Origin of the sequence: Caloramator quimbayensis, assembly GCF_900167605.1 — a bacterium.
GTDB lineage: Bacteria > Bacillota > Clostridia > Clostridiales > Caloramatoraceae > Caloramator_B > Caloramator_B quimbayensis.
The window spans coordinates 1-50487 of the sequence record NZ_FUYH01000019.1 but is presented as its reverse complement, the minus strand read 5'-3'; the positions used below and the strand labels follow the sequence as shown (position 1 = coordinate 50487).

42 protein-coding genes and 1 other annotated feature are annotated in these 50487 nt (G+C 32.0%); of the genes, 31 read left to right on the top strand and 11 right to left on the bottom strand.

What is annotated here, in order from left to right; all coding sequences use genetic code 11:
• The first annotated feature begins 409 nt into the window (after positions 1 to 409).
• The 9 genes from B5D15_RS11380 (at position 410) to B5D15_RS11340 (ending at position 10693) form a co-directional block, all read left to right on the top strand.
• Positions 410 to 973, top strand: coding sequence for an HD domain-containing protein (locus B5D15_RS11380; RefSeq protein ID WP_078697247.1), 564 nt, complete (start codon positions 410 to 412; stop codon positions 971 to 973).
• Between the two features lie 153 nt (positions 974 to 1126).
• Positions 1127 to 2758, top strand: a complete 1632-nt coding sequence (locus B5D15_RS11375; RefSeq protein ID WP_207651467.1) for an ABC transporter substrate-binding protein — start codon at positions 1127 to 1129, stop codon at positions 2756 to 2758.
• A gap of 21 nt (positions 2759 to 2779) precedes the next feature.
• Positions 2780 to 3385, top strand: coding sequence for a DUF6305 family protein (locus tag B5D15_RS11370; protein WP_078697246.1), 606 nt, complete (start codon positions 2780 to 2782; stop codon positions 3383 to 3385).
• A 53-nt stretch (positions 3386 to 3438) separates the two neighbouring features.
• A complete protein-coding gene (locus B5D15_RS11365) occupies positions 3439 to 4791 on the top strand; it encodes a sensor histidine kinase (RefSeq protein WP_078697245.1) in 1353 nt (450 codons plus the stop codon).
• 36 nt (positions 4792 to 4827) lie between these two features.
• The gene (locus tag B5D15_RS11360) at positions 4828 to 5478 is read left to right on the top strand and encodes a response regulator (RefSeq protein ID WP_242948743.1); all 651 of its coding nucleotides are present in this window, start codon (positions 4828 to 4830) and stop codon (positions 5476 to 5478) included.
• Between the two features lie 136 nt (positions 5479 to 5614).
• Positions 5615 to 6853, top strand: a complete 1239-nt coding sequence (locus B5D15_RS11355) for a DUF3798 domain-containing protein (RefSeq protein ID WP_341428974.1) — start codon at positions 5615 to 5617, stop codon at positions 6851 to 6853.
• Between the two features lie 82 nt (positions 6854 to 6935).
• Positions 6936 to 8564, top strand: coding sequence for a sugar ABC transporter ATP-binding protein (locus B5D15_RS11350; RefSeq protein WP_078697244.1), 1629 nt, complete (start codon positions 6936 to 6938; stop codon positions 8562 to 8564).
• Entirely contained in the window at positions 8551 to 9585 is a 1035-nt protein-coding gene (locus tag B5D15_RS11345) for an ABC transporter permease subunit (RefSeq protein ID WP_078697243.1), read from the top strand. The genes B5D15_RS11350 and B5D15_RS11345 overlap by 14 nt, the downstream gene beginning before the upstream one ends.
• Positions 9586 to 9589: 4 nt before the next feature.
• Positions 9590 to 10693: an ABC transporter permease subunit gene (locus tag B5D15_RS11340; protein ID WP_078697242.1), complete on the top strand. Its 1104-nt coding sequence runs from the start codon at positions 9590 to 9592 to the stop codon at positions 10691 to 10693.
• A 53-nt stretch (positions 10694 to 10746) separates the two neighbouring features.
• On the opposite strand, the gene B5D15_RS11335 is transcribed toward B5D15_RS11340, so the two are convergent.
• The 5 genes from B5D15_RS11335 to B5D15_RS11315 all read right to left on the bottom strand — a co-directional run bounded on the left by B5D15_RS11335 (position 10747) and on the right by B5D15_RS11315 (position 18331).
• The gene (locus B5D15_RS11335) at positions 10747 to 12924 is read right to left on the bottom strand and encodes a YhgE/Pip domain-containing protein (RefSeq protein WP_078697241.1); all 2178 of its coding nucleotides are present in this window, start codon (positions 12922 to 12924) and stop codon (positions 10747 to 10749) included.
• Between the two features lie 2 nt (positions 12925 to 12926).
• On the bottom strand, positions 12927 to 15035 hold the full coding sequence (locus B5D15_RS11330; protein WP_078697240.1) for an efflux RND transporter permease subunit: 2109 nt from the start codon (positions 15033 to 15035) through the stop codon (positions 12927 to 12929).
• A 14-nt stretch (positions 15036 to 15049) separates the two neighbouring features.
• Positions 15050 to 15658, bottom strand: a complete 609-nt coding sequence (locus tag B5D15_RS11325) for a TetR/AcrR family transcriptional regulator (protein ID WP_078697239.1) — start codon at positions 15656 to 15658, stop codon at positions 15050 to 15052.
• 142 nt (positions 15659 to 15800) lie between these two features.
• Complete coding sequence (gene argH / locus B5D15_RS11320; protein WP_078697238.1) at positions 15801 to 17120, bottom strand: argininosuccinate lyase; 1320 nt, start codon at positions 17118 to 17120, stop codon at positions 15801 to 15803.
• Between the two features lie 14 nt (positions 17121 to 17134).
• Positions 17135 to 18331 carry an argininosuccinate synthase gene (locus B5D15_RS11315; protein WP_078697237.1) on the bottom strand — a complete coding sequence of 399 codons (1197 nt, stop codon included), beginning with the start codon at positions 18329 to 18331 and terminating at the stop codon, positions 17135 to 17137.
• Between the two features lie 241 nt (positions 18332 to 18572).
• Here B5D15_RS11315 and B5D15_RS11310 point away from each other — a divergent pair, with 241 nt between their 5' ends.
• From B5D15_RS11310 to greA, 3 genes are read left to right on the top strand one after another with little or no spacing between them, the layout of a single operon-like run.
• Positions 18573 to 19472: a DUF2156 domain-containing protein gene (locus B5D15_RS11310; RefSeq protein ID WP_179122283.1), complete on the top strand. Its 900-nt coding sequence runs from the start codon at positions 18573 to 18575 to the stop codon at positions 19470 to 19472.
• Between the two features lie 9 nt (positions 19473 to 19481).
• Positions 19482 to 20021, top strand: a complete 540-nt coding sequence (locus B5D15_RS11305) for a GNAT family N-acetyltransferase (RefSeq protein WP_078697235.1) — start codon at positions 19482 to 19484, stop codon at positions 20019 to 20021.
• Positions 20022 to 20060: 39 nt separating this feature from the next.
• On the top strand, positions 20061 to 20531 hold the full coding sequence (gene greA / locus B5D15_RS11300) for a transcription elongation factor GreA (protein ID WP_078697234.1): 471 nt from the start codon (positions 20061 to 20063) through the stop codon (positions 20529 to 20531).
• Positions 20532 to 20547: 16 nt separating this feature from the next.
• Here greA and B5D15_RS11295 read toward each other — a convergent pair whose 3' ends face one another.
• The gene (locus tag B5D15_RS11295; protein ID WP_078697233.1) at positions 20548 to 20748 is read right to left on the bottom strand and encodes an EscE/YscE/SsaE family type III secretion system needle protein co-chaperone; all 201 of its coding nucleotides are present in this window, start codon (positions 20746 to 20748) and stop codon (positions 20548 to 20550) included.
• A 253-nt stretch (positions 20749 to 21001) separates the two neighbouring features.
• Here B5D15_RS11295 and B5D15_RS11290 point away from each other — a divergent pair, with 253 nt between their 5' ends.
• From B5D15_RS11290 to proS, 4 genes are all read left to right on the top strand, one after another.
• The gene (locus B5D15_RS11290) at positions 21002 to 21166 is read left to right on the top strand and encodes a zinc-ribbon domain-containing protein (protein ID WP_078697232.1); all 165 of its coding nucleotides are present in this window, start codon (positions 21002 to 21004) and stop codon (positions 21164 to 21166) included.
• A 70-nt stretch (positions 21167 to 21236) separates the two neighbouring features.
• On the top strand, positions 21237 to 21713 hold the full coding sequence (locus tag B5D15_RS11285) for a 2-thiouracil desulfurase family protein (RefSeq protein WP_078697231.1): 477 nt from the start codon (positions 21237 to 21239) through the stop codon (positions 21711 to 21713).
• A gap of 89 nt (positions 21714 to 21802) precedes the next feature.
• Entirely contained in the window at positions 21803 to 22696 is an 894-nt protein-coding gene (locus tag B5D15_RS11280) for a DUF6414 family protein (RefSeq protein ID WP_143287294.1), read from the top strand.
• A 76-nt stretch (positions 22697 to 22772) separates the two neighbouring features.
• Positions 22773 to 22992: a binding site (T-box leader), on the top strand.
• A 46-nt stretch (positions 22993 to 23038) separates the two neighbouring features.
• Entirely contained in the window at positions 23039 to 24481 is a 1443-nt protein-coding gene (proS, locus tag B5D15_RS11275) for a proline--tRNA ligase (protein ID WP_078697229.1), read from the top strand.
• A 98-nt stretch (positions 24482 to 24579) separates the two neighbouring features.
• Here proS and B5D15_RS11270 read toward each other — a convergent pair whose 3' ends face one another.
• Entirely contained in the window at positions 24580 to 26202 is a 1623-nt protein-coding gene (locus tag B5D15_RS11270) for a PAS domain-containing sensor histidine kinase (protein ID WP_078697228.1), read from the bottom strand.
• Positions 26203 to 26234: 32 nt separating this feature from the next.
• Positions 26235 to 26948 (bottom strand): SGNH/GDSL hydrolase family protein, encoded by a 714-nt coding sequence (locus tag B5D15_RS11265; protein ID WP_078697227.1) that lies wholly within the window; start codon positions 26946 to 26948, stop codon positions 26235 to 26237.
• A 175-nt stretch (positions 26949 to 27123) separates the two neighbouring features.
• Between B5D15_RS11265 and B5D15_RS11260 the strand changes: the two genes are divergently transcribed.
• Complete coding sequence (locus tag B5D15_RS11260; RefSeq protein ID WP_078697226.1) at positions 27124 to 27666, top strand: biotin transporter BioY; 543 nt, start codon at positions 27124 to 27126, stop codon at positions 27664 to 27666.
• 111 nt (positions 27667 to 27777) lie between these two features.
• Here the strand turns inward: B5D15_RS11260 and B5D15_RS11255 are convergent, their stop codons facing one another.
• Positions 27778 to 29916 (bottom strand): PepSY domain-containing protein, encoded by a 2139-nt coding sequence (locus B5D15_RS11255; RefSeq protein WP_078697225.1) that lies wholly within the window; start codon positions 29914 to 29916, stop codon positions 27778 to 27780.
• A gap of 167 nt (positions 29917 to 30083) precedes the next feature.
• Here B5D15_RS11255 and B5D15_RS11250 point away from each other — a divergent pair, with 167 nt between their 5' ends.
• From B5D15_RS11250 to B5D15_RS11235, 4 genes are read left to right on the top strand one after another with little or no spacing between them, the layout of a single operon-like run.
• Positions 30084 to 31448 (top strand): glycosyltransferase, encoded by a 1365-nt coding sequence (locus B5D15_RS11250; RefSeq protein ID WP_179122282.1) that lies wholly within the window; start codon positions 30084 to 30086, stop codon positions 31446 to 31448.
• A 29-nt stretch (positions 31449 to 31477) separates the two neighbouring features.
• Complete coding sequence (locus tag B5D15_RS11245; protein ID WP_078697223.1) at positions 31478 to 32596, top strand: GNAT family N-acetyltransferase; 1119 nt, start codon at positions 31478 to 31480, stop codon at positions 32594 to 32596.
• A gap of 17 nt (positions 32597 to 32613) precedes the next feature.
• Positions 32614 to 34461 carry a cell division protein FtsA gene (locus B5D15_RS11240; RefSeq protein ID WP_078697222.1) on the top strand — a complete coding sequence of 616 codons (1848 nt, stop codon included), beginning with the start codon at positions 32614 to 32616 and terminating at the stop codon, positions 34459 to 34461.
• 4 nt (positions 34462 to 34465) lie between these two features.
• Positions 34466 to 34753: a thiamine-binding protein gene (locus B5D15_RS11235; RefSeq protein ID WP_078697221.1), complete on the top strand. Its 288-nt coding sequence runs from the start codon at positions 34466 to 34468 to the stop codon at positions 34751 to 34753.
• 30 nt (positions 34754 to 34783) lie between these two features.
• Here the strand turns inward: B5D15_RS11235 and B5D15_RS11230 are convergent, their stop codons facing one another.
• Positions 34784 to 36865 (bottom strand): methyl-accepting chemotaxis protein, encoded by a 2082-nt coding sequence (locus B5D15_RS11230; RefSeq protein WP_078697220.1) that lies wholly within the window; start codon positions 36863 to 36865, stop codon positions 34784 to 34786.
• A 147-nt stretch (positions 36866 to 37012) separates the two neighbouring features.
• Between B5D15_RS11230 and B5D15_RS11225 the strand changes: the two genes are divergently transcribed.
• The 10 genes from B5D15_RS11225 to B5D15_RS11180 all read left to right on the top strand — a co-directional run bounded on the left by B5D15_RS11225 (position 37013) and on the right by B5D15_RS11180 (position 50185).
• The gene (locus tag B5D15_RS11225; RefSeq protein WP_078697219.1) at positions 37013 to 38314 is read left to right on the top strand and encodes a hexokinase family protein; all 1302 of its coding nucleotides are present in this window, start codon (positions 37013 to 37015) and stop codon (positions 38312 to 38314) included.
• A 192-nt stretch (positions 38315 to 38506) separates the two neighbouring features.
• Positions 38507 to 40540, top strand: a complete 2034-nt coding sequence (locus tag B5D15_RS11220; RefSeq protein ID WP_078697218.1) for a urocanate hydratase — start codon at positions 38507 to 38509, stop codon at positions 40538 to 40540.
• A gap of 18 nt (positions 40541 to 40558) precedes the next feature.
• Positions 40559 to 41455 (top strand): glutamate formimidoyltransferase, encoded by an 897-nt coding sequence (gene ftcD / locus B5D15_RS11215; RefSeq protein ID WP_078697217.1) that lies wholly within the window; start codon positions 40559 to 40561, stop codon positions 41453 to 41455.
• A gap of 10 nt (positions 41456 to 41465) precedes the next feature.
• Positions 41466 to 42083, top strand: a complete 618-nt coding sequence (locus B5D15_RS11210) for a cyclodeaminase/cyclohydrolase family protein (protein ID WP_078697216.1) — start codon at positions 41466 to 41468, stop codon at positions 42081 to 42083.
• Positions 42084 to 42168: 85 nt separating this feature from the next.
• Positions 42169 to 45213 (top strand): tetratricopeptide repeat protein, encoded by a 3045-nt coding sequence (locus B5D15_RS11205; RefSeq protein ID WP_078697215.1) that lies wholly within the window; start codon positions 42169 to 42171, stop codon positions 45211 to 45213.
• Positions 45214 to 45368: 155 nt separating this feature from the next.
• Complete coding sequence (locus B5D15_RS11200) at positions 45369 to 46037, top strand: hypothetical protein (RefSeq protein WP_078697214.1); 669 nt, start codon at positions 45369 to 45371, stop codon at positions 46035 to 46037.
• Positions 46038 to 46337: 300 nt separating this feature from the next.
• The gene (locus B5D15_RS11195; protein ID WP_078697213.1) at positions 46338 to 46991 is read left to right on the top strand and encodes a S24 family peptidase; all 654 of its coding nucleotides are present in this window, start codon (positions 46338 to 46340) and stop codon (positions 46989 to 46991) included.
• A 269-nt stretch (positions 46992 to 47260) separates the two neighbouring features.
• Positions 47261 to 48838 carry a sodium:neurotransmitter symporter family protein gene (locus B5D15_RS11190; protein ID WP_078697212.1) on the top strand — a complete coding sequence of 526 codons (1578 nt, stop codon included), beginning with the start codon at positions 47261 to 47263 and terminating at the stop codon, positions 48836 to 48838.
• 161 nt (positions 48839 to 48999) lie between these two features.
• Entirely contained in the window at positions 49000 to 49674 is a 675-nt protein-coding gene (locus B5D15_RS11185) for a hypothetical protein (protein ID WP_078697211.1), read from the top strand.
• Positions 49675 to 49762: 88 nt separating this feature from the next.
• Positions 49763 to 50185: a hypothetical protein gene (locus tag B5D15_RS11180; protein ID WP_078697210.1), complete on the top strand. Its 423-nt coding sequence runs from the start codon at positions 49763 to 49765 to the stop codon at positions 50183 to 50185.
• On the opposite strand, the gene B5D15_RS15800 is transcribed toward B5D15_RS11180, so the two are convergent.
• Positions 50157 to 50291 carry a hypothetical protein gene (locus tag B5D15_RS15800; RefSeq protein WP_278305576.1) on the bottom strand — a complete coding sequence of 45 codons (135 nt, stop codon included), beginning with the start codon at positions 50289 to 50291 and terminating at the stop codon, positions 50157 to 50159. The two genes, B5D15_RS11180 and B5D15_RS15800, sit on opposite strands and share 29 nt — an antisense overlap.
• Between the last annotated feature and the right edge of the window lie 196 nt (positions 50292 to 50487).

Genomic DNA, 50487 nt, shown 5'->3' with positions numbered 1-50487 from the left:
CATAAATGCAAACAAAACTACAAATGTAATCGTTGAAATTTCAAATGGGGATTTCACTCTTTTTTTATTTAAGGTATTGATTTTTTCTCCAAGATGATATACTTTAGAAAAGTAAGTGAGCATTTGTTTTAAATAACTTTTGTTCATTTCATCAGCATCCTTTTTATGTTTGTTTGTGGTAAAACTATTATAAAAAGGATGCTTTCTTTATGCAATTTTTTTCTCTATATTTTCCAGTAAAAATCGGAAAATACCTAATTTCTACTTACTATTTCTTAACCATTATAAATCAACGGGCTTATCGCCCTAAAAATTTTCAAGTGCGAAATCTCTGTTTGAAACATGTTTGAATAATTATGATTTAAATATTATAATATTGTTAAAATTTGAAAGATTATGGAGGATAAAAATGGAAAGAGAAAGAGCGGTAAAGCTTTTAGAAAAGCACTTAACTTCACCACATTTAATAAAACACTCATATGCTGTTGAGAGCGTTATGAGAGCTTTAGCAAAAAGATTTGATCCAGAAAGAGTAGATTTCTGGGGAGTGTCAGGACTTCTTCATGACTTAGATGCAGATTTAGTTGACTGGAAAAACGACCCTACTCTTCATGGACCAAAAACTATCGAAATTTTGAAAGAAGTTTCTTTTGGCGATGAAGAGATGTATCATGCAATACTCGCCCACAACGAAGCTACAAAAACACCTATAACTAATTTTTTAGATAGAGCACTTTATGCCTCTGATCCAATAACGGGATTTATAACAGCTATTGCATTAGTCTATCCCGATAAGAAAGTTAAAAGTGTAAAGGTAAAATCAATAGTAAAAAGGATGGACGAGGTAAGGTTTGCAGCCGGGGCAAACAGAGAGGCTATGAGGTCGATTGAAAACCTTGGAATAAGCTTTGAGGACTTTGCACAGCTTTCTTTGAATGCAATGTGCGAAATATCAGATGTTTTAGGATTATAATTTTTAGTGCAGCATATGCTGCACTTTTTACTTTTAAGAGGTGAAATTTTAAATTATGTAAAAGATTACAATAATATATTTTGCATTTTTCATATTTATCCGCTAAAATTAGATTTAATAAATTGCTAATACCTACATAATGGAGGTATGAAAATGAAAGAGTGGATAAGAAAAATTGCAATTTCTTTAATGATATTATTAACTTTAATGATTACAATTGAATATGAAAGCAGTAGAAATGATATGAAGGAAAAACTTCCCGAAAATTATAATAATGTTTATAAAACAAAGAAGCTTATAATTGGACGTGCAAATGATTCTTTAGGGTTGGATCCTGCGAATGTAACCGATATCGATTCTTTAAGAGTTACTTCTAATATATTTGAAACTCTTGTTAAATATGAAAAAGAGGGAAAAGAAATAATTCCAGGGCTTGCAGCAAGCTATAAATATAGCGAGGATGGACTTGTTTTTACATTTCGTTTAAGGCAGGGAGTTAAATTTCATGACGGCACAGCTTTTGATGCAGACGCTGTTGTGTTTAATTTTAGAAGGTGGATGGACAAGGATAATATTTATCATAATGGAGAGTTTGAATATTATAATTACGTATTTAACGGGTTTCCTGGAATTATAAAGGAGGTCACTGCAGTTAATAATTATACTGTCGAAATAAAGCTTAATAAACCCTATGCTCCTTTTTTAAGCTCTCTTGCTATGCCTGTTTTTGGCATTGCAAGTCCTGATTCTATTAAAGAATATAAAAATGATGTATACAAGCATCCAGTTGGCACAGGGCCCTTTATGCTCAAAAGCTGGAAGCCCAATGAGAGCATAACCCTAATTAAAAACAATGAGTACTATGGAATTAAGGCAAAGGTTGATGAAATAGAGTTTAAGGTTATACCCTCTGACAAAGATAGAATAGAGCAGTTAAAGCAAGGGAATATTCACATAGCTGACGACATAAATCCTGATGATGCAGCTGCAATTAAAAATGAAACGGATTATAGACTAATATTAAGACCTTGTTTAAATGTTTCATATATAGCTTTAAATAATGAAAAACTGCCCTTTAGTAAAAAGGATGTACGAACAGCTATAAGCTATGCAATAGATAAGGATGATTTAATAAAACAAGTTTATTCAGATTTTGCAAAGCCGGCAAAAACTTTTATACCTCCTCTTTTTATAGGATACGATGATGGAATTGATAAAAGAGAATATGATATTAAAAAGGCAAAGGAGCTTTTAAAGAAAGCAGGATATTCAAAGGGTTTTAAAACAACATTATGGGTTATGAACAGCTCGAGGAGTTACATGCCAAAACCCCTTGAAACCGCTATGTACATTAAAAATAGTCTGAGTAAAGTAAATATAAACGTAACAGTAAAAACTTTAAATTGGTCTGAGTATTTAAATAGGATAAAAAATGGAGAACATGAGATGGCTTTAATAGGTTGGAGCGGAGATAATATGGACCCAGATAATTTTTTATATACCCTCCTATCATCACAGAATGCTAAACATGGGGTGGCTTCTAATTATTCTTTTTATAAAAACAATGATGTGGACATGCTATTGACACAGGCACGTCAGACCAATGATACAGAGTTTAGAAAACTTTTATATAAAAAAGTTCTTGCCATTATTAATGATGATATGCCATCAATTCCTTTAACGCACAATATGCCGGTTATAGTTGCAAATCCCTGTGTAAAAGGTTATGTACCTTCAATGACTATGAATGAATCATTAGAAAATGTGGATATTGAATTTAGATAATAATGCGCAGGAGCAGATATTATGAAGAGAAAGAACTATGTTATTTATTTTATTGTGTTTTTTGCAATATTAATAATCATAAGTGAATATGGAAAACTTCACAAAAATCAAAGCTATATAAATGTTCTTTTGCTTCCAAGCCTCCCTCAGCCTATTGCAAAGGAATACGCTTTAATTACATCGGCAGGTCAAAGCTCTGATGTATATATAATATGCGATGCGGCAAATAAACTTGCAATACACAATTATTTTATGCCAAAAGCTACTGAGGAGGATTTAGAGGGTATAAATACAGTAGTGTTTGCAGTAGGTTACAGCAGTATTGGGGAAAAGATGCATGATATGAGCTATGATGAGGAGAAAAAAAGAATAATTGGGATTTTAAAAAAAGCAAAGGAAGAGAATAAGAAAGTCATAACAATTATGCTTGGAGGATATGAGAGAAGAAATAATAAAACAGATGAACTCCTTGAAATATTATGCAGCAATACAGATTATTTAATAGCCAATAAACAGGCAGATAAGGATAAATATATATCAAATCTTGCTAAGGATAATAAAATACCACTTACATTAATAAATAAGGTTAATGACATTCTTGAACCATTTTCATCTGCTTTTAAATAATCTTTGAAACATAGGGGCAGTTCTTGGACAAGTTTTTTAAGAGAGGTTTTTCTATGAAAAAAAAGGAACTTTATTTTAAATATATATATATAATTTTTGGGATTATGCTTTTAATAATTAGCATTTATTTTCCTCTTATTACGAAGAATTCATGGTTTAATATAATATATAGGATTAAAGAGGCTGTTACTTTAGGGGATAGCGGACATCTCATTTTAGCATCGGCAGTAATGAGCTTTTTATATGCTCTTCAAAATAGTATTATGTTTTTGGGAATAATATTTATAATGCATTATATTAAGATAAGAAAATCCTATGAAGGGATTAAATTATTATGTATATCTATTTTCATAGCATCTGTTTTTTATTTTTTTAGTTTCATATTGAATTTTCAGCAGGAGCTCATAACAACAGCATTATCCTTTATAATATGCCTTTTAATATATGAAAAATTGTTTCAAGAAACAAACAGCTTTTTTATTGTTTTTATAATGTCCTTTCAAGTTTTCTTTGCTTTTCAATGGATTAATATAATGCCTCTTTTTTCGCCATATCATATTGGCCAAACAGATATACCCTACAGCATAAAAATAGCAGCACTTTATTTGAATTCAGCAGCAGTTTTAAATTTTACTGGATGGGCATTTTTTCTGCCGCTCATTTTTTTAGCTTTTACAACTTCAACGCTTTTTGTAAGTTATTCAAAAAATATGAGGATTATTAAAGACAATTATGAGAAACAAAAAGAGATACAAAACATGAAAGCAAAAATAATGCAAAGCAGAATAAATAATGAAATGAAAACCCTTGTGCATGATTTAAAAACACCTCTTGTAACAATAAGAGGTCTTAGCTCGCTTCTTTCAATATCAAAGGACTATGATAAGATACAGGAATACTGTCAGAGGATTGAGGGTTCTGTAGATAAGATGAATGAAATGATTTCCTGTTTTTTATATGAGAGCTCAAAACAAAAAATTAAAACTGAGGAACTTATAAATTATGTAAGAGCTCAGCTGCCTTTAGAGGATAATTCCATAAAAATAGATATTAAAATTTATGAAGGTGTTCCCGATTTATATGTGAATAAGATTAGAATGGCAAGGGCAATAATGAATATACTTGAAAATGCAATAATTGTTCCATGCATAAAACCTTTTAAGCATATCGTTTTTGAAGCAAAACCCTTAAATGAAGGAGTTAAAATAATAGTAAAAGATAATGGCATTGGAATAGACGAAGGGGAAATTATAAAGATTTTTGAGATGGGTTATTCTACAAACAATACATCAGGTCTTGGACTTTGGTTTGCAAAGAAAGTTGTGGAAGAAAATGAAGGGAAAATAGAAATTTTAAGCACAAAAGAAGAAGGTACGACTGTTTTAATATATCTGCCTTCTGCTTGATATATTAAAAAACTTTAATCATATGAGGTGATTTTTATGAATAAAACTTTTAATATGAAGAAAATTATTATAATCGATGATGAGGTAGATATACAATACACCATTAAAGAAATCTGCGAATATGCAGGATGGGAAGGTATAGTAGCACAAAACGGCAAGGAGGGAAGTGAGCTTTGCAGAAAAATAAAGCCTAATCTTGTAATTGTTGATTACCATATGCCGGATTGGGATGGACTTACTACGGTTAAAAAAATACGTGAATTTGATGGAACCGTGTCTATATTAGTTCTTACAGTTGATGAACGACAGGAAATAGCGGAGAAGTTTATAGCTGCAGGTGCCAGCGATTTTGCGTTAAAGCCCATTAGGACTCCTGACCTTATATCTCGTATAAAAATAAATTTGATGATTAACGATATGCAAAAAAATTATGAAAGGGAAAGAAAGCAGGTTTTCATTGAAAAGGGTATAAGTCAGGCAACCCTTGATTTGATATGCGATTATTTAAAATCTAACGAAGCGTTAACGATAGACGAAATTACAAAGGGTGTAAACCTTGCATATCAGACAGTTCATAGGTATATACAATATTTATTGGAAGAAGAAATCGTAGAAATAATGCCACAGTATGGGCAGCTTGGAAGACCTAAAAACAAATACAAATTATCGACAAAAATAAAAAAATGAAGGATTATATTGTTTTAAATTCCATTTAAAAAATTTTCAGAGAAAAATGTTATAAAAATAGGAATATTTATATGCATAAAGAAATATATATTTACATATTTATTTATTTTAAACAAAATTTTAGGGAGGGATATTATTGAAAAGAGTAATAGCTTTTATGCTTGCAGCTATTATGACTTTAAGCTTAGCTGCATGCGGTCAAAAGGAGAACAATCAAAGTTCTCAGAATTCTCAGCAGCAGAATCAGACACAGGAGCAAAAGTTCCACATTGGAATCGTAACTGGAACTGTTGCACAATCAGAGGATGAACTTAGAGGTGCGGAAGCTTTTATAAAGGAATACGGTGACGTTGATAACGGAGGAATAGTAAAGCACGTTACTTATCCTGATAATTTCATGCAGGAGCAGGAGACAACCATTGCTCAGATTGCAGGACTTGCTGATGACCCTCTTATGAAGGTTATAGTTGTAAATCAGTCAGTTCCTGGAACTGTTGCAGCATTTAAGAAGATTAGGGAAATAAGACCGGACATATTACTTCTTGCTGGTATACCACAGGAAGATCCTAACATGATTGAAGAGGCATCAGATCTTGTTGTTGATGCTGACAATATAAAGCGTGGATACCTTATGATTCTTGCAGCAAAGAAAATGGGAGCAAAAACTTTTGTTCATATTTCATTCCCAAGACATATGAGTATTGAGCTTTTATCAAGAAGAAGAAAGATTATGGAAGAAGCTTGTAAGGATTTAGGATTAAAGTTTGCTTTTGAAACAGCTCCAGACCCAATGAGCGACGTTGGAATTCCTGGTGCTCAGCAGTTCATACTTGAAAAGATGCCAGAATGGGTTAAGAAATATGGTAAGGATACAGCTTTCTTCTGTACTAACGATGCTCAGACTGAGCCTCTATTAAAGAAGGTTGCTGAACTTGGTGCAATATTTGTTGAACCAGACCTTCCATCACCTATTATGGGATATCCAGGAGCTTTTGGAATAGACCTTAAAGCTGAAGCAGGTAACTGGCCAGCAATTTTAAAGAAGGTTGAAGATACAGTTATTGCTAAAGGCGGCGGAAAGAGAATGGGAACTTGGGCATATTCCTTTAACTATACAACAACAGAGGCTCTTGCAGAGTTTGGTAAGAGAGTAGTTGAAGGAACTGCAAAGAAGGATTCATTTGAAGATTTAATGAAGTGCTTTGAAAAGTATACTCCAGGTGCTGAATGGAACGGTTCATATTATATGGATGTTGCAACTGGAGAAGAAAAGAAGAATCACGTTTTAGTTTACCAAGACACATATGTTTTAGGACAGGGATATCTTGGACAGACTAAGGAGACAATTCCAGAGAAATATAACAGCATAAAGTAATTTATTGATGACAAGTAGCCACTCGCCTAGCGAGTGGATACTTGTTTTAAAGAATAATTCGACTAAGTGTAGAGGTGAAAAAATGTCGGAGGGAAACATTTTATTAAAAGTTGAAAACGTTGGAAAACAATTTGAAGGAAATAGAGTTTTAAAGGATGTAAATTTTACCCTTAAAAAAGGGGAAATATTAGGACTTGTTGGTGAAAATGGTGCAGGTAAGTCAACACTTATGAAGATACTCTTTGGTATGAACGTTATTCAGGAAACTGGAGGATATGAAGGAAATATATATCTTGACGGAGAAAAAATAAATTTTAAAAGCCCTCTTGAAGCGCTTAATTCAGGAATTGGAATGGTTCATCAGGAGTTTTCCCTAATACCTGGATTTACAGCCGCAGAGAACATACTTCTTAATGTAGAGAAAACTAAGCCTAATGTTATATCTAAAATTTTCGGTAAAAGGCTTGAAACTATAGATGAAAAAGAGATGAAAAAATCAGCTCAGATTGCAATCGAAACTTTAGGGGTTGATATAGACCCTGATACTTTAATCTCAGAAATGCCTGTTGGGCATAAGCAGTTTATCGAAATCGCAAGGGAAATAGATAGAGAAAAGGTAAAACTTCTTGTGCTTGATGAACCGACGGCAGTTCTTACTGAGTCTGAAGCAGAAATACTTTTAAAAGCCATGAGAAAGCTTGCTGATTCAGGAGTTTCAATTATTTTTATATCCCACAGATTAAACGAAATAATTTCAATATGCGATAAACTTGTAGTATTAAGGGATGGAGTAGTTATAGTTGAAAGACCAACAAAGGGCGTTGAAATAAGGCAGATTGCAGAGTGGATGGTAGGACGCTCCGTTGAAGGTGAAAAAAGTGTTCATATAAAAAATGAGGAGGATTTTGATGATAAGGATATAATCCTCGAGGTTAAGAATCTTTGGGTAGACATGCCAGGTGAAACGGTAAGGGATGTTAACTTTAAAGTGAGAAGAGGAGAGATTTTTGGAATAGGCGGACTTGCAGGTCAAGGAAAACTTGGGATCCCAAACGGAATTATGGGATTATTCCCTTCAGGAGGAGAAGTCACTTTTAACGATAAAAACCTTGCTTTAAACAACACATATAATGCGCTTAAAAGTGGACTTGCTTTTGTTTCTGAGGACAGACGAGGTGTTGGACTTTTACTTGATGAACCTATTGATATGAATATAGCATTTAATGCTATGCAGGTTCATGATAAATTTATTAAAAAATTATTAGGCGGACTTATTAAATGGTGCGATAATAAGGCAATAAAGGAATGTGCTGAAAAATACATTAAAGAGCTTGATATTAAGTGCACAAGCGAAAAGCAAAAGGCAAGACAGCTATCAGGAGGAAATCAGCAGAAGGTTTGCCTTGCAAAGGCTTTTGCTCTTGAGCCTACGCTTTTATTTGTTTCGGAACCTACAAGAGGTATAGATGTAGGAGCTAAAAAATTAGTTCTTGATGCATTAAGACGATACAATGAAGAAAACAATACTACTATTATTATGGTATCCTCAGAACTTGAAGAGCTTCGTTCAATTTGCGACAGGATTGCGATTGTAAGTGAAGGTAAAGTAGCTGGAATACTTTCAGCAAAGGCTTCGGTTACTGATTTTGGTCTTTTAATGTCTGGAATAGATAAACTTGAGGAAGAAGGTGAAAGCAATGAACAGAATTAACCAATTTATAAAAAGCTTTGGCTGGCCACGTATAATTATAGCATTATTCTTAATATCCTTGTTCATTGCGGGGCCATTTTTCGGTGTATCAACTGATATGTCTTTAAATGATGTTTTTGTCAGATTTGGAATGAATGCTATTCTTGTTTTATCAATGGTTCCAATGATACAATCAGGCTGCGGGCTTAATTTTGGTATACCCGTAGGACTTGTTGCTGGACTTATAGGAGCTGTAATGAGTCTTGAATTTAAATTAACAGGTCCTGCAGGAATTTTGGCAGCATTTTTAATTGCTATTATTGCTGCTACGATATTCGGATATTTTTACGGCAAACTGTTAAACAGGGTTAAAGGGGACGAAATGATAATTGCAACCTATGTTGGTTTTTCATTTATATTCTTTATGAATATGATGTGGATAGTTCTTCCTTTTAAAAACCCATCGAGTGTCCAAGGATTTAAGGGTACGGGACTTCGTGTTACCATAAGCGTTCAAGAATATTGGTATCACATAATAAGCGATTTTCTAAAGATTAAATTTACTGAACATTTTACATTCCCTACGGGTATGTTTATATTCTTTGCTTTAATGAGTTTTATTGTGTGGGCGTTTTTTAGAACAAAAATCGGTGCTGCTATAACGGCAGTAGGATCTAACCCAGAATATGCAAGGGCAGCAGGTATAGATGTGGATAAGATGAGAGTAATATCTGTAATCTTTTCTACAATATTAGCAGCTATAGGTATTATCGTTTATCAGCAAAGCTTCGGTTTCATCCAGATGTTCAATGCTCCGTTATCCTTTGTTTTCCCATCGGTTGCAGCAGTACTTTTAGGAGGAGCATCTGTAAATAAAGCATCGATTGCCAACGTTATTATTGGTACAATACTCTTTCAAGGCATACTTACTATGACGCCATCGGTTATAAACAGTGCTATAAGCATAGACGTTTCAGAAGTTATAAGAATTATAGTATCAAATGGTATGATAGTATATGCCTTAACAAGGAAAGCGAGGTAGAAACATGAAGCTTAAGAGTGATTCATTAAAAAGATTTTTAATAGACAGCGCAGTACCTATTCTTTTTATAGTAATAAGCGTAATAGCAATACCCCTTTCTAAATTTACAGGGCTATATCTCGTAAGGGAGATAGTAACACGATTGACAAGGGACACATTCCTTGTGCTCTCGCTTTTACTTCCCGTTATGGCTGGTATGGGTATAAACTTTGGAATGGTTTTAGGAGCAATGGCAGGACAAATAGGGCTTATCTTTGTTACAGATTGGGGCATAAGAGATGTTTTAGGATTAGTTATTGCTATGATAATATCAACTCCAATAGCCATACTTCTTGGATATTTCAGCGGTGGGGTTTTAAACAGGGCCAAGGGGCGCGAAATGATTACGTCCATGATGCTCGGGCTTTTTATATCAGGTATATATCAGTTTTTCCTTTTATATCTATGCGGAAGCATAATACCTATTAAAAATCCTAAACTTTTATTATCGAGAGGGTATGGTATTAGAAACGCAATAAATCTTGATACAGCAGGAGCCTTTGATAAATTATTAAGAGTTAAAATAGGAGGTGTTCCTGTTTCCTTTGGAACAATTCTCATTATTGTTGCGATTTGTATATTTACATCATGGTTTAGAAAGACAAAACTTGGACAGGATATGAGAGCTGTAGGGCAGGATATGGGAGTTGCTGATTCAGCAGGAATTAAAGTAGAAAAGACTCGTATACAATCTATTATAATATCTACAGTTCTTGCATGCTATGGACAGATTATATATCTTCAAAACATAGGGACTATAAACACTTATAATGGAGCAGATCAGGCAGCGCTGTTTGCTGCAGCTGCACTACTCGTTGGAGGAGCAACTGTCAGCAGAGCGACAATTGCAAATGCTATAGTTGGTACAGGACTTTTTCATCTTATGTTTATAGTAATGCCTATGGCAGGTAAAAACCTTACAGGTTCTGCTATGCTCGGGGAATACTTTAGAATGTTCGTTTCCTATGGTGTTGTAACAATAGCACTAGTTCTTCACGCTTGGAAGAGACAAAAGGATAAGGAGATGGACAGGGCTCAATTCAGAGTTGATGTAAAAACTTCAAAATAATATAAAAAAGAACCGATATGGCCTTAAATCAGGTTATATCGGTTCTTTTTTGTTTAAAATATCTTTTTAAATATATCTCTTAACCATTCAAAGAATCCTTTGGTTTCTTTATTTTCAGTTTGGGTGCTTGTTTTAGAAACTACAGGAGCCTTAATCTCCTCAGTTCTCATTATAAACTTAACGCTGCCTTCCATATCTTCTCCTATTCCGCAGAAAGCCTTATAATCTTTAGATAATTTTACGATTTCATCCTTTGATTTTATTATATCATCGATATTTCCTAATTTATCATTAACCTTTGAATCTATTTTATCTATTCCCTCATCTTTAAATTTTTTCATATTCTCGTCAAGTTCTTTTGTACCATTAGAAAGCTTCGCACTTCCCTCATTAAGTTTAACAGAGCCTTCATAGGCGCTTTCTACTCCCTTTGAGAATTCATCTGTTCCCTGTGATAAAGCCAAAGAGCCTTGATGCAGAGAGTTTAATCCTTCATAGAGATTTTGATTTCCCTGTGCAATGCTTGAAATTGAAGGGCCAACCTGTTTTAATCCTTCGCTTAGAGCTTTGCTCGAATCTGTAAGCTTATTTGCACCTTCAGATAGTGAATTTCCTGCGTTTTGAAGTTCCTGCGCATGGGATTTTAAAGTTTCTCCTCCTTTTGAAATCAAATATGCTCCATCAGCAGCTTTCTTTTGACCATCCTGAAGGGATGATAGGGCTGAATTAAGATTATCTGTACCGTTTTTAATGCTTACAATTCCGGCTTCAAGCTGTGACAGTGCTTGAACATATTGATTTCCTGAATCGAGAAGCTGCTTTAGGTAAGCTTTTTGAGTTTCAAGGCCTGATGTAAGTTTCTCTTGAATTTCCTTTGCCTGTGGTATTGGAGATAAAAGCGAAACTACTGTTTCAAGACCGTCGACACCCTTAATTAAAAGCTCTATTGCATTGTTTTCTTTTGTCTTTGCTTCTTTTAATTTTGATATAACTTCAAGGCTTTTTGAAGCACCATCGGATATCTGTTTTTCACCGTTTTTAATCTGTTCTGTGGCTGTAACGAGCTTATTTAGTCCATCATAAAGTTCACCAGTTTTTTTAGATAACTCCATTGTACCGTCTGCAAATTTAACTGCTCCATCTGCAAACTTTTTTGAACCTGCAGCGAAGTTTTCGGCTCCAGCTGCATACTCTACGGTCCCCTTTGAGAGCTTTTCTGTGCCTGAAGATAATGCAGCTGCGCCTTCGGAGAGTTTTTTCGCGCCATTTAATGCATCTTCACTACCCTTTGCAAGCTTTTGAGCACCATCGTTTATTTTTTTTGAAGACGAATTAAGAGTATCAAGACCTAATGTTAGTTTATTCATGTTGTCAGAAAGTTCCTTAGCACCCTGTGCTATTTTTCCTGTACCATCAGATAATTTGTATGTCGCGTCCTTAATTTTTGAAATACCGTCGATTAATTCTTTTATGTTGTCAGCACCTTCGATTTTACCTACATCTATCATCTTTGGAGTTGCAGTTATAATAATTGGTTTTAATTCAAAGCTTGTGCATTCTGCTTCAATCGTTAAGTTTTCAGGTATATCGATTAAACTTTCATCAATTCCAAGGCTGTCTTTAAGCCCCAATATTGTTGCAAAGGTTATAACCTGATTGTTTCCGTCGGATAACATTTCCCCAGAGTTTATCTTTACGTTTTTAAAATTATCAAGGGGAAGATTAACAGCTGCAACGACTGTGAATGGAGTATATATAACTTTATTTTTACCATTTATGCTTGCAGTGTGGGCATCCTTGTTCTTTAATTCTATATTTATTTTAATTTTACCGCTTTTTCCTGCAATGTCTTGAGGACTTACTTTGCTGCCATCTAAATAGTAACTTATATTAACATTTATCGGAAGAGATTTATTGGTTTTTCCCTGATAGAATATATCGTTTTTGTTTGTTTTCCATGTTAAAGTATCTCCAGAGATAATTGGCTTTTCATCGCCTTTTACATTAGTAATAGAGCTTAATGTAGATTTATCTTTTATTTCTATATCAGCTTTGTCGCTATGAAGATAGTCGCTTACAATGACTTCCTTTTTTTGACCCTCTGCAGATAATATTGCATATACAGATTCATCCTTTTTAACTAAATCCTTTGCGAAGGCTATATTTGTCAGCATAAAGCATGCTATTGAAGATATGGCTACTGTTTTTACAATATAATTTTTAATTGCCATTTTTATTCCTCCTCCTTGGCCAGTTTAAGTTTTAATGATGGCTTTTTATCCCAGTTTCTGCTTGTTGCAGCTATTATTTTTTCGCTGACAAGAAGAACAGAGGGCATAATTAAAATAATAACTACCATGCTTATTAGTGCTCCCCTTCCGAGCATTTTGCAAAGAGTCTGAATCATATCCATCTTTGCAATAAGACCAACCCCAATAGTTGCGGCAAAGAAACACATTGCACTTGTTACGATAGATACTGCACTTCCTTGAACAGCTATTTTCATAGCTTCAAATCTATCGGCACCATTTCTTATTTCTTCCCTGAATCTTGATGATAAAAGTATTGCATAGTCAACGGTAGCACCAAGCTGTATGCAGCCTATAACTATTGAAGCAATAAAGGGAAGGGTTTGATTCATGTAAAATGGTATTGCCATGTTTATAAATATTGCAAGTTCTATGCAAAGAACAAGTATTATTGGTATAGATAAAGAAGTAAAAACAAGCAGTATTATTGCAAATATCGATGCTATTGAAACAAGGCTTGAACGGTTAAAATCTTTATTTGCAAGGTCGATTAAATCCTTTGTCAAAGGACCTTCTCCAGCTACAATTCCGTGTAAATCGTAGGATTTAACAATATAGTTTAAATCTTTAACCTGATTATTTTCTTCTTTAGTTGCTGCTTTATATTTTGAAGTGGCAACTAATAATTTGTAGCCGCCTTTAGTAGAGATTTCTCTTATATCTTCAGGAATAAAGCTTTCAGGTATTCTTGTTCCTACGAATTTGTCATAGGCTATAACATGTTCAATTCCATCAACTTTTTCTATTTTTTTAACCATTTCATTTATTTTATAGGCTGGTATTTTGCTGTTTACTAATATCATATGAATGGTTGTCATGTCATACTCGTTTTTAAGCTTGTTTGTGGCAACGACTGATTTTAAATCCTTTGGAAGGGATTCGTCGAGGTTATAGTACACTTTAACATTTGACTGCCCAAAAACTGCTGGTATGAATAATATTAAAAAGGCTATTGCAAATACTTTATAATACTTAGTAACTATATTAGCTGTCTTTTCAAAGGACGGAAGATATACCCTGTGATGATATTTGTGTATCTGGCTGTCAAAGGTTAATATAAGGGATGGAAGTATTGTAACAGCAGTTAAAACTCCAATTAGTACTCCCTTTGCCATAACGATTCCCATATCTTTCCCTATTCCAAGACTCATTACGCAAAGTGCTAAAAATCCTGCAACTGTTGTAAGGGAGCTTCCGGTTATTGCAACAAAGGTCGCTTCAATTGCATTTGCCATGGCCAAAGCTTTATCTTCAATTTTCTGCTTTTCTTCTTCGTATCTATGAAGTAAAAATATTGAGTAGTCCATAGTAACTCCAAGCTGAAGAACAGCTGCAAGAGCTTTTGTGATATAGGATATCTGTCCTAAGAATTTGTTCGTTCCAAGGTTGTAAACAACGGCAAAACCTATTGAGATTATAAATAAAAAGGGTATAAAATAGGATTCCATTGAAAAACTTAAAACTAAAAGGCAGAGCGCAACTGCAAGAAGCACATATATAGGAGTTTCTTTATCTGCAAGATCTTTTGTATCTTTTACTATTGCAGCAACTCCTCCGAGGAAACACTGCTCATTTGTAACTTTCCTAATGCTGCTTATTGCATCCATAGTTACCTTTGATGAGGCAGACTCATTAAATTTTATAAAAAGCAGCGTTGAATTTTTTCTGTAAAAAAAGTCTTTGATTTCATCAGGAAGTATTTCCTTAGGTATGCTCGTATCTAAGGCATCGCTAATCCAGATGACCTTTTCAACACCATTTACTTTTTCGATTTTCTCTTTAAGTTTTAATACATCCTTTGACTCCATGTTTTCAACAATTAGCATAGATGTCGCTGCGTTATGAAAGGACTTATCAAGTATTTCCTGACCTTTCATGGTGTCGAGGTTTTTAGGAAGATAGGTTAGGATGTCGTAGTTGATTTTAGTTGATACCATTCCGAATATGGCTGGAATTAAAAGTACAGCAGCTATTATTAATGTTGCTGTTTTGTGTTTAGTTACTAATAGACCAAACTTTTTCAAGACTGTCATCTCCTTTAAAGATTTTATATAGTTAACATTTTTTTAACCATCATAAATAAAACAGGTTTCATATTGTCGATTGTGTCAGGCTCTTCGAGAATAATTGAACTGTATATTACTGAACCTGTAAGTTCTATTACCATAAACAAAATTTTTTCAATATTATCATCGCTAAAGCCTTCCTTTTTGAGACTGCTTAAAAGAAGATCAGCAACTTCCTTCATTTCCTTATATTCTTCAGGCTTTTGAAGGGCTTTTCTAAAAAGGCCAAAGGAAAGATTTTTATGTATTATTTTTAAAAGCATTTTATTGTTTTTAAAATACTCAACTATGTAGTCTATAAAGCTGATTACTCTGTCGATGTAGTTGTTGTAATTCTCATCCTTTATTTTTTGAAGGGCTTCTTTTATTACTAAGGAGCTTTTTGATAGTATTAAATGATCCATTATGTCGTATTTATCTTTAAAGTAAAGATAGAAGGTACCCTTAGCAACTCCAGCCTTTTTGACGATATCGTCTATTGCTGTGCTGCTAAATCCTTTAGTTAAAAACAAATCATAGGCAGCATCAAAGAGTTTGTTTCTTTTTATTAATTTATTTTTGTGTATTTTATCGCTTTTTTCTTTAACCATTCAGCACCCACCTTTAAAATTGACTAATAGTCATTTATCATAATATTATTATATGCATAAATGACCATTAGTCAATTATATATATATTAATATTTTGTTAATACAAAAAATGTCAGGAAGAAATCTTCCTGACATTTATTTTTTATATCATCTCTTTTTTTATACCTCTTAAAAGAGTTTTATCATAATCTATATAGTCATAAACTGATAAGTCAAAATAATCTCCAAACATTTTTAATTCCTCAAGGGATAATTCTTCAATGGATTTATCATTATCTTCGCAGTATAAAACTATTCTTCCAACTATTCCATGGGCATCCCTGAAGGGAACTCCCTTTAAAACGAGATAATCCGCAAGCTCTGTTGCATTAAGAAATCCCTTTTTAACTGCACTTTTCATGTTTTCCTTCTTAACTTTAACAGTTGGGAGCATTTCAGCCATAACCTTTATACATGATAGTGTAGTATCAACACAGTCAAAGAAGGCTTCCTTATCCTCCTGCATATCCTTGTTATAGGCAAGGGGCAGGGCTTTCATAGTTGTAAGAAGAGATATTAAATCTCCATAAACTCTTCCTGTTTTTCCCCTTATAAGCTCAGCTGCATCGGGGTTTTTCTTTTGAGGCATTATGCTGCTTCCTGTTGAGAATTCATCTCCTATTTCAATGAAACTGAATTCTTTGCTGCTCCATAGAATAATTTCTTCGCAAAGCCTGCTAAGATGCATCATTATTATTGAAAAATCAGACATAAGCTCTAAAAGATAGTCTCTGTCGCTGACACCGTCTAAGAAGTTGTCAACAGCCTTTTTAAATCCGAGTTTTTTAGCTGTAAATTCCCTGTCAATATCATAGGTTGTTCCAGCTAGGGCACAGCACCCGAGAGGACTTTCGTCTAATATTTCCTTAGCATTTCTAATCCTTTTTATATCCCTTTCAAACATACTTACATAGCATAGAAGGTGATATTTGAATGTTATAACTTGGGCCCTTTGGAGATGGGTGTATCCGGGCATTACTGCATCATTATATTTATCTCCTAAATTCTTAAGAGAAATTGTTAAATTATGCAAATTTTCAATTACCTCATCACATTTTGATTTTGCATAAAGTTTCATATCAACTGCAACCTGATCGTTTCGGCTTCTTGCTGTGTGGAGCTTTTTTCCAACATCTCCTATTCTTTTTATTAAATTTGATTCTATGAAGCTGTGAATATCTTCATAATCCCCAGTAATAGGTAATTTATCTGATTCTATATCACTTAATATACCTTTAAGCCCTTTTATAATTAAATCTGCTTCTTCCTCTTTTAATATTTTGCATTTTGAAAGCATACTGCAGTGGGCTATGCTTCCACTAATATCCTCTTTATATAATGTTTTGTCAAAGGATAGAGAGCTGTTAAAGCTCTCCATTATTTTGCTTTCTGAATTTTTAAATCTTCCTCCCCAAAGCTTCATAATAAAACCTTCCTTTATTCTTTATTAGTCATAGCCTTAATTTTTGATGGAAGAGAATAAAGATTAATAAAGCCTTCTGCATCCTTATGATTATAAAGCGAGCCGGTTGAAAAGGATGAAATCTCTTCATTATAAAGGGCATAGGGTGTATCTATTGAAGCTGTTTTTATATTTCCTTTGTAAAGTTTAAGTTTAACGCTTCCTGTTACAGTCTTTTGAGTTGTTTCAACAAAGGAGTCTAAGGATTCCCTGAGGGTTGTAAACCAAAGTCCGTCATAAAGAAGTTCCCCGTATTTTATAGACATAATCTGCTTAAAATGATAGGTCATCTTATCTAAAGTCATGCGCTCAAGTTCATCATGGGCAAAATATAAAAGCGTTCCTGCAGGAGTTTCATATACTCCCCTCGATTTCATGCCGACGAGTCTGTTTTCAACTAAATCTATCACACCTATTCCGTTTTCTCCTGCTATTTTATTAAGCAGTTTTAGCATTTCAACAGGACTTAATTCTTCTCCGTTTACCTTTTTAGGAACTCCCTTTTCAAAATAAATATCCACATAGGTTGGAAAATCTGGAGCTTTTTCAGGAGGCGTAGTTAAAAGATACATATCCTCTTTATGCTCATTTGTCGGGTTCTCAAGTTCTCCGCCCTCATGGCTTACATGCCAAAGGTTCATATCTCTTGAATATATTTTTTCCTTTGTAACAGGTATGTCAATGCCTCTTCTTGCTGCATAGTCTATGGCATCCTCTCTTGATTTTATATCCCATATTCTCCATGGGGCTATAATCTTTATATCAGGGTCAAAGGAGGCAATTCCAACTTCAAAACGAACTTGGTCGTTTCCTTTGCCTGTACAGCCGTGGCATATATATCTTGCACCTTCAGTATGTGCAATCTCAACAAGCTTTTTGGCCATAAGAGGACGAGCAAAGGCAGTACCAAGAAGGTATTTTCCTTCATATACTGCACCGCTCTTTATTCCTTTAAAAAGGTAGTCAGTTATAAATTCCTCTTTTACGTCTTCAATATATACCTTTGAAGCGCCTGTTTTTATTGCCTTTTCTCTTACCTTTTCCATGTCATCTCCCTGACCTACATCTATACAAACAGCTATAACCTCAAAATCATAATTTTCCTTTAGCCATGGTACGATAATCGATGTATCAAGACCTCCTGAATAGGCAAGTATTACTTTTTCTTTCATAGTATCACTCCTGAAATATAATAATAAAATATCTAACGATTAATATAGTAATAATTATACACAAGTAATTATAACTATGCAATATGATAATGAATTTTTATACTAAAAAATTTAAAATAATACATACATCATATATATTATTTATTGTAAAACAATATTATTTATATTAAACTTATTTTAGATATAAATTATTTATAGATATTAATTTTAAACAATAATTTTAAATTACGGAGGAATTATCTTGATAGAATTCAGACCATTAGAGCTTAAAGATAATATAGTATTTCAAAAGTATTTATCAGAATACCAGTTTAAAACATATGAGTACTCTTTTTTAAATCTTTATCTTTGGAGAAAATATTGTAATGTTCAATATGCAATAGTTGATGATGCCCTAATAATAAAGAAAAATGAAGGAGATGCAGGTACATATTTTATGCAGCCAATAGGTTTTAAAGATGAAAATTTAAAAGATATAATTTCAATACTATTAGAAATTAAAAAAGATAATAAGGATATGTTGTTTTTGCTTGGAGATATTGAAGAAACATTTTTAAAGAAGCTTTTGAAAATATATGGAGAAAAGTTGATTTATACTGAAGATATAAAAAAATTTGATTATATTTATGAAGCTAAAAAATTGATTAACTTTACAGGTGAAAAGTTAAGAAAAAGAAAACTACAATACAATCAGTTCAAGAACGCTTATGATTTTGAAATAAAGGATATACATGATAAAAAAGTTATTGAAGATTGTATATATTTTTCTGAAAAGTGGTTTAATACGCAAGAAAATAAGGATAATCAGATAACGTTTGAGCTTGAAGGTATTAAAGATATTCTAACTAATTTGCAATTCTTTAATGCTATAGGAATGGCAGTATACATAAATAATAATATTGCAGGATTTACAATAGGTGAAAAGGTAAATAAAGAAATGGCAGTAATACACATTGAAAAAGGCGATATTACCTATAAAGGCATTTATGCTTTTATAAATAGAATCTTTGCAAAAAAATATTTAAACGATATAGTATATATAAACAGAGAAGAAGATGTTGGAATAGAGGGTATAAGAAGGGCAAAACTTGCCTACGATCCCGTAAAACTTGAAAAAAAATATCTTATCAATATACAATGAGGTGCCACGATGAAAAAGTTACTTGAAGGGGATAATATAATATTAACAGCCGTTAATGATTCTGATATAGAGAATATGGAAAAATGGTTTAATGATTTATCTTTTTTAAGATATTATGATTACCTTCCTTCTGTACCTAAGACATATAAAGAAATTAAAGAATTTATTGATGAATTTACTAAAGCAAATGATAAATATATTTTTGCTATAAGAAAAAAAGAGTCAAAAAAAATAATCGGTATTGCAGGATTTGATGATATACTATGGAACAATGGTGTAGCGACTGTTTTTATTGGTATAGGAGAAAAAGAATATATTTCAAAAGGCTTTGGTAAAGAATCTCTGTGTCTTCTTATAGATTTTGGATTTTTTGAATTTAATTTTCATAGAATACAATTGAATGTGATTAGTTATAATAATTCTGCAATAAATCTTTATGAAGGAGTAGGATTTAAAAGAGAAGGTGTATACAGGGAGTTTTTACTAAGAGATGATAAAAGATATGATATGTATTTGTACGGACTTTTAAAGCAAGAGTGGAAAGCATAGTATAATAATTTTTATAGATATTAAATAGGGGGACATTTTATGAATAATTATCTTACAGAAGAAGCTATAAACAAGTTAAAAGAAGAGATTGAATATAGAAAGGTAGTTGTAAGACATAAAATAATAGAGGATATAAAGGAAGCAAGAGCCTTTGGAGATTTGAGCGAAAACTTTGAATATAAGGCGGCAAAGAGAGAAAGGGCAAAAAACGAAAGCAGAATCAGATATCTTGAGAGGATGATAAGAACTGCTAAAATAATAAAGGATGATACGATGCCTGATGAGGTAGGAATAGGCAAAATAGTTACCTTGAGATTTCTTAAAGAGAATGAAGTAGACAAATTTACAATAGTTACAACTATTGAAGCAGATCCTATGAATAATTTGATAAGCATCGAATCGCCCATAGGGAAGGCAATATATAGGCATAAAGTAGGAGAAACTGTAACTGTTGATTCTCCACAGGGACAATATGAAGTTAAAATTGAAGAAGTCTGCTATAAAGAATAAAGCAGGGTACCCTGCTTTATTCTTTATAGTTTGTAAGAGTGCTGTTTACAGCCTGCATTGCGCTGTTTACTGCATTCAAAGTGTTTTGGATGTATTGTCTGTTTTCAGGCTTTTCTACAGAACCTAATGCTGCATTTAGACAATTCTGAGCCTGCTGTAGGTGATTTGCAACATCTTGCACATGCTGTCTTGCATTTTTACCCTTAGTATTTGGCATTTAATATCCCTCCAAAAGTAATTTTTAGTTACGATTTTTATTATTTGTAATTTATTTTAAATAATTCAAAGAAAGTTATAATAAATTTTCCAATATTTTTTTATTCTCTATTGTAATTTAAATGAAAAGATGCTATAATCTATTTATGCTTGTGAATACAGGCAAGATATAAGATTTAAGCGGCATTTCCTCCTTTTGTAAGGGTAATGAAAGCTGTTTAAGATCTTAAAGTATTAAAAGGAGGAATGTTTAAATGGCAGACAAAACATTAGTATGCAAAGATTGTGGAAAAGAATTTATATTTACTGAAGGTGAGCAGGCTTTCTACAAAGAAAAGGGTTTTGAAAATGAACCACAAAGATGCCCAGAATGCAGAAAAGCTAGAAAGCAGCAAAGAAACAACGGATACAGAAGATAAATAATTTTGTACAATCAACCCTGTAAGGTAGCCTTACAGGGTTTTTAATTAATTAAATTGAGGTGATTAAATGATTTTGGTCAGTTCTTGCCTTTTAGGACTTGATACTAAGTATAATGGAGAAAATAATGCTAAGGAGCTTTTAATTGAGTACAGCCGCTATGGAAAGTTTATTCCTATATGTCCTGAGCAGCTTGGAGGGCTTTCAACTCCAAGAGCCCCATCGGAGATAGCAGGGGGAAGCGGAGAGGATGTTTTAAAAGGTTTATGCAGAGTTTTAAGCGAAAGTGGAACTGATGAAACAAATCAGTATATAAAAGGTGCGAAGGAAGTTATTAAAATAGTTAAAATTTTTCCTGTTAAAGCTGCAATATTAAAGCAAAGAAGCCCATCCTGCGGGAGCATGCAGATTTATGATGGAAGCTTTTCCGGCAAGGTTAGAGATGGAGCAGGAGTTACTGCAGTTTTACTTAAAGAATATGGTATCCCTGTATATTCAGAGGAAGAAATAAACAGAGATATTTTAGAAAAACTTATATTTGAATAGTTAGAGTGCAAAATGGATAATATTACATAAAATGTATTAAAGCAATATATAAGGTAATGAATATGGAGCTTTTGGGCATTCCCATTTATATGAATAGAAATTTAATTCTCGATTTATATTCAACGTTAATAAGTGGATATATAGAAAGTAAAGAAGACCTTTTTTTAAAAACAAAGGATAACTTTGCAAAATTTCAGATTGATAATAAAGTTTCTAAGGGAAAGGATAATAAAAAAACAGACCCTAATGATAAAAATAATGTAACAGGAAACAGCTATAGTGATGTTCTTGATTATTATGGAAACGTTGAAAACAGAAATGGAAGAAGAGTTCAAACGAGGCTGAAAAAGTCCTTTACTACGTTTACTATATATAATTCATTAAGAAAAATAATGTATTCAAAAAATATGATAAAAGGAAATGATGAATCAGAATTTGATGATATAATGCCTATGGATTTTATAGAGTTTAATGCAGTAATGCCTCCTATATCCCTTGAATCGGAGATTTTTTCGGTGATATCTCTTATTGAAGCCTATGATACAAAGCTTTTAAACAAGCTTTTGCCCTATGATGATACTAAATATACAATAACGAATTTTGATTTCATTTATAAACAACTTAAGATTTTATATGATATTCTTAATAAAAACAATACGAATTATATAGTTGTTAATAATAACAGATTTAAAGTTGTTCTTAATGTAAATCTAAATTTTTTTATGGATAAGAATTATTTTGTATATGATAATGTGAATTGTAATTTTAAGGTTATGTGTCAGGTTACAAGAAAAATAGGAAGAGATGAACGTATTAATCTTTTAGATAAAACATGTATACCTGATTATTATATGGAAATATTAAATTTAACAAGAAGCTATCTTGATATATTAAAAAAGTACGATATATTAATTCCGCAGGGATTTTCATGTTTTGTAGAATATCCTGCACTAAAGGCTACTGCAATAGCAATGTATATATAATAATAGAAAAATTTTGAGTTGTAATAATTTTTCTATTGACATTTTTAAAATTTTATCATAGAATTTTGATAAATCATTATAGACTTTGAAAAGGAATAGTAGAAGCATTAATCTTTCAAAGAGAGGGGATGGTTGGTGGAAATCCCTAAAGACATGTTTCGAACCGGCCTTGGAGTCCTGCACCGAAGATTTTAGTAGGCTGCAGCGGGTGTCCCGTTATAGATGTGAGAGAATATACCTTAAATTAGGTATGTTAATTAGGGTGGTACCGCCGAATAATTGCCTCGGTCCCTTTATGGGATTCGAGGCTTTTTTATATCTATTAGTATAGGAGGATTTAGTATGGGTAGTGATAAGGAAAAGAAATTTGTTGAAGAGATAACTCCAATGGATGAGGATTTTGCCCAGTGGTATACAGATATTGTAAAGAAGGCAGAACTTGCAGATTATTCAAGTGTTAAGGGATTTATGATTGTTCGTCCCTATGGTTATGCTATATGGGAAAATATTCAGAAAGATCTTGACAGAAGGTTTAAGGAAACAGGGCATGAAAACGTTTATATGCCTCTTCTTATACCAGAAAGCCTTCTTCAAAAGGAGCAGGAACATGTTGAAGGTTTTGCTCCTGAGGTTGCATGGGTTACTCATGGAGGAAGCGAAAAACTTACTGAAAGGCTTTGCGTAAGGCCAACTTCTGAAACCATTTTCTGCGAACATTTTGCTAAAATAGTTCAGTCATATAAGGATCTACCAAAGCTTTATAATCAGTGGTGTTCAGTTGTAAGATGGGAAAAAACAACAAGACCATTTTTAAGAACTGCAGAGTTTTTATGGCAGGAAGGACATACAATACATGCAACGGCAGAGGAAGCAGAAGAAGAAACAATAAGAATGCTTAATGTATACGCCGATCACTGTGAAGAAGTTCTTGCAATTCCTGTTATAAAGGGACAGAAAACTGATAAGGAAAAGTTTGCTGGTGCAAAGGCTACTTACACTATAGAGAGCCTTATGCATGATGGTAAAGCACTTCAATCAGGAACATCCCACAATTTTGGGGATAATTTTGCAAAGGCTTTTGATATTAAATATCTTGATAAAGAAGGTAAGCTTCAGTATGTTCATGAAACATCCTGGGGGTTCACAACAAGAATGATTGGAGCTCTTATAATGGTTCATGGTGATGACAGCGGACTTGTTCTTCCTCCTAAAGTTGCTCCAATACAGGTTATTGTTATTCCTATTGCTCATCATAAAGAAGGAGTGCTTGAAAAATCCTATGAAATTAAGGATAGAATAGCAAAGGTAGCAAGAGTTAAGATTGATGACAGCGATAAGATGCCAGGATGGAAGTTTAATGAGTATGAAATGAAGGGTGTTCCTCTAAGAGTTGAAATAGGTCCAAAGGACATAGAAAACAATCAGGTTGTATTGGTTAGAAGAGATAACAGAGAAAAGATAACAGTTAAAATGGATGAGCTTGAAAACAGGATAGTTGAAATACTTGAAGATATTCAAAAATCACTGTATAACAAAGCAAAAGCTCATAGAGATGCGAGAACTCACGTTGCAACTAATATGGAAGAATTTAAAGATATTGTTGAAAATAAGACCGGATTTGTAAAGGCTATGTGGTGCGGAGACAGGGAATGTGAAGACAAAGTTAAAGAGATGACAGGCGCAACAGCAAGATGTATGCCCTTTGAGCAGGAACATGTAGGGGATAAATGTGTATGTTGCGGAAAAGAAGCTAAAAAGCTTGTATATTGGGGAAGAGCATATTAATAAAAGGCGGCTTTTGCCGCCTTTTTGTTTATAAGTTTGATATTTAGACTACTTCCTCAATAGATGGAGCTTTATGAAATTAATTGAATTAAAATTTTTTATGAATATATATCAGAAAATTCAATATTTATTCTTTCGACTTTATTATTAGGTGAGTATTTATTAACTTTCAAGATTGTATCCTTTTCTGGAAGTGTTATACAGGGTATTTCAAAAGTAAACTTACTTCCAATTCCAATTTTGCTTTTTAAATATATTCTACCTCCATGGAGTTCAACGAGAGATTTAACTATTGAAAGACCTATTCCGCTGCCCTCGCTTGGTCTTGATAATGACATATCGGCTTGTACAAATCTTTCAAATATTATTTTTTGTTTTTCCTCAGAAATACCTATTCCAGTATCTTCAACGGATATTAACACATTATCTTTTCTGTCTTCAACCTTAACTGTTATGGTTCCTCCAATGTCAGTGAATTTAACTGCGTTTGCGAGGAGATTAAGCATAATCCTTTCGATTTTATCACCATCACAGGCAACAATTTTTTCTTCAATGTCAGTATCGAATATAAGGTTTATTCCTTTGTTTTCTATATAGTCAGAAACAGAAATGGTAATATCTTCAATCAGCTCAACTATGTTATAATTTTTTAAATTTAATTTAACATAACCAGATTCAATCTTTGTAATATCAATTATATTATTTGTAAGCTTAATTAACCTATAGCAGTTTTGTTTCATTATGTTATAGTATTTTTTTAGTCTTTCAATATCGTCGAATATTGTTCCATTTTTATACATTAACTCGCACATTTGAAGAGCACTTATAACAACATTTATAGGAGTTCTCAGCTCATGAGACATATTTGAAAAAAACTCAGTGATTAATTTATCGTGTTCTAAAGCTTGCTTTAAAAGTTTTTCAGTTTCTATTGCATTTTTTCTTATTGTTATGTCTCTGAATATTGAGAGTATTGCAGATTTCCCGTTATACATAAAAGAAACGCATCTTATTTCTGCATCCATAAAAGTACCATCGCTGCAAATTATTTTTATTTCTGATAGGGGTGAAGGAACCATAATATTTTCTATGCTGTATTCTATAATATTTTTAAATAAACTATGATAATCAGGGTGCACTAAATCGATGTACTTTTTACCAATTATATCATCAGAATTGTTTGCTCCGAGCATTTTTAATCCAGCTTCATTAACATATAAACAATTTTCACTATCAAATATGAATATTCCATCGGGAAGAAGATTTACAAGATTTCTATATTTTTCTTCGCTTTCAATAAGTTTTTCCTCAGCAGCTTTCCTGCTTGTTATATCGAAGGCTGTAATTAAAATTACATATTCACTGTCGATTTGTATAGCAGTAGCTGTTGCACTTATCCATTTTTCTTCTCCACTTTTAGTTAGTACTTTAATTTCATAAACTTCTGGAGAAAGAACAGCTTCATTTTCTATAAGTGTACATTCAAAGAAATAATGTCTAAAATCAGGATGAATCAGGTCTGCTACATTCATTTCTTTTAGTTCATTTAATGAATATCCAATAAACTTTTCAGCAGCAGGATTAGCGTATAATATTTTACTTTCGCTGCAAATAAAAATATATGAAGATGTAGCTTCAGTTAAGGATTTAAATTTAAGTTCACTTTCTTTTAAAGCCTGTTCAATATTCTTTTCTCCTTTAAATATAGATACAAACTTCATAAAAATACCCCTCAATTATGATAAAGTTTTAATTATTTGAGCAAATATGCATAATTTGCTTTTGTAAATTCAAGCATTTTATCTGCTATTACTCTATGTCCTTCCTTATTTGGATGTATACCGTCTATACAGAGTAAATTTCTATAATCGGGCTGTTTTAAAAATGCTCCTCTTATATCTATCCATCTTGTATTTGTATTTATTGCAGCATCTATAATTGCTGAGTTATATCTCTCCTGCCACCAGTATATCTTATTTACGCTCCCTAACCACTTTAATATGTTGTTTTTCTTTGACTCATCATTTTCGCTAATCCATTTAAAATATCTATCAGCATCGATTGGCGGAAGGGATAGTAGTATTGGAGTTATATTAGAGCGCTTTGTGGAGATTATAAAATCAGTTAATGTCTTTTCAAATGTATCAAAATCAGTATTAGGAAGGTGGTTTATACTTGGGTTTTTGGCTACTTCATTCCAGTTAAAGTCGCAGTCATTACCCCCGAACTCAATTACTATAATATCTGGATGACTTTTTATTATTTCATTTGCTGCTTTTGAGATTCCTTTTGTTAATGTATTTCCAAACCTTGCTGCGTTGAATATTATGCCTTTGATTTTTGTCTCTAAAATAGATGCATAGTTATCCTTTAATATTATATATTTTCCCTTTGATTCATCGAAGATAACTCCTCTTGATATAGAATCGCCGCAAAGAAGGAATTTGTATGTTTCTTTTAAGTCCATAAAACCACCTCAAATTTATTTGAAAAATTATCCATATACTATTATATCACTTTATAATGTGATGTTAATAATTATATATTAAAATTTATATATAGTTTATGAGTTTAGTGCTTTTAAAATATAATATTTGATATTATAATAGAGTATTATAACCAGATAATAAAGGGGGATATAAATGAAGGCTAAAGATATGATTCTTATATCTATTTTTGCATCTCTTACAGCGATTGGGGCTTTTATTAGAATAGACATAGGATATATACCATTTACACTTCAATTTTTCTTTTGTGCACTATCGGGAGTTTTGCTTGGAGCTAAAATGGGAGCTTTATCTCAAATAATATATGTTGCTATAGGACTTTTAGGTCTTCCTGTATTTTCAAAGGGAGGAGGATTATCTTATGTATTTAAACCCTCCTTTGGATTTATAATAGGTTTTATTGCTGCTGCGTATATAATCGGATTATTTTCAAAGAAAAGCAATAGTTTTATTACGATGTTTTTTTCGCAAATTTTGGGGCTTACGGTTCTTTATATTTTTGGAGTCATATATATGTATCTTTCAATGAATTTTTTTCTTGAAAAGCCGATGGCTTTCATAAATATCATAAAGGCGGCTGTTCTGCCTTTTATAATTGCAGACATAATTAAGATAGTTTTAGTATCAATAATTGGGGTAAAAATAAAACCGATTCTTAGAAATATATCTTTAATATAAAAAGTAAAGCCCATAATACTGCTAAAGCCAATATAGAGCCTTAATGAGAGGAAAAGATCCACTATGCAGTATTATGGGCTTTATATGTTTTACATCATAAAAGATTTTGTTTTATTCCTTTGAGTCCGTATTTACATTTAAGAAATTTACAATAATTGTTGCAGCTTCACCCCTGCTTACAGACTTTAAAGGATAAATATAACTATCATTTGTATTAATTACTTTAAGTTCTGAAGAAATTGCAACATATCCTTTATATTCTGGCGATATTGAGTTTCCATCTTTGAATCTTGATATATCATACATGTTTGTAATATCTGCTACAAATCCAATGCCTAAAGCCTTTACTATCATTTTTGCTGCTTGCTGCCTTGTCACTTCAGATTCAGGATTTTTTTCTTTTTCTGAGATTATCTTTTTATTTACAGCCTGCTCATAATAAGTCTCATAGGAATCATCTAAAGTATATGAATATGGATCTATGGACAAAATAAGCAGTTTTATAAAATCCTTTTGAAGGATATTGTCGTTTGGTCTGAATTTATTATCAGTGCCTTTTAATATCCCTATTTCAGCCAAAAGCTTTATGTTATTTTCATTAGGATTACCTTTAATATCTGTATATTCAGGAGTTTTTTGAATCTTAATCGGGTTCCCGCTGTAATCTAATATGCTGCCTGATTTTGCGTCCATATTTCCGCTAAAAGGAGTTAAAACGTAAGCAAGCTTTATTTTAGGCTGATTATCTATTTTAGTGTAATCATAGCATTTTACGAATTTAAGTGAAAAGTTGAGTTTGCTGAACAATATGTCATAGGCTTTATCAATATCTATGACTCCTTCCTTTGAAGGAAGCTCAAGATTGTTTGACCAGTTCATGCTAAAACCAGTAACTTTTCCAGTATAAGTATTTACATTTACAGTAATCGAATCAAAATTATAGGTTATTCCGTCTGTTTTTCTAATATATGTGAAATAATAAATTGAAGGCACATAGTTTTCTTCGTTAAATGCATAATAATCGTTTGTTTCTTTATATTCAATCTGATTAAACTTGTCGGGATATATGCTCATAATAAAATCATCAGCTATTTTTTTTGCTTTTTCTTTATCATATAAAGGCTTTTTATCCTTTGCAGGCTGGTCAAAATCAGAGCCTCCATAATAGAAGGATTTAATTTCTGAATTTACAGCATCGATTTGAGCATTCATGTAGTTATAAATTTTTGCTGATGGATCGCTGTTTTCCCAATACAAATACCATAAAGCAGTATCGTTATTGTTGTTTGAATAAAGATTAGCACTGCTTAGCTTGTATTTTTCATTTAATGGAAGGTATTTACTTGCAATCTCTATTGCTTTTTCCTTTGAAATATATTTGCTGCTTACATCAATAACTTTCTGCTCTTCTACGGTCAAGTTTCCTGCTTGACTGCTGCCTTTTGAATCCTCTTTATTTAATCCATTAATATAAGGAGTGTAATATCCATTTTTAATAATATCTCCGCTAAAAGCATCTATTGGCATATTTCCGTTTTTTAATGAATAAACAAGTATAGGAGTATTTTTCTTTGAGTTTGCATTATAAGACATCGAATAGGATAACTCTAATCCAAGCTTTTCTTTAAAAATTTCCTTTGCTTCATCAATGCCTATAACCTTTGAAATATCAGGAATTTCTATGTTGTCCCAATTTAAATTATAGCTTCTTATTTTCAAACTATTCTTATCAACGGAAACAGTGATACCATTATCGCTTACTTCAATACCGTTTTCTATTCTTATAAAATAGAAAGTATAAACATCAGAATAATAATCGCTGTCATATATATTGTTTACGTTATCTATTAACTTTATCTTTTGAAATTTATCTGGCTGAAGTTTTCTTACTATTTCTTCTGCTGCCGCTTTAGCACTTGATTTTGAATATTTAGGTATTTTTCTAGGAGTATATGTTGAGCCATCCCACATGCTCATGTTAATAATTTCTCCTGTCTTTGCATCTACTGAAACATATATGCTGCCGCCGTCTTTCTTTTTAGAATACCAATTAAGTTCATATACTTTTCTATTATTAGTTTCAATATAATTTTGGTTTAAATTATAACCTTCTGTATTTAGATTAAAGGATGATTTTGCTATTTCTATTGCTTTGCTTGAAGTTATTTTATCCTCAGCGCTTGCCTTTAAAGGATAGAAGCATTCTACAATCATGAATATAGCTATTATAAAAGATATAACTTTCTTCATAATAATCTCCTTTCTTATTATTTTATCAATATATATGACGCATCATTTTTCTAAAAGTTCCACATTTTAGATAAATAATATTTTAAGTATTCGTATTATTATAATTTGAAAATAAAGGGAAAAATAATAATTATGGCGAAAATATTTATACGATTATATTGACAGGTTTGGTAAAATATAATAAAAGATATGTTCTTGAGAGAGGAAGAGATATAATGAATAAAAAAATATTGATTGTTTATGAAAAAATGGGAATGGGACATCTGAGAATGGCAAACATACTTGAAGAAATGCTAAAGACAGAAGGAGAAGTTGAGGTAATTAAATGTGCAGGAAGTGAGCTTGCTGATTCTTCAGATGTAGATTTTATAGTTTATCTTTGGAATGCTCTTATAAGAAAAAATCTTATTAAAACTGCAGATATTTTAATTAATTTTATTATAAGGATATTAGGAGTTCCTATTATAGAAGCGATAAATACTAAAGATTTTATATATAAACTTGAAGAAATAAATCCAGATATTATAATCTGCACAGCAGATGGATATAACAAAGTTTTAGGCACCTATTCAAGAGAGAAAAAAATACCCTTTTATATTATGATAACTGAAGTTTCTGTTTTTTTAGATTTAGTAAATCCCTATGCGGTTCACATATGTTACTTTAATGAGACAGGGGAGGCGATTAGAAATTACGATTTTAATTCCACATATTTTTCTTATAATATTAATAAAAAAAGTACTATTTTAGAAAGAATACAATATGTTTTAAAATTCTATAAAGAATATATACTTTTAGCATATAAAAACTCAATTTATAGAAATGCAGATAAGTATCTTGAAAGAAATAACGATGCAAAATATGAGGTTATAGGGCCTCTTGCAGAAAAAAAGCATTTTCAAGAAAAGGATATTTATAAGATAAAAAATGAACTTGGTATACCAAAAGAAATGGATACAGTTTTAATTGTAAGCGGAAGTATTGGTGGAAGATTTCTTTTTGAAATTACAGATATTATATGTAAAAAATACGATAAACCTTTAAATGTTCTTGTAATGTGTGGTAAAGACAAAAAGGTCTATGAAAAAATTAAAAGATATAAGAATTATAATAAAAATATAAATATAATGTATTTTGGATATACAGACAGATTTGATGAATTTATAGCTGCCTCAGACTGCATAATAGCAAGGGCTTCAGCAGGAATCTTTATAGAAAGTGTTTTAAATCGAACTCCTGAGATTACCTTCAGGAGAGTGACTTCAAACGATAGAGGAGCAATAACTATGATAGAAAAATATGGACTTGGTGAGGTATGTGATGAGGATAATGAGATTTTAGATAAGCTAAATAATATACTCCAAAATAAAGAGATGTATAAAAATAATATTGATAGGCTCCTATTAAGGTATTCTAATACCTATGAGGATAAGAAAAAACTTATAAGGAGTATTATTATTGAAGGAAATTCATCTATGATTGATGATGATGGCGAAATTGAAAGCGAACCTTTATCAGAGACACTTGTTTAAATTTAATGTTTTTTTAATTGGAGGATGCTATGATAAATATAAAGGAAGTAAAAAGCAAAAGGGGATTGAAGGAGTTTATAGAATTATCATGGGATATATATAAAAAAGATGAAAACTATGTTCCACCTTTAAAATTCGATTTAATGAATAAACTTATAGGTAAAAATAACCCTTTGTTTGCAAATGGGCAGCATGCATTTTTTATTGCCTATAATGGAAATAAACCTGTTGGAAGAATTTGTGTAGGAATAAATGCTGACTTAAATATTAAAAAGGGTATAAATGAAGGATACATATGTCTGTTTGAATGTATTAACGACAAGAATATTGCATTTTTACTCTTTGATGAAGCAGCAAAATATCTTAAAAACATGGGGATAGACACTATTAGAGGACCAGTTTCACCTACAAATGGAGATGATTATAGAGGCCTTTTAGTTGAGGGGTTTGATGGACCTCCTGTATTAATGAATTCATATAACCCTGAATATTATGTAAAATTTTTTGAAGATTATGGATTTGAAAAATTTATTGATCTTTATGCTTATTACTATGATTTGAAGGATGCTGATTTTTTAAAATATAAAAAAGTCGTAGATTATGCTATGAAAAAATATGATTATCGTATAGATAAATTGGATTTAAAAAATCTTGACAAAGAAATAGAGGACATAAAAAAGATATTAGATATAGCTATGCCTGAAGAGTGGGAGGATTTAACACCTCCATCTCTCGATGATATTAAAGCAGAGGCAAAGAATTTAAAGCCCATGGTTGATTCGGATATAATAGTTATTGCAAGGAATAAGGACAAGCCAATAGGTTTTGCTGTTGCTCTTCCTGATTATAATCAAATTTTGAAACATCTGAATGGAAGACTTTTTCCTTTTGGTATATTCAAGTTTTTGTATTATAAAAGAAAAATTAACGCAGGAAGGCTTTTTATACTGTTTGTTATACCAGAATACAGAAAAAAAGGTGTCAGCGCTGCAATGCTTTATAAAGTATTTGAAGCGGGACTTAAAAAAGGGTATATTTATGGTGAGGGTTCAACTATTGGAGAAACTAATCTATCTATGAGAAGAGATGCTGAGGGTATTGGAGGAAAACACTATAGAACCTATAGGATTTATAAGAAGCATATTTAACTTTTGAGGTGGCTTTTATGAATAACGATGATTTTGTATTTGCTCTGGACATAGGTACAAGGACTGTAGTTGGTGTTATAGGATATGAAAAAGATGATATGTTTGAGGTTGCTGCTATAGAGGTTTTAGAGCATAAAAGCAGAGCTATGTATGATGGACAAGTACATGATATAGATGAAGTAGCCAAAGTAGTTATAAAGATAAAGGAAAAACTTGAAAAAAGACTTGGATTATCACTTAATAAGGTTGCTATAGCTGCTGCGGGAAGAGCATTAAAGACTAAAAAGATAAATATAAATAAAAGCTTTGATTTTATTTGCGATATTAATAGTGAAATGATAAGCAGTCTTGAAATGGAAGGAATTGAACTTGCACAAAAAAGTATAGATGATGATTTAATGGAAGATGAAAAGACTACATATTATTGTGTTGGATACAGCATAATAAACTATTACCTCAATGGGTATATAATATCTACTCTTTTAAATCATAGAGGCAAATCCATAGGTGCAGATATACTTGCAACTTTTCTGCCTCAAACTGTTATTGAAAGCCTTTATGCAGTAGTTAAAAAAGCAAATCTTGAAGTTTCGAATCTTACTTTAGAGCCAATTGCAGCAATAAATGTTGCAATACCTAAGGATTTAAGGATGCTAAATCTTTGTCTTGTTGATATAGGTGCTGGCACTTCTGATATTGCAATAACTAAAGACGGTTCAGTAGTTGCCTATGCTATGGTACCTATTGCAGGGGATGAAATAACCGAGACAATATGTCAAAATTATCTTGTAGATTTTAATACTGCAGAAAAAATAAAACTTTCTTTAAGCAGCAAAAAGGAAATCACATTTACAGACGTTATGGGAATAAAACAGGTAAAAAAGTCTCAGGAAATAAAAGAAGTTATTAAAAACAGCGTTGAAAATCTATCGGATTCAATAGTACAAAAGATATTAGAATATAATGGGAAAGCCCCAGGAGCGGTTTTTTTAATAGGAGGTGGAAGCAAAATTGAAAATCTTGATAAGTTTGTAGCACAAAAGCTGAATCTTCCTATTCAAAGGGTGGCAGTAAGAGGTACAGAGGTTTTAAAGAATGTAAAGTATAGGGGGAAAAAAATTTCAGGACCTGAAATTATAACCCCCTTAGGAATAGCTGCAACTGCTAATATGCAAAGGGGAAGAAATTTTATATATGTAAATGTCAACGAAAAAGAGATAAAGCTTTTAAATTCAAGAAAGCTTATGGTTTCAGATGCTCTTATTTATGCAGGTTTTAGGGGAGAACAGATTATAGGAAGAAACGGAAAACCAGTAAACTTTATATTAAATGGAGTAGAAAAAACGATTTTAGGAGGAATGGCAAAGCCCTGTGAGGTTTATGTAAATGGTGAGCCTCAAAATTTAAAGACTGAGATAAATAATGGAGATAATATAATTATAAAAACTGCACAATCAGGGGAAGATGCAGTAGTTACTGTTAATGATTTATATGAGCTGTATGGTTTTAATGATGCTGCAGCTAAGGTGAATGGTGAATATGTACAAAGGGATTATGTAATTGCAAATGGGGATAATATAGAAATTAAAGAAGAAAATAATATAAAAAATTATGAATTAGGGGAACTAAAGGATGAAGTCGCTGCAGCAAAAGAGCTTAAAGATGGAATAGAAGTAATTGTAAATGGGAATAAAATAAAGCTTGTGGGTAAGGAAGAGTATATATTTGTTGATATATTTAATTACATAGATTTTGATATTTCAAAGGCTAAAGGAATAACTTTGAAATTAAATGGAAAGGATGCTGCTTATACTGATGTTTTAAAGGATGGAGATTCAATCGATATATATTTAGAACAGGAGTGATAATATGCCAAATTGCAATCTCAGCCTTCAAATAATACCAAACGTTGAGGATGAAAGGCTCTATAGTGTAGTTGATAAAGTAATTGAATACATTTCATCATGCAATGTAAGGTATGAGGTAGGGCCTATGGAAACAACAATGGAAGGAGAATTATCGGAACTTTTAAAAATTGTTGAAAAATCTCAGGAGATTTGCATAAATGAAGGGGCAGGCAGGGTTATTTCAATAGTTAAAATCGACTACAAAAAAGATGGGGTTACTATTGATGAAAAGATAAAAAAATATAGGTAGTAAAAACCACCCGGCAAGGGTGGTTTTTAATTATATTTGGAATTGTGATGCCATAGACTGGAGCTTATCAGAAACTTCATCAAGCTCTGACATAAGCTGCTTAACATTTTCAACAACTTTTACTTGTTCCTCTGAAGAAGCACTTATTTCTTGAATAGCTGAGGAGGTATTTTGAGAAATATCAGCTATTTCAGATATGGAATTAATTATATCATTCTTTTGATTGTCAATATTTTTAAAGGTTTCTGCAAAACATTGAATGCTGTTTAATGCTTCATTAAAAGAAAGATTTATTTCATTAAAAATGGAAGTAATTTCACTTATTGAGCTTGTTTGAGAGCTTAATACTTTTGATATGTTGATTATAGTTTCTGAGGTTTTAGCAATCTTTGTGTCTATGTCGTTTATTATTTTAGCAATGCTTGTTGCAGATTTTTTGGAGCTGTCAGCAAGTTTTCTAACCTCTTCAGCTACAACCATAAATCCTTTGCCGGCATCTCCTGCCCTTGCAGCTTCAATAGCAGCATTAAGGGCTAAAAGATTTGTCTGTTCAGATATTTTATTTATATCATCAAGAATAGATTCTATGTTTTTTGTGCTGTTTGTTAGCTCAAAGGAGATATTTTTCATATCATCTATAAGTTTTGTATTTTCTACAAATTTTTCGCCAACTCCATTTATGTAGGATATTCCATTCTGACTTTTATCCATTGCGTATCGAGATTTTTTATCAATATTTGAAAACAAGTTTATTACATCTTTTAAGCTATCTCCAAAGGATTTAACCATTTCGCTGCAGGAATAAGTTTTTTCATTCTGATTTAAGGCTCCCTGTGATATAGACTGCATGCTTGCAGATATTTCCTGAATTTGAGCATAAAGTTCAATTATATCGCTGCTGACTTTTTGATTAACATTTTTTGTTTCATCAATTACACTTATTATTCTTTCTATCATTGCTTTTAGATTTTGTACCATATTGTTAAAGGTTTTTGAGAGAAGGCCTATTTCATCGTTAGATTTTATATTTATACTCGTATTAAGATTGCCGGATTCAATGCTCTTTGCGGCTATAGAAATAGTTTCAAGTGGTTTTAAGAGTTTGTTCATATATATAGTTATAATTGCAATTATAAATAAAATAGATAATATACCTATTAAGATTATATAATTTCTAATAGTATTTGCGTTTTGCGTTAATAGAGAATTAGGCATTTCGTAAACAAATTTCCATCCATTCACATTTGAGGTTGTATAAACTACAAACATATCTTTATTATTGTTTTTATAATTAAATGAACCTTCGAAGGAGTCAAGTTTAAGACCTTTTTCTTTAATATTTTTACCAACTAAATCTTGATTAGGATGAGCTACTATATTACCCTTATCATCGACTATGTAAATCGTTGATAAGCTGTTTTGAGAAACAAGTGCTTTTGATAATTCGTGGGGTTTAATGCCAATTATAAGTATACCGATATCCTTTGCATTTAATAGATTTTTTATGATAGTATAATTAGCAATACAAAAATTGTCGTTATATCCTAACTTTAGATTCAAAGGCGGTGTCCAAAAGTCTGAGGTTTTGATTTTAGATATTTCGTTATAATAGGGTATTTTATCTATTGTAATGTCGGATTGTATATCTGGATAGCCGCATTTAAAACCATCAATTCCTATAATATGAATGCTGCTTATTATATTGTTTGAAAGAGCAATTGAGCGAATTTTATTTTGTACGGTATTATATGCAGTTAATCTGTCGTAATCATTATTATAGCTGCTATATAAAGATATTGTGCTAATTAAATCCTTATCCGAGGTTATCTGCAAAGAGTAATTGCTGATACTATTTATTATATATTCAATATGATTTTTATTTTGATTTAATATTTGGTTAGCAGAATTTATATACTGTTTTTTAGTAGATGATACTACAATAGAAGTGACGAGAGATATAAGCAGTATAAAAGATAAGGCTGTTGTAGATGCTATGACTTTAATAAGTTTAGTTGAAAGTTTGTCTTTTGATAGAAAATGGATTTTAATTTTTTTAATTGAGCGACAATTTGCGCTGCTAAATGGATTGGATAGTTTTAATTTCTTTTTCATATAATATTCCCCCTTATCATTCCATAATAATGTTTTTATGGAATATATACCCCATTATATATTTTCGGTATTGCAGAGATTTTTATTATATTGTATCATGAAAAATAATGTGAATATTTATTAAATTTTAAAAGCGAGGGTTTGAAAATGGACAACATTAAAAGCAAAGTAATAAGTTTTTTAAGGGATAATAATATGTATTATGAAGATATTCCTTTTAAGGAAAGCTGTGATGATTTTATAAGTGAGATGGAAAAGGGGCTTTTATCTGATGAAGGAACGTTAAAGATGATACCTACATATTTAACAATAGATGGGAATATACCGTCAAATAAACCTGTTATCGTAATGGATGCGGGAGGAACGAACTTTAGAGTTGCCGTTGTTACTTTTGATGATAAAAAGCAGCCTCAAATAACCGATTTTAATGTATATCCAATGCCTGGGTCAGATAGAGAAATATCAAAGGAAGAATTCTATGATAAAGTAGTTGATTATGTAGAACCTGTTCTTAACAAGGGTGACAGAATAGGTTTTTGCTTCTCCTATCCTACGAAGGTTCTTCCAAATAAAGACGGAATTGTGCTTCAGATGAGTAAACAAGTTAAGATAGATGGGATTATAGGGGATATAATAGGAGAGAATATACTAAAGAGGATTAAAGACAGGGGATATGGCGATAAAAAAATTGTAATATTAAACGATACGGTAGCAACTCTTCTTGGAGGAAAGGCTTTTTGTCCTGATAAGAATTTTGAAAGCTATATAGGATTTATACTTGGTACAGGAACTAACACATGTTATATTGAGGAGTGTAAAAATATAAGAAAGATTACAGAATTTAATGAATCAGAAAATATGATTATAAATATGGAATCAGGGGGATATGGAAAAATAAAACGGGGTCTTATAGATGAGGAATTTGACAGGGAAATGATTGACCCAAATGAATATCTATTTGAAAAGATGGTATCAGGGAGGTACTTAGGGCCGCTTATATTTAAAACTATAAAAAAAGCTTGCAAAAATAATCTCTTCACAAAGGAATTTTCTTCTAATATCAATAATTTAGATTCTTTAAACTTAAAAGACGTAAGCGAATTTTTAAATTTGCCATATTCAAATAATATACTTTCAAATTGCTGCTTTGATGAAGATGACCGTTTGACGCTATTTTATATAATAGATTTTATGATAGAAAGAGCTTCAAAGATAATAGCTGTAAGCCTTGCCGGAACAATTAAGAAAAGTGGAAAGGGGAAAAATCCTTTAAAACCTGTATGCATTACAGCAGATGGTTCAACTTTTTATAAGCTCAAGGGCTTTAAGGAGAAACTTGATTATTATGTAAGGAAGAATATTAACGACGAAATGGGATACTTTGTTGAATTTATAAAGATGGACAATGCCCCGGTTATAGGAGCTGCAATAGCGGGACTTATCAATTGATTTTTAGTGAAATATTTTAAGCTCATAATGCTGAAAGGTTAATTTTTATAAAGCACTGCCTTCTTTTCAGTATCATGGGCTTTTTTAAAGCAATTTTTTTTAGGTCAAAATATATTTAAAATAATTAGACGGATTATAGACGCACATAAAATATAATTATGATAGTAAAATATCATTTAAGGGAGTGATTAAATGTTTAGCAATATCGATATTAGTGAAGCTATGACTATAAAGCTTGATGATGAGCTTCCAAAGATGCCTGAGTTTGTATCAGGAATTAGAAGAGCTCCTGACAGAGGATTTACTTTAACTAAAGAGCAGACTGAAATAGCTCTAAAAAACGCATTAAGATATATACCTGAAAAATACCATGAAGTTCTTGCACCTGAATTTTTAAACGAACTTATGACTCGAGGAAGAATATATGGCTATAGGTTTAGACCTGAGGGAAGAATATATGGAAAACCAATCGATGAATATAAGGGAAACTGCATAGAGGGAAAGGCATTTCAGGTTATGATAGATAATAACCTCGATTTTGAAGTTGCACTTTATCCTTATGAACTTGTAACCTATGGAGAGACAGGACAGGTATGCCAGAACTGGATGCAATATAGACTTATTAAGAAGTATCTTGAGATTATGACTGATAATCAAACACTTGTAATTGAATCTGGGCATCCTCTCGGACTTTTCAAATCAAAACCCGAAGCTCCAAGAGTAATAATAACCAATGCAATGATGGTTGGTATGTTTGATACTCAAAAGGATTGGCATTATGCAATGCAGATGGGGGTTGCAAACTATGGTCAGATGACAGCAGGAGGATGGATGTATATAGGACCTCAGGGAATAGTTCATGGAACATTTAATACTATTCTTAATGCAGGGCGTAAGAAGCTTGGCATTGGTCAGAGTGAGGATTTAAGAGGGCATATATTTATATCCTCAGGTCTTGGAGGAATGAGCGGTGCTCAGCCAAAGGCTGCAGAAATTGCAAATGCAGTTGGAATAATAGCCGAAGTTGATTATTCGAGAATAAAGACAAGGCATGACCAAGGATGGGTTAAGGTTATATCTGAAGATCTCGATGAGGTATTTAAAATTGCAGATGAATATTTAAAGAAGAAAGAACCTATATCTATAGCATACTATGGGAATATAGTAGATTTACTGGAATATGTTGTTAAAAACAATATAAAGGTAGAGCTTTTGTCGGATCAGACATCATGCCATGCTGCATATGACGGAGGGTACTGTCCACAGGGTCTTACTTTTGAAGAAAGAACTCATCTTTTAAAAACCGATAGAAATAAATTTAAGGAATATGTTGATAGAAGCCTTAGAAGACATTTTGAACTTATTAAAAATCTTGTTGACAGAGGGACATATTTCTTTGACTATGGCAATTCCTTTATGAAGGCAGTTTACGATGCTGGGGTTAAGGAAATATCCAAAAACGGAATAGATGAAAGGGATGGATTCATATTCCCCTCATATGTGGAGGATATAATGGGACCGGAACTTTTTGATTATGGATATGGACCTTTTAGATGGGTATGCCTCAGCGGGAAGCACGAAGACCTTATAAAGACTGACCATGCTGCAATGGAATGCATCGATCCTGATAGAAGAGGCCAAGACAGGGATAATTATATCTGGATAAGAGATGCAGAAAAAAATAAACTTGTAGTTGGAACTCAAGCGAGAATACTTTATCAGGATGCCTATGGAAGAATGAAAATAGCGCTGAAGTTTAATGATATGGTAAGAAAAGGAGAAGTAGGGCCTATAATGCTCGGAAGAGATCATCATGATGTAAGCGGGACTGATTCGCCTTTTAGAGAAACTGCAAATATAAAAGATGGAAGCAATATTATGGCTGATATGGCTGTTCAGTGCTTTGCAGGGAATGCTGCCCGCGGTATGAGCCTTATTGCACTTCATAACGGCGGTGGCGTTGGAATAGGAAAGGCAATAAATGGAGGATTTGGACTTGTTCTCGATGGAAGCGAGAGAGTAGATGAGATAATAAAATCAGCAATGCTTTGGGATGTTATGGGAGGAGTTGCAAGACGTGCATGGGCAAGAAATGAACATTCTATTGAAACGAGTATAGAGTATAATAAACTTAACAAGGGAACAGATCACATAACTCTTCCATATATTCCATCTGAGGATTTAATTAAAAAAGTTGTAGAGGAAGGGTTTAAAAGCAGAAATTAGAAAGGTACAGGTGATAAAATGAAAAAGATAATTGAATGTGTTCCAAATTTCAGCGAAGGCAGAGATCTTGAAAAGATTGAAAAAATAGTAAATCCTTTTAGAGGCAAGGATAATGTAAAGCTTCTCGATTATAAAAGGGATGAGGATCATAACAGGGTGGTTGTTACTGTTGTTGGAGAACCCGATGCTGTAAAAGAAGCTGTTATTGAAGCAATTGGAGTTGCAGTTGAAGTTATTGATCTTAGAAATCACAGTGGGCAGCATCCAAGGATGGGAGCTGTTGATGTTGTTCCCTTTATTCCAATAAAAAATATAAGCATGACTGAGGCGGTTGAGCTTTCAAAGGAAGTTGCAAAAATTGTTTCAGAAAAATATAATCTTCCTGTGTTCCTTTATGAAAAATCCGCATCATCTCCTGATAGAGAAAACCTTGCAAACATAAGAAAAGGCGAATTTGAAGGCATGTTTGAAAAGATAAAACAGCCTCAGTGGAAGCCTGACTTTGGAATAGCAGAGGTTCATCCTACAGCAGGAGTTGTTGCAATTGGTGCAAGAATGCCTCTCGTTGCATTTAATGTTAATCTTAATACTAATAATATAGAGATAGCAAATAAAATTGCAAAGAACGTCAGATTTATAGGCGGAGGATTAAGATACTGCAAAGCTATAGGAGTTGAACTTAAGGACAGAGGCATAGTTCAAGTTTCGATGAACATGACCGATTATACAAAAACAGCGCTCTATAGGGCCTTTGAACTTATTAAAATAGAAGCAAAAAGATATGGCGTGAGCGTTGCTGGAAGCGAAATTATAGGTCTTGTTCCTATGGAAGCCCTAATCGATACAGCTGTTTATTATCTTGGAATTGAAGACTTTTCTATGGAACAGATTTTAGAAACGAGAATAATGGAGTAGGAGGAATAGTATGCTGTCAGAAAAGAGTCTGTTAGAATTTTTGGATGAAACTGCATCAAATTCTCCTGTGCCTGGAGGAGGAAGCATAGCAGCATTGTCAGGAGCAATCTCTGCAGCGCTTACACAGATGGTTGCAAACCTTACAGTTGGAAAAAAAGGATATGAAAATGTTCAGGAATATATGCCAAAGATTATAGATACTGCAGGAAAATACAGAGAGGGCTTTGTAAAGGATATCGATGAGGATGCTGAGTCTTTTAATGAATTTATGAAAGCATTAAAAATGCCTAAAAATAATGAAGAAGAAATAAAGGCAAGAAAAGAAGCTATTGAAGAAGCTTCAAAAAAGGCAGCACTCGTTCCTTTAAAGGTAGCAAAGAATGGGCTTTCCCTTATGGATACAATTGAAGAAATCGTTTTAAAAGGGAACAAAAATGCTATAACAGATGGAGCAGTTGCTGCGATGATGGCGAGGACAGCTGTATTATCAGCTCTATATAATGTTAAAATAAATCTTCTTTCAATAAAGGATGAAAATTTCGTAAAAGAAATTTCAAAAGAAGTTTCAGATATTGAAAAAGCTGTTTGTAAAAGAGAAGAGGAAATTCTTAAAAAAGTAGTACTGTAATTTTGCAGAAGGCTTATGATACTTAAAGTATCATGAGCCTTTTTTTATGCTATAATGTTATTATAAGATTTGGGAGGGGAAAAATGTGGATTTTATATATGTAAAAATGCTTGATGCTCCGGCTGTTTTTAAGAATTATGAAATAGTAGCTTTCCCTTTCAAAAAGGCAGAGGCGCTTTTTTATTATATGATACTAAAAAAACAGGCGACAAGGGATGAAGTATGCAGCCTATTATGGCCTGATAATGATGAGGAAAGCGCAAAGAAAAATCTAAGGGACAGCATATATAAAATAAAAAAAGCGTTTGATATGGATATAATAATATCACCTCAAAAATCAATTCTTATGATAAATCCCAATATTAATTTGGTTAAGGATATAGATGATATAGAAAATAAAAAAAAAGTTGATACCTATGGAGAATTTTTAAGGGGGTTTTCACTTAAAGATAGTGAAAACTTCGATAATTGGGTTTTGGCTAACCGGGAATATTTTAAGGAGGCTCAGCAAAAAAACATATATGATGAACTTAAAAACCATCTTAATGATGAAAACTATGATTTAGCTGAGAAATTTGCAAAGATTTTAATTTCAATAGATGAGCTCGATGAGAAGGCATATAGAATTCTTATGAAGATATATTCTGCAAAAGGAATGTATAATAAAGCCATAGAATTATATAATAAACTATCTTTTGTATTAGAAAAAGAACTTGGAATTACTCCTGAATTAAAAACGAAGACTGTTTTAGACAGGATACTTGACATAAGAGAAAAGGGAAAAGAGGTAAAACAAATCAAAAAAGATATTTTTTATGGAAGAGAGAAGCAGCTTAAAGAGCTTAAAAAAATATATATGGAATTTTTAAAAAGTAAAATTTCAAAGGCTGCAGCAATAACAGGAGAAGCAGGGATAGGAAAAACAAGGCTTAAGGATGAATTTGTAAAGGGAATTAATGAGGGTGTATTATTAATCCAAACCAATTGTTATCAGGCAGAAGAAAACTATTTTTTAAAACCATGGAATACAGTTATGTATGCTCTATGGGAATTTATTAAAAAAAGCGATATAGAAATAAATGAAAGCATAATAAAATCTGCATCATATATGTTTCCAAATCTTTTTGATGAATTAGGAAGTAATGAAACTATAGATAATTTTAATAATATGAAATATGGAAGGTCTGAGGAGGCAGTATTTAAAATTATTGAAGCCATATCTAAAAATAGAAAAATAATCATAGTATTTGAAGATATACAATGGGCTGATAGTATGAGCATTAATCTTATAGAGGATTTTTTATTGAAAAGCGTGGAAAATATCATGATAGTTATGACTATAAGAGATGGATATGGCAGGAGAGTAGACAAGTTTCTTACCCTAATGTCCAGATATGAAAAGTTATATAAAATAGAAATTAAAAGATTTGATTTAGAACAAACTGAAGATTTCATAAAAACAGCTCTTCCAGATTATAATTTAACTGATGATATAAGGAGAAGGATTTTTAAAGAAACAGAGGGAAATACTTTTTTTATAGTTGAATTTATAAGCAGTATATTAAGAAATAAGGAAATTGACTTTAAATCAGAAAGGATTGTAGATTTAATTAAAAGCAGATTTATTGATTTGTCTGATAATGCAATGAAAATTCTTGGAATTATATCTATGTTTTTTGATGAAGCTCCCTTCAGTATTATTAAAGAGATAAGCGGTAAGGATGATATGGAAATAATGGATATTATTGAAGAAATACAGGAAAGGAACATAATCAGTGAGCAGGCCTATTCCTTTGATATATGCTATAAATTTACTCACCAAAAGCTAAGGGAATATATATATACGAATCTTTCACAGGCAAGACGAATAATACTGCACGGAAGAATAGCCAAATTTTTAGAAAAAGATTTGAGGGGGGACAATAGGGACATACATTTGTATTCAAAACTTATATATCACTATATAAACTCAGGGAACAGGATTTCAGCATTAAAATACAGCATAAAAAATGTTAATGCATATCTTGATTTTAATCATGAACTTTTCCCTGTTTTAAATAACTTCAAAAATGATGATAATCAAATTAACAGTTTTGATGCTATAAAACAAATTACTGATATTGAAAAGCTTATAGAAGAAATAAAAGAAGAGGGGAAGGATAAAGAAAAGGAAGAAGTAAAAAAATATGAAGCTATGCTGCTTCATATAAAAGGAAGATATCTAATAAGAGAAGGAGAGTATGATAAAGGGGTATTTTATATAAAAAAAATGATAGAAATTGCAGAGGCTGTCAGTGATAAGGATTTAATTTTAAAGGGCTATAAACAGATTATTTTTTACTGCATACAAACCTATAATGAAAATATGATGGAAGAGTATGTTGAATCAGCTTTAAAAATATCAAAGGATACTAACAATTTGTATGAAACTGGAAGCCTTTTAAGATTAAAGGGACTGAACAGAGTAATGATGAAGGATTTTGAAAGGGCGGAAGAGCTTCTTAAAGAATCAATAGATATATTTAATATTTTAAATCAAAGGCAATGTATATATTCTTTGAATATTGCTGCTGCTTATAATTATATAGGAGAGATTAGGCGCAAGAACATGAGGTTTTCTTCAGCTCTTGAATATTATGATAGAGCGATATCTATAAGCGGTAAAAATTCAAATGGTGCTGCAGCAGTATTCTATGGAAATGCAGGACAGGCAGCCTTTGAAATGGGGGATTATGAAAGGGCAAAGAGTTACTTTAAAAATGCACTTGAATTATATGAAATAAGCGGTTCCCTTTGGGGGAGAGCAATAGCTGAAGGATTTATGGCTCTTTTGCTGACAAAAGAAGGAAGATATTCTGACAGCAAAGAGCACCTTAAAAAAGCAGATAAGTATGCAGAAAAACTTAAAAGCCCTCATGAAATAGGTATTGTTTTTAGAATCAAAGCGGAGATAAAACACAATATGAAAAACAACGATAAAATATATAACGCATTTTCAGATTATCTAACAGAGGAAATTCTTCTCTACTGTCAAAAGGGAACAGAATTTTTAAGCATGGCGAAGGAAAATTATGAGATAGAAATACTTGAGGTTTTTAAAAAGGCCTATATTAAGCAACCCCAAAGTTAAAACAAAAATCTTGAATGATAAGCTTTCTCTGTAATATTAGCTTTACTTTTGAAAATTTATATGAAGAATAAATAATTTACCAATATTTATATTCGCGAAATAAAATTTGTGATATTATTAAATAAAGCCTGCAGCATGTTTAAAGGGGGATTAATATGTTTATAGAGAGTACATTTGCAAGAGAAGAAAAAGGTATAAGAGTTTTCGCTGGTATATTACTTGCTCTATTATTTCCTTTTGCAGCAAGGGGATTGATGGATGTTACAGGTATACCCTTTATATCTTCTGTTATTTATTGGTTGTTCTGCGGTATTATATTAAGGCTTATAATGGGACAAAGACTTCCTTATTTTAGACCTCAATTTAAGAGAGTTTGGATTGAAACCCTAATTTTATTTTTGGCAACAGCTATATCAGCTTATTTTTATATCAGGGGGAGCGGTATTCGGGAAATCAATATTAATTTAAGTAAGGATGCTATTTTAAATATATTTGCTTTTTCGCTTCTTAATGGATGCTTTGAACAGCTTGTTTGGATGAATATTTATGAACTTGCAGGAGCGGTTTATAAATCTGTTGGAGTAATATTTTCTTTCATATTCGTAGGACTTATCCATGCATTCTTTTGGACAAGATTTATGCCTTCTCCAGGTTTTGACAACTATATATTTATAGCCTCACAGGCAGTTATCTTTGTAATACCTTTCATCATGTATATAAAGACAAAGGATATTACGATTTGGAGTATACAGCATATTATTTATAATTTGTTTGCGGTTCTATTTGCAAATTTTACAGTTTCAGCTTTTATGCATATTAAATAGATTTTAATTATAGCAGGAATAATAATTTAAACCCATAATACTGCAGCAAAAATTTTATACAGCTTTCAGCAGTATTATGGGTTTTATTTTAATTAAAAAACATTAAGGTTATTTAGACTTTGATTTCAATATACGCTGTTAAAATATTTAATAAGCTAAATTTAAAAGCCATAATAAATTATAAGTATATATAAACATAAAAATTGGAAAGATAAAAACAGTATAATTTATTCTTTTAAGAATTTCTTTTTTTTGGTATACTATTACCAACATTTTAGAATTACAAAAAGAGGTGTTAATATGAGCAGAGTAGGACAAAAAATACAGGACGCAAGGCAAAGAGCGGGTATACCAGTAAAAGCTCTTGCAAAAAAACTGGGCGTTTCAGAAGGATTTATTTTAGATGTTGAATCAGGTAAAAGAATAATTAACGAGGATTTAATTAAAAAAATAGAAAAGTTTCTTGAGGTAAATTTAAATGAAGATATATTTGATGAGGTTACGGAGCCAATAGAAAATATAAAAGAAACAGAGGACAAAAAGAGCATAAATAAGCAATGGGAAGATGCCTTTGCGCATATTTTAAAGAAAATACCTGTATGCAGTGTTAATTTAAAGGAAATATATGATTACAGGTACCTTCCAGTTATTGAAAAGAAGGTGGAGGGCTATTCAGCAGATAAGCTTTTTTATGTTAAAGCACCGGATGACAGCATGAGAGGCTTTAGAATATTTAAGGATGACAAAATATTAGTATATGAAACTTCTGAAATACAAAACAATTCAATTTCTCTTATAGATATCGACGGCAAAAGATGCATAAGACAAATTAAAAGAATAGACTCGAATAAAGTTCTTATCTTGTCGCATTCAAATGATTTGAAAACTGAAACAAGAGATGTTAAATCTTTCACAGTCCTTGGCAGATGTGTAAAATTGGAGATAGAGTTATAAAGGTTAATAAAATAACAATCCCTTTAATATTATGTAACAATTAAAATAAATATATGGTATTGTATAGCAAAAATATATTATTAAGGTATTTTATATATGTAAAAACAATGAATAATACATGATAAATCTAAATATTAACTCCGTTAAAAATTTTTCAAATGTTCAAAAATTATTCATAATGTGAAGAAAAATTAATAAAATATTATTGTAATTTTCTAATAAATGCATTATCATAATAAGAAAATTCATTTCTTGGAGGGAGGTTTATCATGTCAGAAAAAAGAGAAAACTGGGGAAGTAAACTTGGAATGATTCTGGCTATGGCTGGAAACGCCATTGGTTTGGGTAACTTCTGGAGATTCCCATACCAAGCGGCAAAAAATGGTGGAGGAGCCTTCATGATACCATATTTCGGGGCTCTTATACTTCTTGGTATACCACTTATGCTCGTTGAGTGGAATCTTGGACGTGAAGGCGGAAAATATGGACATGGTACTTTAGGACCTATGGTTTATCTTCAGGCAAGAGAAGGAGTTAAGCCAAAATCTGCTGCAGTACTTGGAGCCCTTGCAGGAGCACTTGCCTTTGCAGTTACTGTACTTGTAAACTCCTACTACAATCACATTATAGGATGGACTCTCGGTTATGCGTGGATGTCAGCAACAGGCGGTTATATGGATAAGGCAGTTGAGACAGGAGACATATTTGTTAAATATATTCAGAGCCCTGGAAGATTTATAGTATTCTGGGTTATAGCACTCGGATTTTTAGGCTTTGCAGTTATGAGAGGTATTCAGGCAGGTATAGAAGCATGGGCTAAATTTATGATGCCTACGATTTATATTTTCGGAATTTTACTTATTATAAGAACATTAACTCTTGGAGCACCTGTTAATCCAGACTGGACTCCAATTGCGGGACTAAATTATATTTGGACTCCGAGATGGGATGCGCTAAACTGGACAGCAGCTCTTGCAGCAGCAGGACAGATATTCTTCACATTGTCGATTGGTATGGGAATTATTCCAAACTATGCATCATACCTTAAACCTGAGGACGATATCGTTTTATCAGGTGTTGCTACGGTATCATTAAACGAACTTGCTGAAGTTATTCTTGGAGGAACAATAGCTATTCCTATAGCTTATACATTCCTTGGAGAAAAAGGATTAAAGAGCGGTGTTGGACTTTCATTTATAGCTCTTCCAAACATCTTCAGACAGATGGCTGGAGGACAGATATTTGGTACCTTCTGGTTCTTACTTCTTTTCTTTGCTGGATTTACAAGCGCTATTGCGATGTACAACTATATAGTTGCACTTATAGAAGAAGAGCTTGGAATTAAAAAGACTACAGCATCAATAATGGTATTTGCACTCTATATTATTCTTGGTCTTCCAGTTGGACTTGAAGCAGGTCTTACAAAGACAGCTGATCTTGCAGTATTAAGCGAGCTTGATAACTGGGTAGGTTCATATCTTCTCGTAATTCTTGGACTTATCGAAGTTATAGCTTGTGGATGGCTTATGAAGGATAAGGCCCTTGAAACTATGAATAAAGGAAGCTACTGGAAAGTTCCAAAGTGGTTTTTTACTTTATTCATTCAAGTATTAACACCAGTTGCTACAATAATACTTCTTTTCTTCTCAACAAAGGACTATATAAGCCAAGGTTACTTTAACCTTATACCTGAAGTATATATTAAAGCTGGACTTGGAAGCTGGGCACTCTTTGCAAGAATTCTTATAGTTCTTGTATTAATCCTTGGATTCTATCAGTCATACACTTCAATAAAGAAGAGATATAAAGTAGAACTTGAAACTTCAAAAGTTTCTATAAGAAAGTAAGGAGGGGTTTTAAATGTCAGGTAGCGCATTGGTTTTTATGATAATAGCCTGGGGCATAATATTAGCTGCGGTAGGTATAACCCTCTCATCATTATTAAAACACAGTAAGTAAATATTTAACCCCCGCTTTGCGGGGGTTAATGTAATTAGGAGGTAGAATTATGGACAGCAGTTTAGTAGTTTTGCTTGGAGATGTTAGGAAAAAACTTGAAAAAAGCAATATAGATAATAAAAAGAAAGAAAAATATATAAAAGAAATAAATAATCTTATAGAAAAATATAGGCAAATAGGTGTTCCGAATAATCATAAAGAAACATATGAAAGCCTTTTAAAAAAGGGTAAAGAGCTTATAAAGGATACAAACATTAATGAAAAGGGTAAGATAGAATATTATTTAAGATACTGTAACGCAGCTGTTTATGACTTCAATGAAAATTTAAAACCTTTAAACAGGATAGTGCTATCTTATATGCTGACGTGTATACTCTTTTTTGCATTGTCACCTCAATATTTTTCTTATATACTTCCTCTAATAATGATTATACCTATATATCTTGGACTTAAAGGAGTTAGAAACAGGTCATACAATGGACTTTTATATGCATTATCCTGCATACCCATGGCGCTTCTAACATCTGTTGCGTGGCTTTGGAATGCATTCCTTGCTTCTAAAAACTTTAATGTTTTTATAGAGTCTCTTTCAAAGCAGTTTAATAAGACTCCTGCAACGGCAAGAAATTTAATAATTACTTTTGTAGTATTAAGTTTTATACTATTGGTATCATCTATTTATACTTTGATAATGGGAATAAAATATAGAAAAATGTTTGTGTGAAAATTCATTTTTTGTTTGAAATAAATGACATAAAGTGGTATATTTTATATTAATAAAATATTTACTTTTTTTTAACAAGGTGAATGCTATGGAATATAAATCTAAAAGGCAGCAGATTTTTAGGGCTGCGTTATTAATAATATCTATTCCAATTTTATTTGAATCTTTTTTGGATATTAGGATAAGTAGCCCTAAAAATGCTGCTTTATATTTGCTTACATTAATAGTTGCTGTTGTTATTAGTACTATGGGCATAAAAATAGGAAAAATGTATATTGAATTAAACGATGCTATATTTGCCTTTGTCTTTTTTAATTTTGGGATGAAGAATGCAATAGTATTTTTATTTGCCTCTTGGTTTTTAACTTATTTAATTGATGAAAAAATATATATGCATCATAAAGAAATATCAAGACATATAGCCAATCTATCGATGTTTACAATATCATCATATATTGCATCGCAAATAATGAACTATTTTTTCAGAGATTTCGCAGCAAAATTCCAGTAGAATTTTTATTTTTACTGAAATTGCATTTTATTGTATCATATTGAAGAAATGGTATTCCACCAGCTCTATAGGTTGCAAAAATAGTTATAACTCCCCCTACCCCCAAAAATTTAAATAATTAATTTCCAATTTTATTGTTTCATTAAGTTTTTTCAAATACTGGATTATTCCAGGTATCTTCTATTGTAAATCTCTCATCTCTTATATCCTCAATAATATTTATTTGAAGCATTCTTTTCTTCCTAAAACCTCTAATACATCTAAAAAAATATAACTGCATAAGATTAAATGCTATAATTATA

Bases quoted from the DNA above. Each gene is read 5' to 3' on its own strand.
- B5D15_RS11285 (WP_078697231.1), top strand. From the start codon at position 21,237: ATGATTTTGGTCAGTTCTTGCCTTTTAGGACTTGATACTAAGTATAAT.
- B5D15_RS11335 (WP_078697241.1), bottom strand. From the start codon at position 12,924: ATGGCAATTAAAAATTATATTGTAAAAACAGTAGCCATATCTTCAATA.
- B5D15_RS11315 (WP_078697237.1), bottom strand. From the start codon at position 18,331: ATGAAAGAAAAAGTAATACTTGCCTATTCAGGAGGTCTTGATACATCG.
- B5D15_RS11255 (WP_078697225.1), bottom strand. From the start codon at position 29,916: ATGAAGAAAGTTATATCTTTTATAATAGCTATATTCATGATTGTAGAA.
- B5D15_RS11295 (WP_078697233.1), bottom strand. From the start codon at position 20,748: ATGCCAAATACTAAGGGTAAAAATGCAAGACAGCATGTGCAAGATGTT.
- B5D15_RS11270 (WP_078697228.1), bottom strand. From the start codon at position 26,202: ATGAAGTTTGTATCTATATTTAAAGGAGAAAAGAATATTGAACAGGCT.
- B5D15_RS11230 (WP_078697220.1), bottom strand. From the start codon at position 36,865: ATGAAAAAGAAATTAAAACTATCCAATCCATTTAGCAGCGCAAATTGT.
- B5D15_RS11380 (WP_078697247.1), top strand. From the start codon at position 410: ATGGAAAGAGAAAGAGCGGTAAAGCTTTTAGAAAAGCACTTAACTTCA.
- B5D15_RS11235 (WP_078697221.1), top strand. From the start codon at position 34,466: ATGCCAAATTGCAATCTCAGCCTTCAAATAATACCAAACGTTGAGGAT.
- B5D15_RS11370 (WP_078697246.1), top strand. From the start codon at position 2,780: ATGAAGAGAAAGAACTATGTTATTTATTTTATTGTGTTTTTTGCAATA.
- B5D15_RS11220 (WP_078697218.1), top strand. From the start codon at position 38,507: ATGTTTAGCAATATCGATATTAGTGAAGCTATGACTATAAAGCTTGAT.
- B5D15_RS11265 (WP_078697227.1), bottom strand. From the start codon at position 26,948: ATGGACTTAAAAGAAACATACAAATTCCTTCTTTGCGGCGATTCTATA.
- B5D15_RS11260 (WP_078697226.1), top strand. From the start codon at position 27,124: ATGAAGGCTAAAGATATGATTCTTATATCTATTTTTGCATCTCTTACA.
- B5D15_RS11195 (WP_078697213.1), top strand. From the start codon at position 46,338: ATGAGCAGAGTAGGACAAAAAATACAGGACGCAAGGCAAAGAGCGGGT.
- B5D15_RS11350 (WP_078697244.1), top strand. From the start codon at position 6,936: ATGTCGGAGGGAAACATTTTATTAAAAGTTGAAAACGTTGGAAAACAA.
- B5D15_RS11325 (WP_078697239.1), bottom strand. From the start codon at position 15,658: ATGGTTAAAGAAAAAAGCGATAAAATACACAAAAATAAATTAATAAAA.
- B5D15_RS11245 (WP_078697223.1), top strand. From the start codon at position 31,478: ATGATAAATATAAAGGAAGTAAAAAGCAAAAGGGGATTGAAGGAGTTT.
- B5D15_RS11280 (WP_143287294.1), top strand. From the start codon at position 21,803: ATGAATAGAAATTTAATTCTCGATTTATATTCAACGTTAATAAGTGGA.
- B5D15_RS11365 (WP_078697245.1), top strand. From the start codon at position 3,439: ATGAAAAAAAAGGAACTTTATTTTAAATATATATATATAATTTTTGGG.
- B5D15_RS11225 (WP_078697219.1), top strand. From the start codon at position 37,013: ATGGACAACATTAAAAGCAAAGTAATAAGTTTTTTAAGGGATAATAAT.
- B5D15_RS11190 (WP_078697212.1), top strand. From the start codon at position 47,261: ATGTCAGAAAAAAGAGAAAACTGGGGAAGTAAACTTGGAATGATTCTG.
- B5D15_RS11375 (WP_207651467.1), top strand. From the start codon at position 1,127: ATGAAAGAGTGGATAAGAAAAATTGCAATTTCTTTAATGATATTATTA.
- B5D15_RS11185 (WP_078697211.1), top strand. From the start codon at position 49,000: ATGGACAGCAGTTTAGTAGTTTTGCTTGGAGATGTTAGGAAAAAACTT.
- B5D15_RS11240 (WP_078697222.1), top strand. From the start codon at position 32,614: ATGAATAACGATGATTTTGTATTTGCTCTGGACATAGGTACAAGGACT.
- greA (WP_078697234.1), top strand. From the start codon at position 20,061: ATGAATAATTATCTTACAGAAGAAGCTATAAACAAGTTAAAAGAAGAG.
- proS (WP_078697229.1), top strand. From the start codon at position 23,039: ATGGGTAGTGATAAGGAAAAGAAATTTGTTGAAGAGATAACTCCAATG.
- B5D15_RS11290 (WP_078697232.1), top strand. From the start codon at position 21,002: ATGGCAGACAAAACATTAGTATGCAAAGATTGTGGAAAAGAATTTATA.
- argH (WP_078697238.1), bottom strand. From the start codon at position 17,120: ATGAAGCTTTGGGGAGGAAGATTTAAAAATTCAGAAAGCAAAATAATG.
- B5D15_RS11360 (WP_242948743.1), top strand. From the start codon at position 4,828: ATGAATAAAACTTTTAATATGAAGAAAATTATTATAATCGATGATGAG.
- B5D15_RS11345 (WP_078697243.1), top strand. From the start codon at position 8,551: ATGAACAGAATTAACCAATTTATAAAAAGCTTTGGCTGGCCACGTATA.
- ftcD (WP_078697217.1), top strand. From the start codon at position 40,559: ATGAAAAAGATAATTGAATGTGTTCCAAATTTCAGCGAAGGCAGAGAT.
- B5D15_RS11330 (WP_078697240.1), bottom strand. From the start codon at position 15,035: ATGACAGTCTTGAAAAAGTTTGGTCTATTAGTAACTAAACACAAAACA.
- B5D15_RS11180 (WP_078697210.1), top strand. From the start codon at position 49,763: ATGGAATATAAATCTAAAAGGCAGCAGATTTTTAGGGCTGCGTTATTA.
- B5D15_RS11340 (WP_078697242.1), top strand. From the start codon at position 9,590: ATGAAGCTTAAGAGTGATTCATTAAAAAGATTTTTAATAGACAGCGCA.
- B5D15_RS11200 (WP_078697214.1), top strand. From the start codon at position 45,369: ATGTTTATAGAGAGTACATTTGCAAGAGAAGAAAAAGGTATAAGAGTT.
- B5D15_RS11210 (WP_078697216.1), top strand. From the start codon at position 41,466: ATGCTGTCAGAAAAGAGTCTGTTAGAATTTTTGGATGAAACTGCATCA.
- B5D15_RS11305 (WP_078697235.1), top strand. From the start codon at position 19,482: ATGAAAAAGTTACTTGAAGGGGATAATATAATATTAACAGCCGTTAAT.